Raw genomic sequence first — 53,694 nt, 5'->3', positions numbered from 1 at the left:
ATCCAGGTCGGCCCCGAGCTTGCCAAGCTGCTGCAGGCCACCGAAAAAGAAGCCATCAAACGCAACGACCAGTTCATCGCCGGTGAACTCTTTCTGCTGGCCGTGGCCGACAGCAAGAGCGACGTGGGCCGCCTGGCCAAAGAGAACGGCCTGACCCGCAAGGCGCTCGAAGCGGCGATAGACGCCGTGCGCGGCGGCCAGGGCGTGAACAGCGCCGACGCCGAAGGCCAGCGCGAAGCCCTCAAAAAATACTGCATGGACCTGACCGAGCGCGCCCGCCTGGGCAAGCTGGACCCGGTCATAGGCCGCGACGATGAAATCCGCCGCGCCATCCAGGTGCTGCAACGCCGCACCAAGAACAACCCCGTGCTGATCGGCGAGCCCGGCGTCGGCAAGACCGCGATTGTCGAAGGTCTGGCCCAGCGCATCGTGGCCGGCGAAGTGCCCGACTCCCTCAAGGGCAAGCGCGTGCTTTCGCTCGACATGGCCGCGCTGCTGGCCGGCGCCAAGTTCCGCGGCGAGTTTGAAGAGCGCCTGAAAACCGTGCTCAACGAACTGGCCAAGGACGAAGGCCAGACCATCGTCTTTATCGACGAGCTGCACACCATGGTGGGCGCCGGCAAGGCCGAGGGCGCGATGGACGCCGGCAATATGCTCAAGCCGGCGCTGGCGCGCGGCGAGCTGCACTGCGTGGGCGCCACCACACTTGACGAATACCGCAAGTACATTGAAAAAGACGCCGCGCTGGAGCGCCGCTTCCAGAAAATCCTGGTGGGCGAGCCCACGGTGGAGGCCACCATCGCCATCCTGCGCGGCCTGCAAGAGAAATACGAAGTGCACCACGGCGTGCAGATCACCGACCCAGCCATCGTGGCCGCGGCCGAACTGAGCCACCGCTACATCACCGACCGCTTCCTGCCCGACAAGGCCATCGACCTGATTGACGAGGCCGCCGCCAAGATCAAGATCGAAATGGACTCCAAGCCCGAGGTCATGGACAAGCTCGACCGCCGCCTGATCCAGTTGCAGATCGAGCGCGAAGCCGTGCGCCGCGAAAAAGACGAAGCTTCGCAAAAACGCTTTGACCTCATCGAAGAGGAAATCACCAAACTGCAAAAAGAGATCTCCGACCTCGACGAAATCTGGCAGGCCGAAAAAGCCCAGGCGCTTGGCTCCAAGGACGTCATGGAAGAGATCGACCGCATCCGCTTCCAGATCGAGGAGTTCACCCGCAAGGGCGACTTCAACAAGGTCGCCGAGCTGCAATACGGCAAGCTGCCTGAGCTCGAAAAGCGCTTAAAGGAAGCACAGGACAGCGAAGCCAGCAAGGGCAAGTCCAACGCGCCCACGCTGCTGCGCACCCAGGTCGGCGCCGAAGAGATCGCCGAGGTCGTGGCGCGCGCCACCGGCATTCCCGTCAGCAAGCTGATGCAGGGCGAGCGCGACAAGCTGCTGCAAATGGAAGGCAAGCTGCATGAGCGTGTGGTCGGCCAGGACGAGGCCATCAGCGCGGTGGCCAACGCCATACGCCGGTCCCGCTCGGGCCTTTCAGACCCGAACCGCCCGACCGGCTCCTTCCTGTTCCTGGGCCCCACGGGCGTGGGCAAGACAGAGCTGTGCAAGGCGCTGGCCGGCTTTTTGTTCGACAGCGAGGACCACCTGATACGCGTCGACATGAGCGAATTCATGGAAAAGCATTCGGTGGCCCGCCTGATAGGCGCACCCCCGGGCTATGTGGGCTATGAGGAGGGCGGCTACCTGACCGAGGCCGTGCGCCGCAAACCCTACAGCGTGCTGCTGCTCGACGAAGTCGAAAAAGCCCACCCCGACGTGTTCAATGTGCTGTTGCAGGTGCTGGACGACGGCCGCCTGACGGACGGCCAGGGCCGCACGGTGGACTTCAAGAACACGGTGATCGTCATGACCAGCAACATCGGCTCGCCCATCATCCAGTCCATGGTCGGCAAGCCCACGGAAGAGATCAAGGACGCGGTGACGGAGGAGCTCAAGAATTACTTCCGCCCCGAATTCCTGAACCGGATTGACGAGACCGTGGTGTTCCACGCCCTGGATGCGAAGAACATCGAGTCCATCGCCCGCATACAGCTCAAGGTGCTGGTCGCCCGCCTGCGCAAGATGGACCTCGCGCTGGACGTGTCGGAAGCGGCAATCGCCGAGCTGGCCAAGGTCGGCTTCGACCCGGTCTTCGGTGCCAGGCCGCTCAAGCGCGCCATCCAGCAGCGCATCGAGAACCCGCTCAGCAAGTTGCTGCTCGAAGGGCGCTTCCCGCCCAAGAGCACGATACCGGTGGACGTGGACCCGATCCGCGACCCGGGCGTGTTCAGGTTCGAATCGACGGTTCACTAACCAAGGTTCACCTGCGACGATTTCATGGTGAACCTCACAACCCGCTCCGGCTCTCGCCGGGGCGGGTTTTTTTATGGCCGTGCCAAGAGGCTATGGGAAGTGCTGGAATCGTCCTACAACTCCACCGCCGTGCGCGGCCTACCATGGGCGTCTACCCACCGGATACGCCATGCCTAACCGCCTTGCCCGCGCCGCGCTGCGCACCGCCTGCCTGGCGGCTGGGCTGGCTGCGGGCGCACAAGCCGGCGCGCAGGCCCCGGATGCCAAGGACCAGGAGGTACGGACCCTCAAGCCGGTGACGGTCAGCGCCAAGGCCAACAGCGATCCGGTCGAGAAGTCTTACCGGAAAATGATTCGCGGCATGGACCTTTTCGAGCGCGAAAAAAGCCTGGCGCCCAATGCCTCGCTGCGCTTCAAGCTGCTGCCGCGCCGGCGCGAGACCAATATGAACGCGATTTCCATCGAAGTGATTGGCACGACCATGGACTTTCCCGTGGCCATCGCACCCGACCGGACTTTCAGCCTGCCACGCGACCCCAAGGCTTTCGCCGAAGATGCGCAGGTCATTCCGAACCGGAAAGCGCAGAGCATGACGTGGCGCACCGAGATTCGCACGCCGGGCCTGCCGCCGGGTGCACGGCGCCTGGGCGATTTGCGGCTGGAGTGCAGGGTGGGCATGGAGGCCGGCCTGGTCTCGCGCGGCGGTGGTGTGGTGGACCGGATCGCCGGTGCCGTGTTTGACACCCCGGCTTATTGCGACAAGAAGGTGCCGCTCTACCTGTTTTTTTCGGAGCGCCCGCTTTTCAGCGTGACGCTCACGGCGGGCGAGCGCCGGGAAGTCCTGCCCCTGGCCATGCTGTATGCCGCCGCGAGCGACGACCCCAAGCTGGACAAGGACCTGCCCGACTGCGACTGCGAGGTGCTGGTGGACCGCACCTACTTCCTGCCGCTGGGCGACCGCAGCTGGCCTGATGACACGCTGGTTGAGTTTGACTATATGGAGGGTGGGTGATGGCGCCCGGCAAGCTCTTTGTGTGCGTCAGCCTTGTGCTGGTGGGTTGCGCGACGCCTCCGGATGAAACGCGGCCGCCTTTTCGCGACAGCCAACTGTCCATGCAAGGCGCGCAAGCCATGGTGCTCCCCGGGACCAGCACCAAGGCCGACGTCACCGCCGCGCTGGGCCCCGCCACCGTGGTCCGCTTTGACAGCGGCTACGAAGTCTGGGCTTACCGCGAAAAGCCCCCCAAAAGCGAAATACCGGGCGCCGAGTTTGTGATCCTGTTCACACCCTCAGGCATCGTGCAGAAAACCCGGATACGTCCGCGCTACGAGGTGCCCGCGAAGTAGCCAAGTAGCCGGTTCAGTCGCCCAGGCCCACGAAGATATTCTGCACGTCGTCATTCGCATCGACGGCGGCCAGGAAGGCTTCGACTTCTTCGAGTTCGGCGGCGCTCAGGCTGGCCGGGCTGATGGGGTTTTTGGCCTTGTAGCCCAGCTTGGCCGACAGCACGGTAAAGCCTTGCGCGGGCAGGGCGCGGCTCACGATGTCCAGGTCGGCGTGGTCGGTCAGGAAGGTCGTCGTGCCCTCTTCATGGCCCGGCTCAAAGTCCTGGGCGCCTGCTTCAATCGCGGCGAGTTCCGGGTCCGCGCCGGCAACTTGCGGCTCGGCTTCAATCATGCCCACGTGGTCGAAGTCCCAGGAGACCGAGCCCGAGGTGCCCAGATGCCCCTTGCGGAACAGCACGCGAATTTCCGAGGCCGTGCGGTTGAGGTTGTCGGTCAGGCATTCGACCATGAGCGGCACGCGGTGCGGCGCAAAGCCTTCATAAATGACGTGCTCGAAATGCACGGTGTCGCCGGTCAGCCCGGCGCCTTTCTTGATGGCCCGCTCCAGCGTGTCCTTGGGCATGGAAACCTTGCGGGCCTGCTCCACCACCAGTCGCAGTCGCGCGTTCGAGGCCGGGTCCGGGCCGTTGCGCGCCGCCACCATGATTTCCTTGGCCAGTTTGCCGAATAGCCGGCCTCTGGCGTTCGCGGCCAGTTCCTTGCCTTTTGCTTTCCATTGCGCGCCCATGTCTGTTCTTCCTTGCTGTTGTCGTGTCCGGGGTGGGCCCTGCGGCATGGCGTGAAATACGCGCCGCGGGCCGGGGGGGTCTCCGGTTATACACCCAGAAGGCGCGGCCGTAACGGTAGGACGGCACCGACGCGAATTTCAGCGTCCATCCGCCGGGCCCGCCATGACAGCGCGCTATCTTGGGCCTTGGCAACACGAAAGGATGCGACATGCCACAAGGTGATAAATCAGTCTATACCGGCAAGCAAAAACGCAAGGCGGAGCACATCGAGGAAGGCTATGAAAAACGCGGCGTCGGCAAGGAAGAGGCTGAGCGACGCGCCTGGGCCACGGTGAACAAGGAATCCGGCGGCGGCAAAAAATCCGGCTCGGGCCGCGGCAAGGCGGAAAACCACGCAGCCTCGCGCAAGGGCGGGCGGCTGGGTGGCGCGGCAGCGGCTTCACGCAGCGCGGCCGAGCGCTCCGCCTCGGCCAAAAAGGCCGCGGCGACCCGCAAGCGCAACGCTGCTTCGAAGTAAGGTTTACTTGACCGGGATCACGGTGCCGGCCGGCACCGGAACGGCCGTCACGCTGTTTTGCGGCGAGCCTTCAATGACGCGGTCCGAATAGGTCAGGTAGACCAGCGTGTTGCGCTTGGTGTCTATCATGCGCACCACGCGCAACTTCTTGAAAACCAGCGAGATGCGCTCGCTGAACATCTCTTCCTGCTTGTCCAGCGGCTTGTCGCCAAAGCTGATGACGCCGGTCTGCCGGCAGGCGATGGAGGCCTCGGCCTTGTCCTCGGCCAGGCCGAAAGCGCCCTTGAGCCCGCCGGTCTTGGCGCGCGACACATAGCAGGTGACGCCGGCGACCTTGGGGTCGTCATAGGCATCGACCACGATCTTGTGGTCAGGGCCTATGAACTTGAACACGGTGTCCACCGCGCCGATTTCCTCGCCGCCCGCGCCGCCGCAGGCGGACAGGAGCAGTAGCAGGCTCAGTGTGCTGAAGGCAGGGCGCAGGCCCCGGATGTATTGACGGGTCATTGGATATCCCTCCTGATATGTGTTGGATGCCGTGGGCTCTCACGCGGCCCGGGTTTCTAATGTACAAAACCCGTGCGTCGCACAAGCCGTCCTTGAAGCCGCCCTTGTGCAAGAAGGGCAAGCAAATGTCAATTCAAGGCTTTAAAAGCTCAAAAAAGCCGCTGGCCAGGCGCTCGCCATTGACCATGATGTCCACCTCGTGGCGGCCGGCATGGTGCACGCGCGTCGTGAAGTCGCGCACCACCTGGCTGCGCGAAAGCTGCAGGCTTTGACCCGGCGCGAGGTCCAGCTCCTTGAGCTTGAAGACCTTGGCCGAACTACCGCCGGATTTTTTGACGTAGTGGATGGTGTAGTCCACCACCAGGCGCTGGCTTTGGCGAGAGGTGGACTGCAGCGTGAACGAGAGTTCCAGCCGCTCGCCCAGCGTGAGTTTTTTCGGGCTGACGGAAAAGCCGCTGATGCTGACGGCCGCTTTTTTGCCCGCGCCAATCACGCCCAGCGCCTGTTTGTCGCCCTGCTTGATCAGCGTGCGCAGCGCATGCCGTGCGATCCACGCGGTATGCGGGTTCTCCAGTGGCCAGCTTTTCAGGCGTTTGAGCACCCACGCCGGGTGCAGCTTGGTGATGTCGTTGAGGTGGTTGGCCACCGACTTGCGCACGTAAAGGCTGTTATCGGCCTTGAGCGTATCCAGGATGGGCGCGGCCAGCTCCGGATCGGCCATCAAGGCATCCAGCCTGAAAGACCAGGGCAGGCGAGGGCGGCTGCCTTCGCTGGCCAGGCGGCGCACATGCTCGCTCTCGTCCTTGGCCCAGGTCTTCATCACCGCCAGCGTGCGCGCCGGGTCCTGGCGGATGAACTCGCGGATGGCGAACTCCGAGCTGCCGAAGGCGGTGAAAAATTTGAGCGCCTCCATGGAGGTGTCAAAGTCCTCGCGACCATACAGGCCCACATAGTCCGGCAATACCAGGGTCACAAAGCCGCTGTTGATGCGCGGCGCGAGCTTGCGCAGGATGGCGATGCTCTTGCGGTAGTCGGCGGGCAGCATGGCGTGCAGGCATTCGCTGGTGCGCCGCAGGCGCTGCATCAGCGAGAGCTCATCCAGCCCGGGCAACGCCAGCGCCAGAAATTGCTTGCTGTCAAAACGCGGGTAGACCGCCGCAGTCTCCACAGCGATGTGGCGATAGCGCGCGGGATCGAAGATGTTTTTGAGAGCGGGCGCGGCGGTGTCGGGCATGGCGACCGATTCTGCCACCGCGCGCTTTTCCGGGCTTAAAGGTTTTCCAGTCGGCTTAGCTGCGCGCGCAGACTGTCCAGTTCATCCATCAGCTCCAATGCCAAGGCCGCGCCGGCCGGGTTCACCCCCAGGTCGCGCTGCAGCCGCACGGCCACCGTGGCGCGGTGCAGGTGCACGCCGGTGAAGCGCCAGACCTCAGGCGCCGCTCCCAGGGGCGCGAGTACGCCTTCGTGCACCAGGTCCACGATGAGGTCCGATTGCGCGGCGCATGCCCGGCAGAGGTCGTCGAGCGTGAGTTCCTCCTGCTCTTCCAGGATGAAGCCGGCGAGGTAGCGGGTAGGGGTGTTCATGCCTTGCCTCCGGGGTTTTGCAGGCCGGCGCGCGGCCTGAAGGCCTTGAACGTCGCCGCCATGTTTTCATACGCTTTTTTTGCCGCATCCGTGTCGGCGGCCGGCAGGACGACCTGCAGCACAAAGTAAAAGTCCCCGGGCGTTTTGCCCGGCAGCCCGCGCCCCTTGAGTCTGAGCTTGCGCCCGCTGGCCGAGCCCGGCGGGATTTTCAGCTCCACCTCGCCTGTGGGCGTGGGCGCTTCCACCTCGGCGCCCAGCGCGGTTTCCCAAGGCGCGACGGGTAGGGTCATGTACACGTCATGGCCCTCGGCGCGGTACAGGGCATGTGGCAGGAATTCCACGTCCAGGTAGAGGTCGCCGGCGCTGCCTTTGCCGATGCCGGGCGCACCCTGGCCCGCCAGGCGGATGTGCTGGCCGGCGCGTATGCCCTTGGGAATCACGAATTCGATGGTCCGGTCCTGCATCGTCACGCCGGTTTCGTCCTCCACCGGCATGCGCAGCTGCAGCTTGCGTGTCGCGCCGCTGTAGGAGTCGCCGATGTCGATCTGGATTTTGGCGTGCTGGTCCTGGCCGTGCATGTCAAAGCCGTGGCCGCCGCGCATGCCGCCAAAGCCGCCCCGGCCTTGCGGCTCGCCGCCCATGCCGCGGAAGATGGCGTCGAAAAAGTCGCTGTGGTCGAAACCTTCGGCACCGCCAAAGTGGCCGCCGGTGGCGCCGCCCGAAGCCCGCCCCGGGTTCCAGCCCGGCGGCGGACGGAAGTCCTGCCCGGCCTGGTAGTCGGCACCCAACTGGTCGTAGGCGGCGCGCTTTTCAGGGTCGCGCAGCACCTCGTAGGCTTCGGCGATTTCCTTGAAGCGCGCCTCGGCGTTTTTTTCCTTGCTGACGTCCGGGTGGTATTTGCGCGCCAGCTTGCGATGGGCTTTTTTGATCTCGTCGGGCGTGGCGCTGCGCTCCACGCCCATGACCTTGTAGTAATCCTTGAATTCCATGAAACACTTTCATCAGGGATGGGTTAGGTGCCAGCCATCTTGGCGCATAAACGCCGGCCTGGCTGTCAGCCAAATACGTCAGGTTTTATATAGGGGCGGCGGCCTCAGGGTCAACCCGGGGTAGCGCTGGAGTTGCGCCCCTACTGTGCGGCCCCGGCGCTCCCTATCATGGCCGGATGATTTCCAGCACCCCCCGGACAGCACTTCGCACCCTGTTTGACGCCCAGCACCAGGCCAGCCGCGCCCAGGCCGAAGTGCCGCTGGCACTGCGCCGGGAGCGCCTGCTGCGCATACGCGCCTTGCTGGACCAGCACGGCGCCGAGCTGGCGCAGGCCGTCAATGCCGACTTCGGCGTGCGCTCGCCGCAGCTCACCGAAATCGCCGACATTTTTGTGCTGCGCTCGCTGCTGTCCAGCACGCTCAGGCAGCTGTCCCGCTGGATGAAGCCCGTCAAGGTGCGCACGCCGCTGTACCTGCAGCCCGCGCGCGCCTACCTGCAGCGCCAGCCGCTGGGCGTGGTGGGCGTGATCTCGCCGTGGAACTATCCGGTGCAGCTTTCGCTGGGCCCGGTCATCACGGCGCTGGCCGCGGGCAACCGCGTGATGCTCAAGCCCAGCGAACTGACGCCGCGCACCTCGGAGCTGCTGGCTATGCTGCTGGGGCAATCCTTTGCGCCCGACGAGCTCTGTGTGGTGCAGGGCGATGGCCAACTGGCCGCCGAATTCGCCGGCCTGCCGTTTGATCACCTGTTTTTCACCGGCTCCACCGCCGTGGGCCGCAAGGTGGCCGAAGCCGCCGCCGCCAATCTGACGCCGACCACGCTGGAGCTGGGCGGCAAGTCCCCCTGCATCATCGATGCCTCCTGCGACATCGACAAGGCCGCCATCAAGATCGCGCACGGCAAGCTGCTCAACGCCGGCCAGACCTGCATCGCGCCCGACTATGTGCTGCTGCCCCGGGGCAGCGAAACGGCGTTCGGCGAGGCTTTTGCCCGCGCCGTGGCAACCCTGTTTCCGACCATCACCGGCAACCCCGACTACGCGGCCATCATCAGCCCGCGCCACCTGGAGCGGCTGCAGGCGCTGCTGGCGCAGGCCGAAGGCGAGGGCGCGCGGCTGCAGACCATAGCCCCAGGTGCCGCCGGCGTGGGGGCGGCATCACGCCAGATGGCACCGGTGCTGGTGTTCGATGCCCCCGCCGGCTCGAAATTGCTCAGCGAGGAAATCTTCGGCCCCATACTGCCGGTGATTCCCTACACGGCCATCGATGAAGCGATCCGCTACATCAACGCCAGGCCGCGGCCGCTGGCGCTGTACTGGTTCGGCACCGACACCGGCTCGCGCGACCATGTGCTGGCCAACACGGTGAGCGGCGGCGTGACGGTGAACGACACGCTGATGCACATCGCCCATGAAAACCTGCCCTTTGGCGGCGTGGGTGAAAGCGGCTGGGGCTCTTATCACGGCGAAGCGGGGTTTCTGCGCCTCTCGCAGCAAAAGCCGGTGATGGTGCAGTCCAAATGGGCGCGGGGGGATTTGTTTTACCCGCCGTATGGCAAGCGCTTTGAGCAGGTCATGGGATTGCTCAAGCGATTGATTTGAGTTTGGCTAACGCGTGGCCCCAAACACCTGAACCCAGTAAATTCCCTGGCTGCTCTGCTTGTTCACCACAAAGGCGGAGCCCATCTCGCTGAAAGCCGGCGACATGATGTTGGCGCAATGGCCGGGGCTGTTGATCCAGCCGCGTACCGCCGCATCGGCGCTGAGTTGGCCGGCGGCGATGTTTTCGCCGATGGCGTGCCAGGGGTAGCCGGCACGCGTGGCGCGGCCATCCACCGTGCTGCCGTCGCGGCCGGTGTGGCTGAAGTAGTTGTTGCGTGCCATGTCGGCGGCATGCATGTTGGCGATTTCGTACAGCGTGGCGTTGAGCCGCAGCGGCGGCGCCGGTGCGAAGGCCTTGTCGCCGCAGTGCTGCGGCCTTGAGCGCGCCTCATTGACGAGCGCCAGCACCCGGGCCTGCACCTCGTCAGCTTCTGCTGCGGCGGGCGGCGCAAAGGGTTCGGCCAGCACCACCCAGGTTTGCGTGCCGCGCTGGTGGAAGCCCGCTTCCTGCAGTTCCGCTTGCAGGGCCGCGCCGCAGGTGCTTCCCAATGCTTTCCGTGTCAGTGCCGCCGTTCCTGTGGAACCCCGCACGGTGATCACCACGGTGCGCAGTGCGCGGTAGTCCGCAGCGTGGAGTGCGGCTTCGAGCTTGCGGCCGCCGGCGACCAGCGCCGCGGCGCGCGACAGTGCGGCGTCTTCGCGCAGCGGGGCGGCTGGCCGGCTGCCTTTGCCGCAACCCTGCTGGCGCACTGAGTTCAGCGCGCGCAGCAGCGGTGGATGGTCCTGCGCTTGCGCCAAGCCGGTGGCGCCCAGGAGTGCGGCCAGCGCCGCCCAGCGCGTTATATGCGGCCATCCGCCTTGTGCTCTTGCCCGCTTGCTGAAGAAATGCATGGCCCATGATAGCCAGCCGTACCGTGGATGCTGCGACTGTTTCTGGGCCTGGCCATAGTGCCAGGTTGATGTTCGCGCAGCCAAAGCCGATAAGATATTTTTTTAAACCCCGAACCCTTTTGGCAAAAGCAGGCCTCTTTGTCAGCATCACAACAGCCAAGGAGTTCCCGATGTTTTTCCTGCAACGAAACCTTCCCGCCTGGGAGCGGGCCCTGCGCCTGGGCGGAGCGCTGCTGTTGGCTTGCGCCGGCCTGCTGTGGCTGCCGGCCGGCTGGCCCGTGGCGCTTGCGCTTGGCGGTGCGCTGATGATGGGCCTGACGGGCATCATCGGTTTTTGCCCCGCCTGCGCCCTCGTGGGCCGCAGGCCCGTGGCCAAAGGCAAGCCATGAAAGCAAGCGCCCAACTGGTCGATGCCGCACGGGGCGGCGATACGCAAGCCATCGCCCAGCTGCTCACGCAATGCCAGCCCGACCTGAAACGGTTCGCCCGCCGCACCTGTTCCACGGCCGAGGATGCGGAAGATGCGGTGCAGGCCGCGCTGTGGCAGCTATACCGCAAGATAGGTGCGTTGCGCACGGCGGCGACTTTCGCTGTCTGGCTGTTTCGCATTGTCGAGCGCGAATGCTTTCGCCTGTTTCGCGGCCGCAAAGGCGCGCAGGTCGACGATGGCGCCGATGTCCAGGCTGTCGCCGCGCCGTCGCTGCCGCTGGACCTGCGGCTGGATTTGAGCCGGGCCATCGCAGCCTTGCCCGAAGCCTACCGTGAGGTGCTGCTTTTGCGCGACGTGGATGAGCTCACTGCCCCCGAGGTGGCCCGGCAGCTGGGCCTGAGCGTGGACGCAGTGAAAAGCCGGTTGCATCGGGCGCGCGCCATGGTGCGCGAGCGCCTCATGGCCAGCGGCTACTGGAGCAAGGACGGTGCAACGGAGGGCCTGTCATGAGCGCGGGTTACCAGTCTCCCCGGGATCTGCAACTGGCACCCGCCCTGGTACGGCTGGCGCCCACCGAAGCCCAGGCTTTCCTGGCTTACGACCATGCGGCCAAGCGCGAGGGCGGCTACCTGGAGCCCCGTGTGCGCGAATTGGTCTCGCTGGCGGTGGCGCTCACCACGCAGTGCGGCTATTGCCTCGACGTGCATACGCGGGCGGCGAAGCGGCTGGGCGTGACGCGCGAGGAACTGGCCGAGGTGGTGTTCGTCGCCGCGGCCGTGCGCGCGGGCGCCAGCGTGGGCCACGGCCTGCTGGCCCTGCGCCTGTTTGATGAAGGGGAGAACCAGGGGCAGAAGGTACCGTCCGGCGGCGATGGAAGGGATGGGCAAGCGCCTTAGTCCACCCTTAGAATGGCCCCCAAAATAACTGGAGGGGTGAGCCATGCCTTTTGTCGGATTGGGATTGCATTTCTTTGTGGCGGTGTTTTTCGCCGTCCACGCCCTGCGCAGCGGCCAGCAGCTTTACTGGCTGATCATCCTGTTCTCCTTCCCGCTGCTGGGCAGCATCGTCTACTTCCTGGCGATCTACCTGCCGGACTCGCGGCTGGAACGCGGCGCGCGCCAGGTGGTGGCCGCCGCCGCGAAGACGCTCAATCCCACACGGGAACTCAAAGAAGCGTATGCCGCCTTCGACTACACCCCGACCGCGCAAAACCAGATGCGGCTGGCCGCCGCGCTGCTGGAGGCCGGCCAGGCGCTGGAAGCCGCTCAAAGTTACGACGCCTGCCTCAAGGGCCCGTTCGCGTCCGACCTTGAAATCAGGCTGGGTGCGTCGCGTGCCTATTTCGCCTGCGAGCGCTACGCCGAGGCCGTCACCCACCTGGAGTTCATCCGTCAAACCGATGCCGGCTTCCGGGCCGAACAGGTAGCCTTGATGCTGGCCCAGGCTCTCGCAGGCGCGGGCAGGAGCGCCGAGGCAAGGGCGGAATTCGAATCGGCGGTAGAGCGTTTCGGCAGCTTTGAAAGCCGCGCCGAATACGCCATCTGGGCCGCGAGCACCGGTGACACCGCTACCAGCGGGCGCCTGCAGGTGGAACTGCAGCGCTCCATGGACCGCTGGAACAGGCATACCCGCGAACTCAACAAGCCCTTGCTGCGCCGCCTGAATGCGGCATTTGAGAGGCGCTGACAGGGCGCCTCCGCCCCGGCTATTGCCAGCCTCCATCGCATGCGCCTGGGCCGCCCCTCATTCAAAGTCCGACTGCTGGTGATGCTGGCGGTTGTTCCGCTCATCACCTGGTTCGCGGTCAAGCCGGTGCGGGTGGTTGAGCCCCGGCTGGCGGGTGTGCACTGCGTGAGCGCGACGGTCTGCATTGACGACCTCGCGCGGGTGGAAGAGGCCGCAGGCCTGTACGCTGAAGCCATGGCATTCGTGCCAGATCTGCTGGGCTCGTTCAAAGGCAGGCCACGCGTGATCTTTTGCGCGACGCAAGCCTGCGCCGATGCGTTCGGCCTTGATGCGCGCGCGGCGGTCACTGTGGGCACGATGGGCACGGTGATAGGCCCGCGCGCCTGGGCGTCTTTTTTTGTGCGCCATGAGCTGATCCATTACGCGCAGGCCGAGCGCCTGGGCACCTTGCGCCTGCTGTTCAAGCCGCAGTGGTTTGTGGAAGGCATGGCTTATGCGCTCAGCCAGGACCCTCGCGAGCCGCTGACTGAACCCTTTGAGAGCCAGCGCCGGCGCTTTCGGGCCTGGTATGCCGCCGTTGGAAAGCAAGGGCTTTGGCAAGCGGCCCGGGACCTTTAAGCCCTGATGGCTACTTCTGGAAATGGCTGGGCGGCTGCCCCATCGCCGCCTTGAACATCGCGGTGAACGCGCTGTCGCTCGCATAGCCGCTGGCCGCCGCCACCGTGCTGACCGACAGCCCGCGCGTAAGCAGGGGCAGGGCATGGGCGAGGATGGCCTGCTGGCGCCACTGCTGGTAGCTCAGGCCCAGCTCGTCGCGAAACAGCCTGGCCACCGTGCGCTCGCTGGCGCCGGTGTCTGCCGCCCATTCGGCCAGCGTGGCCCGCTCTGAGGGCGCGCGCAGCACGGCTTCGCACAGGGCGCGCAGCCGCTTGTCGCCCGTTTGCGGATGCGGCATGGGCACGCCCAGCGCCTGGATGTCGGCATGCGTGAGTTCGTCCAGCACCAGGCCGCTGAGGAGCTGCTCGCGGGAGGGGGCCAGTGGGTTCCCTGGCGAGGCCGCGTCCAGCGCGCTGATCGACTCGCGCAGCAGCGGCGACACCACCAGCACGCGGCAGCCGCTCCAGCCCTTGGGCGTGGCGCTGGCGTCGATATACAGCGTGCGGAATTCGGCGGCTTCCAGCACGGTGATGTGGTGCAGCGCGCCGGGCGCGATCCAGACCGCGCGCGAGGGCGGCACGATGTAGGTGATTTCGCCGCCCGCGCCGTCGCTTTCGGCCGTGACCTGCACCACGCCGGTGGCGCAGTAGGCCAGTTGCGCCCAGGCATGGGAATGCGGCTCGAAGTGGGTGTCGGCCGGCATGGAGCGGGCGCGTACGCGCACCGGCCGCTTCGGGCTGGGTGTGAAGCTGTCGGTGTCGCCCACCGGCATCAGGCGAAGAGCGGTGTTACGCGGCATGGCGAATCACGATCCGGGAGACTAGGATGGCTTGGAAGGTTTTGTCTGAAATTCGATGAATCATGGCTATTTGTCGCATTTCAGCAGGCAAGGCCAATACTACGATAGCGCCATGAATACTTCAAGCACAGCGGCCACGCCCGCCGGCAACGCGACGTCACTCAAACAGGACGCCAGCGTGATCGGCCTGGTCGGCACCGCCCACCTGATCAGCCACTTCAGCCAGCTGCTGCTGGCGCCGCTCTTTCCCTGGCTCAAGGAAGCCTTCAACGTCAGTTACGCCGAGCTCGGCTTCCTGATGACCATCTTCTTCGTCGTGTCCTGCGCGGTGCAGGCCTTGTCGGGTTTTGTGGTCGACCGCTTCGGCCCGCGACCCATCCTGTTCGGCGGCCTGACGCTGCTAGGCCTGGCGGCTTTTGGGTACTCCATCAGCACCAGCTACTGGATGATGGCCGGCTTTGCCGTCATCGCCGGCATTGGCAACGGCGTGTTCCACCCGGTCGACTACACGCTGCTCAACCGCAAGGTCAGCGCGCCGCGCCTGGGCCATGCCTACAGCGTGCACGGCATCACCGGCAGCCTGGGCTGGGCGCTGGCGCCGGCCATGCTGGTGCCGCTGACCTTCGCGTTTTCCTGGCGCGCCGCGCTGGCCTGCGCGGGCGTGCTGGCTTTCGTGGTGCTGGCGGTCTTGGTCGCCAACCGCGACAAGCTCACACTGACCGAGACGGCGCCGGCCAAGGGTGCGCCCGCAGCCGACGGTTCGCTGGGCTTTTTGAAGATACCCGCGGTGTGGATGTGTTTTGCCTTTTTCTTCTGGTACGCGATTGTGCTCAGCGTGGTGCAGGCCTTCGCGCCCGAAGCCGCGCGCCACCTGCACGAGGTGCCGCTGCCGCTGGTCGCGATGTGCCTGACAATCTACATGGTCTGCAGCGCCGGCGGCATGGTGTTCGGCGGTTTCCTCGCGTCGGACCCAGCGCGCTGCGAGCGCATCGTGGGCGTGGGCTTTGGCGTGGCGGCCGTGTTCGCGCTGCTGCTGGCCCTGGGCAGCTACCCGGCCTGGGTGGTGCCTGTGCTGTTCGGCATCATGGGTTTTGCCTCGGGTATTGCCGGGCCGTCGCGCGACCTGCTGGTCAAGCGCTCGACGCCCGAAAATGCCTCGGGCCGGGTTTACGGCGTGGTCTACGCGGGCCTGGACATAGGCCAGGCGGTTTCGCCCCTGATCTTCGGCGCGATGATGGACCACGGCCAGTACCGCGGCGTGCTGCTGGGCCTGGCACTGATGCAGGCCGTGCTGATTGCCAGCGCCTTCAATGTGCGGCGTGTGCGCCGCACGGCGCTGCCGGCGGCGGGGCAGGTACCGGCCTGAATCCCGGGCCCTGGCAAGGGGCCCGTGTGCGCAACAGCAACGGTTTTTTGCTGGACTGGCGCGCGCCCATGGGCTGTGAGTGCAATTTGGCAAGGCCCGTCCTATACTGATTTGCATGACCCTCTACAGGCGTGTGACCAAGTTTCAGACCCGCGTCTTGCTCGCCGCGGGCGTGTTGCTGCCCGTGCTGGCCGCCGCGCAGGTCGCGCCGCTGAAGTACGAATTGACCGGTGACCTGGGCGGCGCCGTCTACGGCACCCAGAGCGTGATCCGCAGCAAGGGCAATGAGACCCGTTTGCTGCCTTATGGCTTTTTTGACTACGGGCGCCTGGCCGTGCGCGTGGACACCCTGAGCCTTAAAACCGTGCAGTTCGGCTACGGCTACCTGGAGCTTGCCGGCCGTGTCAGCCAGGACGGCTGGCGCGCCGACACCGCCGCGCTGTCGGGCCTCAAAGACCGCAAGACACCGATCCCGCTGGGCATAGGCACTTTCCAGGAAACGCCTTACGGCGCCTTGTTCCTGAATGCCTTTGTCGATGCCAACAAGTCGCACGGCAGCCTGCTGGAAGCCACTTATGCGGCCGAGTTCAAGGTGGGAGGCTGGTCTTTCTACCCGCAGGTGGGGCTGGAATACAGCAACGCCAAATACAACAACTACCTTTATGGCGTCAGCGCGGCGGAGTCCGCCGCCAGCGGGTTTGCCGTCTACAACGCCGGTGCTTCCACGGCTCCCGTGCTGGGCCTGGGCGTTGACGTGCCGTTGGGCGATCCCTGGACGCTGACCATGCAGGTGCGCCGCAAATGGCTGGATTCCTCGGTGCGCAACAGCCCGCTGATCAGCCGCCGCACGCAGGACACTGGCTTTATCGCCGTGTCTTATCGCTTTAGATAGGCGGGCTTCAGACCGCGGATTTGTGCCGCGCGATACAAGTGTCCAGCACCTCGCCGCTTTCTCGTTGCCACCAGTTGCCGGTCGAAAAAATCTCCACCTCGCTATAGCCCGCGAAGCCCTGGGCTTCCACCCATCCGCGAATCTTCGGGATGTCGATCACGCCGTCGCCCATCATGCCTCGGTCGTTGAGCAAATCGGTGGTCGGCGTCAGCCAGTCGCAGACGTGGAAAGCCAGCAAGCGCTGCTTGCCGGCGCGCTGGATCTGCGCCTCAAGCTTTGGGTCCCACCACACGTGGTAGACATCCACCGCCACGCCGAGCGCGCCTGATTTGGCAGGGTCCAGCGCATCGCATATATCGAGCGCATGTTCCATGGTGTTGATGCAGGCACGGTCGGCGGCATACATGGGGTGCAGCGGCTCGATGGCCAGAGGCATGCCTGCGGTGCGCGCGTAGTCGAGCAGGGCGGCGATGCCGTCATGCACCTGGTTACGCGACAGCGCGATGTCTTTGTGTGCCGCTTTGCCGGCCAGCGCGCCCGGCAGGCCGCCCACCACCAGCACCAGGCAGGCGGCGTTCAATTCACAGGCCTCGTCAACGGCGCGGCGGTTGTCGTCATGCGCGGCTTTGAGTCCCGCTGCGTCGGCCGCGGGAAACATACCGCCGCGGCAGTAGCCGGAGAGCTGCAGCCCGTGCGCTTTGACCCGCTTTGAGATGGCCGGCAGGCCGGCGGCGGCCACCTGGTCGCGCCAGGGCGAGATAGCGCGTATGCCGCGCGCCGCGCAGGCGTCGAGGATGTCGGTCAGCGGCTGCTCGACGCCGCGGCTCCTGCGCACGGTCGCGGTGTTGATGGAGAGCCAGCGGTGGTCTTGGGAAAAATCTCTCATGGGTGGCAGTTTCAATCGGGTCAGTGGGAAGGCGGCGCGGTGTTGCGCCGGCGCAGTTCGCGGATGATCGCCGCGTTGTCGAGCTCGCCGTCACCGGCGGCGACGGCCGCGCGCAGCAGCGCCGCATGGGCTTCGGACAGCGGCAGTTCTTGCCCGGCGGCTGCGGCGCTTTCTATCATCAGCGTGAGGTCTTTCAAGTGCTGGCGTATGCGCGACTGCGGCGCGAAGTCGCCATCCACCATCATCCGGCCCTTGGCCTGGGCCGCGCCGGACGTCGCCGGGCTGGCCAGCACCAGCGCCAGGAATTGTTCGGGCGCGATACCCAGGCTTTCGGCAAAGACCATCCCTTCGGCCAGCGCCGCGCGGTTCAGGCCCAGCACCAGGTTGGTGGCCAGCTTGGCCCTGGCCCCCATGCCGGCACCGCCCACGTGCATGCGCTGGCCGGCCATGGCGGCCAGCACGGCTTCATACTGCTGCAGAGCGTGGGCGTCGCCGCCCAGCAGCAGGGTGGCTTCGCCCGCGGCGATCTGCTGGCTGGAGCCCGACAGCGGCGCCTCGATGAAAGCAATGCCGCGCGCTGCCAGGCGAGCGGCCAGCGCCTGGAGTTCATGCGGTGTGCCGGTGGAGCAATCGATGATGCAGCGAACGCCGGGGACGGACAGCAATCCGCCAGGTCCTTCGACCACGCTGAGCACATCGGCGGTATCGAACACGGCCAGCACCACGCAGGAGGCCGCGCCGGCGACTTCGGCCAGAGATGCGGCGGGGCGTCCTCCCTGGCCCGCCAGCGCGGCACGCGCCTCTTCACGCAGGTCAAAGCCCGTGACCTCAAAGCCGGCGGCGGCCAGGCGCCGCGCCAGTGCCGAACCGACCAGGCCCAGGCCGACAACGCCTATGGAGTTTTCCTTTGCCATGGATTCACGCCGCGAGCGACGCGCCTCCGCAAATCTGGATGTCCTGGCCGGTGATGGCAGCGGCATCGGATGAGAGCAAAAACGCGACCAGCGCGGCGATCTCTCCGGGCTGGATCAACCGGCCCAGGGGCGGCAGCTTGGGCGGGGTGGTGGCGCGCGCCGGGTCCGTGAGCATGGCGGTTTCGGTGGCAGCCGGCGACACGACATTGACGGTCACGCCCGCAGCCGCGGTTTCCGCGGCCCAACTGCGCGCCAGGGCCACCAGCGCCGCCTTGGTGGCCGCATACTGGCTGCGACCGGCCATGCCGCGCGCCACACGGCTGCCGACCAGCACCACGCGGCCTGCGCCTGCCTGCGCCATGACGGGAACCACGATGTTGGCGATGCGCGTGACGGCATCGACATGCAGCTGCCACATCAGCTGCGAATCTTCGTTGGACAGTTCACCCAGCCGGCCCACGCGCAGCACGCCGGCCGCGTGGACCAGTGCCTGCACGGGGCCTGCCGAGCGCAGGGCGCGTTCCGTGGCCTCAACCTCGCACAGGTTGACCTCGGTGGACGAAAACGCCGGGTGCACGATGCGCGCGGGCGCGACGTCCAGGCCAATCACGTCCCAGCCCTGGTCCAGCAGCGCCTGCGCGATGGCCAGCCCTATGCCCGAGCTGCTGCCCGTCACGAGTGCGCGTTTGACGTCTTCATTGGCCATGGCAGCTTGCCTTATTCGACACGGATATTCCCGTCCGTGATGATTTTCTGCGATCGCGCCATGTCGGCGGCCTGGAATTTCGCGAAATCTTCCGGCGTGCCGGGCGTCAGCACCAGTCCTTGCTGGATCAGCTTGTCGCGCATGTCACCCGCGAGCGCCTTGGTCGTCTCTGCATTGAGCTTGTGCGCGATCTCGGCCGGTAGTTTGGCCGGCGCCCACAGGCCGTACCAGCTGTAGAACTCAAAGCCCGGAATCGTTTCGGCTACCGTCGGCACATCGGGCAGGCTGGGCGCGCGCTTGTCGCCGGTGACCGCGACGACGCGCAACATGCCGCTCTTGTGGTACTGCAGCGAGCCGAGGATGGGGTCGATGAAGCCGTCGATCTGGCCGCCTATCAAATCCTGGAAGGCGGGCGCCGTGCCCTTGTAAGGCACCACGGTGTATTCGATGCCGCCGGCACGCTTGAGCAGCTCGGTCGAAAGATGTCCCGCCGAGCCTATGGAGCCGACCGCGAAAGTCATTTTTCCGGGATTGGCCTTGGCATAAGCCAGCAGCGATTTCACGTCGGTGATGGGCAGGTTCTTGTTGATGGCCACCGACAACGGCGCCTTGGCGACCAGCGAGATGGGCGTGAAGTCCTTGACCACGCCATAGGGCACGGACTTCATGGTCATGGGTGCGGTGGTGAAGGTGGAGGCGTTGAAGAGCAGGGTGTAGCCGTCCGCCGGTGCCTGTGCCACGACGCCGGCGCCTATGGTGCCGTTGCCGCCCGCACGGTTTTCCACCACAAAGGGCTGGCCCAGCTGTTCGCTGAGTTTTTGCGCGAGCTGCCGGCCCACCGCGTCCAGCGTGCCGCCGGGCGGGAAGGGGATGATGACCTTGACCGGGCGGTTTGGATAGGCCTGTGCGAAGGCGCCAAAGGCCATGGCTGTGAGGCAGGCTGCCAGGCTGGCTTTGAGGAAGGTGCGTGTTTTCATGCTTGTCTCCAGATGATTTATTGATGAGTGATCCGGCAGGAATGTGGCAACGGTGTGGACGGTCACTCCACTCCGTGCAGCGCGAGCAATGTCTTCATGCGTTGCACTGCCAGCTCAGGCTGCTCCAGCAGGTTGGCCGCATCGGCCAGGCGGAACAGCTCCGCGAAATGCTGCAGCGAACGCGTGCTCTGCTGCCCTCCCACCATCGTGAAATGCTTCTGGTGGCCGTTGAGCCAGGCCATGAAGACCACGCCGGTTTTGTAAAAGCGCGTGGGCGCGGCAAAGATGTGGCGCGACAGCGGCACCGTGGGGCCCAGGATGGCGTGGAATTTTTCCAAGTGGCCCTGCGCCAGTTCGCCGAGTGCGGCGCTGGCGGCCGGTGCGATGGCGTCGAAGATGCCCAGCAATGCATCGCTCTGGCCGTGCGTTATTTCCTTGCCGAAACCGTCGCCGGCAATCAGCTCGGCGTAGTTGAAATCGTCGCCGGTGTACATGCGCACGCCGGCCGGTAGCCTGCGGCGCATGGCAATTTCCTTGTCCTTGTCGAGCAGCGAGATCTTGATGCCGTCAACCTTGCCGGCATGGGCATTGATGATGCCCAGCGCCGTATCCATGGCGCGGTCGGCATCGGGGCTGCCCCAGTAACCCGCAAGCGCCGGGTCGAACATGTCGCCCAGCCAGTGCAGCACCACGGGCTGCCTGGCCTGGCTCAGGATGCGGTCGTAGACGCGCTCGTAGTCGGCCGGGCTTTTGGCCACGCGGGCCAGTGCGCGCGAGGCCATCACGATGAGCTTGCCGCCGAGTTTTTCAATGGCCGCCATCTGCTCTTCATAGCCGGCAATGACTTCGTCGACCGTCTTGACGTTTTCCAGCACCAGGTGGTCGGTGCCGCAACCGGAGGCGACGAGCGCACCCGGCATGTCTTTGGCCGCATCCAGCGAGCGGCGTATCAGCTCCAGCGAGGTCGGCCAGTCCAGGCCCATGCCGCGCTGCGCCGTGTCCATGGCTTCGGCCACGCCCAGGCCCAGCGACCACAGGTGGCGGCGGTAGGCGATGGTGGTGTCCCAGTCGATGGCGCAGGCCAGCCACGGGTCCACCGCCGCCAGCGGGTCGGCCACCACGTGTGCGGCGGAATAGGCGATGCGGTTGAACTTCAGTCCTGCAGCGGGTTTGACGGGTGTGCTGCCGCGCAGCGTGTAAGGCTTGAGGCCGCCGCTATCACCGGCATTGGGCAAGGTCAGTGTCAGTGCCATGGGATGCTCCTCAAACCTTCAGCGGCGGCACGTCGATCCAGCGCCGCTCTTTCCAGCTTTGCAGGGCCGCCTCGACCAGCTGCACGCCCTTGGCGCCTTCGGGCAGCGTCCATTTGTAGGGCTCGTTTTCGACCACATGGCGTATGAAGTGTTCCCACTGGATCTTGAAGCCGTTGTCGTAGGTCTGCGAGTCCGGCACTTCCTGCCACTGGTCGAAGAAGTTCATGGTCTGCTTCTCGTCGGGGTTCCACACCGGGCGCGGCGTGGTCACGCGCGACTGGGCGCGGCAGCTCGACAGGCCCGCCACGGCCGAGCCGTGCGTGCCGTCCACATGGAAGGTGACCAGGTCGTCGCGGCGCACGCGGGTGGCCCAGGACATGTTCATCTGCGCAATGACGGGCTCGCCGTTGTGGCCTGTGAGTTCCGCCGTAGCGTATGCGGCGTCGTCGGCGGTGGCCTTGTAAGGCTTGCCGGCTTCGTCCCAGCGCTCGGGAATGTGGGTGGCGCCTATGCAGGAAACGGACTTGACCTCGCCGAACAGGTTGTCCAGCACATAGCGCCAGTGGCACATCATGTCCAGGATCATGCCGCCGCCGTCTTCGCTGCGGTAATTCCATGAGGGGCGCTGGATGGGCTGCAGGTCGCCTTCGAACACCCAGTAGCCAAACTCGAGCCGCACCGACAGCATCTTGCCGAAGAAGCCGGCGCGGCGCAGCATGTCGAGCTTGCGCAGGCCGGGCAGGAAGAGCTTGTCCTGCACGGCGCCGTGTTTCAGGCCGGACTTTTCAGCCAGGCGGGCGATTTCGACAGCCTCATTGAGATTGGTGGCGATCGGCTTTTCGCAGTACACGTGCTTGCCGGCGCGGATGGCTTTGGCCAGCAGGGTGGGGCGCATCTGCGTGGTGCCGGCATCAAAGAAGATGGTGTCGTCCTTGTTCTTCAGCGCCTCGTCAAGGTCGGTGCCCCAGCGCGCGAGGCCGTGAGCCTTGGCCAGGGCCTCAATCTTCTCGGCATTGCGGCCTATCAGGATGGGGTCGGGCATGACCTTGTCGCCGTTGGAAAGCGTTACGCCGCCTTGCTTGCGGATCGCGACGATGGAGCGGATCAGATGCTGGTTCATGCCCATGCGTCCGGTGACGCCGTGCATGATGAGTCCTAGTCGTTGGGTGGCCATGGGGTCCTTCTCTCTTTGGCTTGGGGGTGGCTGGGTTGCTTGGGGTAATGCGGCGGCCGCACCCTGGTCCTGCCAGGGGTCTTCAAGGGGTGCGGAAACGCTGCGGGGAAACTTGCCGGGTGTTACTGGGTGGGCTGCAGTCCGGCGGCCTTGACCAGCACGGCATTGCTCTTGATTTCATCCTTGATGTAGGCGTCGAACTGCTCGGGCGGGAGCGTCCATGCATCGGCGCCCAGGGCGGCGAAGCGTTCCTTGACTTCGGGCGTGTTCAGGGCTTTGACGACTTCGTCGTGCAGGCGATTGACGATGTCGCGCGGCGTCTTGCCCGGAGCCATCATGCCGATCCAGAAGTTGAACTCCGAACCCGGAACGCCCGCTTCCGCTGTAGTGGGCACCTGGGGCAGGGCGCTGGCGCGTTTGGGCGAGCCGACCGCGAGGGCGACGAGCTGGCCGTTCTTGATCTGGCCTATCACCGGCGCGATGGGCGAGAAGTAGTAATCGACGCGGCCGGACATCACTTCCGTCACCGCCTCGCCGGAGCCCTTGAAGGGAATGTTGGTGGCTTCGATTTTGGCGGCGAGCTTGAATTTCTCGGCATTCAGGTGGGTGGCGCTGCCCTGGCCGGCCGATGCGAAGTTCATGCTGCCGGGCTTGGCGCGCGCGGCAGCCAGCAGTTCCTGCAGCGTCTTGATGTTTTTGGCGGGCGACATCACCAGCACATTGGGTGTGCTGGAGATCGGCGTCACGCCCGCGAAGTCGCCTACGGTATCGAAGGGCAGCTTGGTGAACGTCGAGGGGCTGACCGTGTGCGAGGACGAGTGGATCATGATGGTGTAGCCGTCCGGCGCGGCCGTGGCCACGGCCTGCTGGCCTATGGTGCCGCTGGCCCCGCCGCGGTTGTCGATCACCAGTGCCTGGCCCATGCTCTGGCTCATCTTGTCGGTGATGGCGCGGGCAATGATGTCGGTGGTGCTGCCCGCGGCAAAAGGCACGATGACACGGATGGGCTTGTTGGGATAAGAGCCCTGGGCGCTGGCCACGAGGGGCGACAGTGCTGCCAGGCAGGTGAGGCCGGCCAGTGCGGCACGACGTGTGAACTTCATGTGCTTTGTCTCCTGAAAAGGGGTCACTGAAGGGCTTTGCAAGACCCGTCGATGCCGCCGGTGTTGTGGGATGCCGGAACGCAGTTTACGCTTAATTCACCAGTAAGTGAATTAAAATTGTAAAAAATGGCCTTACCACCGGATCAACGGCGATCGGGATCAATTTCCAGGATCAGTTTCTAAGGACGTACCCCAGGATGACCTCGCACATGTGCGAGAGCCGCTCGTGGCGTGCCTTGGGGGCCATCAGGTCGCGCCCGAAGATGGCCGACAGCGTGTGGTTGTTCGACAGGTAGAAATACGACATCCCGGCGATGGACACATACAGCTGCACCGGGTCGATGCCGCCGCGGAACAGCCCGTCCGCGCGCCCGCGCTCGAGGATTTCCGCCAGGGTCTGGACCAGCGGTGAGTTCATTTCCTGTACGCGGCTGGACATGGCCAGGTGCCGGCCCAGGTGCAGGTTTTCACTGTTAAGAAGGGTCAGGAACTCGGGGTGGGCGAGGTAATACTCCCAGGTGAACTCGGTGAGGCGGCGTATGGCCTGCGCCGGGTCCATGTCGCGCAGGTGCAGCTCCGTCTCCGCCGCGCGGATGTCGGCATAAGCGTTTTCCAGTACCGCCAGGAAGAGCTCGTCCTTGCTCTTGAAGTAGTAGTAGATCAGGCGCTTGTTGACGTCCGCGCGCTCGGCGATACGGTCCACGCGCGCGCCGCCCAGGCCGTGCTGCGCGAACTCGTCGCGGGCGGCCGCCAGGATGGCCAGTTGGGAGCGGTCGGCATCGCGCGAGCGGGGTTCGGCGGGCTTTGTTTTGAGGGGCGGCATGAGGAGAATTTAACCGTTTGGTGAATTAAAGCAAGAAATCCGCGGTGCGAGCACTCCGGGGCGCTCCAGGATGCACACAGGGAGGAAGGGTACCTCCATAATTGGGCAGGTACCGGCCGTTCGCGCCGGCCCCCCTGGCAAAGGAGATGGCCATGAGCAATTCAGACACACCGAAAGACGGCGACTTCGCAAACTGGATAGACCAGAAAGCCGAGGCGCTCAAATTCCAGCTGGGTGAAAAATTCCCGGTGCCGCCGCCTGAACTGCATTCTCCCTCGGTGCATGTGGAGACCGGCCGGCAGAAACTCGAAGAGGTGCTGCTCGAACACGAGCAGCCCACGGAGGAGTTTCTCGAGGAACTGCGAGCCCTGGAAGGGGCGCCGCCTTTAAGCGACGAAGAGCTGGCGCGGCAAGCCCTGGAGGCCGGCGGTGGCGACGGTGACGCGGCCACGCCAGAATAATTGGCCCACCCCCGTCCAGGCTCATTGCGTGTAGCCTGTTCCCCCCTCAAGGGGGCGGCGCCTGCGGCCCGGCAAAGCCGAAAAATTGATGTACCCCTATCGGGCTCACTTCGTGTAGCCCTTTTCCCCTTGCAGGGGACGGCGCCTGCGGCCCGGCAAAGCCGGTTCCGCGGCTCCAACTTGATTGAAGAGCGCCACATTCGGTCGCTGCGCTTGTGCGCAATCCAGCGGCACAATAGCCGAATGACATCTCAACTTGCCGGCCATCTCCTTGTCGATTGCCTTCTGGCCCAGGGCGTTACCCACGCATTCGGTGTTCCCGGTGAAAGCTACCTCGCGGTGCTCGACGGCCTGCATGCGCGCCAGGACAAGATCCGGTTCGTCACCTGCCGGCAGGAGGGCGGCGCGGCTTTTATGGCCGAGGCCCACGGCAAGCTGACCGGCCGGCCGGGCGTGTGCATGGTCACGCGCGGGCCGGGCGCCACCAACGCCTCCATCGGCGTGCACACGGCCTTCCAGGACTCCACGCCCATGGTGCTGCTGGTGGGCGACGTGGCCAGCGATTGCCGCGACCGCGAGGCCTTCCAGGAGGTGGACTACTTCAACTTCTTCGGGCCCAGCACCAAAGGTTTTGCCAAGCGCGTGGAGCGCATCGACGAAGCCGACCGCATTCCCGAATACGTGGCACGCGCCTTCGCCACCGCGATGAACGGCCGCCCCGGCCCGGTGGTGCTGGTGCTGCCTGAAGACATGCTGACCCGCATGACGGCCGCGCAGCCGCTGCCGCGCGTGGAGGCGGTGCAGGCCTGGAGCGACCCGGGCTCGCTGCGCACGCTGCGCGAGATGCTGCTGAAGTCCGAGCGGCCGATGATCATCGCGGGCGGCGGAGGCTGGACGCCGCAGTCGGCGCAGGCGCTGCAGCGCTTCGCTGAAAACTGGAAGCTGCCGGTGGGCAATGCCTTCCGCTTCCAGGACACCTTTGACAACCACCACCCGCTTTATGCCGGCGACGTGGGCATAGGCCTGAACCCCAAGCTGGCCGCGCGTGTGAAGGCCAGCGACCTCATCATCGCCATAGGTCCGCGTCTGGGCGAGATGACAACCGGCGGCTACACGCTGCTGCAGGCGCCGCGCCCCACGCAGAAGCTGGTGCACATCCATGCCAGCGCCGAAGAGCTCAACCGCGTCTACCAGGCCGACCTGGCGATCAACGCCACCATGAATGCCGCCGCGCGCTCGCTCGAGGTGCTGACGGCGCCGGTGAGCGTGGCCTGGGAGGCCTGGGCAGCGTCGGCGAACGACGATTACCTGGAGAACCTGAAGCCCACGCCTTCTGCCAACCTGCCGGGCGACATCGACATGCCGGCCATCGTCGGCCTGCTGCAAAAACATTTGCCAGCCGATGCGGTGCTGACCAACGGCGCGGGCAACTTCGCGAGCTGGGTGCACCGTTTCTTCCGGCACCACGGCCTGGTCAAGGGCTACAAGACGCAACTCGCGCCCACGGTGGGCGCCATGGGCTACGGCGTGCCGGCGGGCATCGCGGCGGCGATCACCACGGGCCGTGTGGCCTTCACGATTGCGGGCGACGGTGACTTTTTGATGAACGGGCAGGAACTGGCCACGGCCGTGCAGCACGGCGCCAAGAGCATCATCGTGCTGCTCAACAACGGCATGTACGGCACCATACGCATGCACCAGGAAAGGGAGTACCCGCGGCACGAAAGCGGTTCACGCCTGAACAACCCGGATTTCGCCGGTCTGGCGCGCGCCTACGGTTATGCCGGTGTGCGCATCACGCGCACGGCCGAGTTTGAGGCCGAGCTGCTCGCGGCGCTGGAGCGCAAGGAGGGAACGGTGATAGAAGTGACGCTGGACCCCGAAGTCATCACTACGCGCGGCACGCTCTCGGCCATCACCAACGCGGCCGCCGCGCGCCTGGCCGGCGGTTCCGCTCATTGAATCGCGTCAATTGGGTTCACGCATGAATGTGGTTTTCGACTTCGGCGCAGTGCTGTTCGAGTGGCAACCGGCCGAGCTTTTGCGCACCCACTTCAGCCACCTGACACCCTCGGCCGAAGCGGCCCAGAAGCTTGCGGCCGATATGTTCCACCATGAGGACTGGGTGGCCTTTGACCGCGGTACGCGCGAGTTGCCCGATGTGGTGGCCTCCATGGCGCGGCGGCTGGCCTTGCCGGCCGGCATGCTGCACGGCTTTCTCGCGCCGATTGGCGAGCGGCTGCTGCCCATTCCCACCACTGTGGCCTTGCTGGAACAGTTGCAGCGGCGCCGCGCCAGCCGGGGCGACGTACATCTCTACTACCTCTCCAACATGCCGGCGCCTTTCGCACGCGTGCTGGAAAGCCGGCACGATTTCCTGCGCCATTTTGAAGGTGGCATCTTCTCGGGCGATGTGAAGCTGGCCAAGCCTGACCCGGCGATCTTCGAACTGCTGGCCGAACGCCACGGGCTGCTGCCGGCCGAGACGCTGTTCATCGACGACTCCGCTGCCAATGTCGCGGCGGCCCGGCAACTGGGCTGGCAGGCCATCCATTGCACGTCGCCTGCCGCATTGCCCGCCCAGGTGGCGGCGCTGCTGCCTGGCTGAGCCTGCAGGGCTTCAACGCGCTCCGGCGCTCCAATAAAAAAAGGCCGGGGTGACCCGGCCTTTTTTATGGGGAGGCGGCTTCATGACAAAGCCGCCTTATGCACGAAGGATTACTCCTTGATGTCCACAGCGTAGAAGTTGTGGCGGCCGAACGGGCTGTTCTTGTAGCCGATCACGCTCTTGCGCACGGGCTTGAGCTGCACCGCGTGGGCAATCGTGAACCAGGGAGCCTGTTCCTTGAAGATGACCTGGGCCTGCTGGTAGAGCTTGTTGCGCTCGGCAGGGTTGGTCACGGTCTTGGCTTTCAGGACCAGGTCTTCATAAGGCTGGTAGCAGAACTTGGCGATGTTGGAACCGCTGGCGGACTGGGCCGAAGCGCAGCCGAGCAGGGTGTACATGAAGTTGTCAGGATCACCGTTGTCGCCGGTCCAGCCCAGCATGCCCATCTGGTGTTCGCCGGCCTGCAGGCGCTTGCGGTACTCGCCCCATTCGAAGCTCTTGATCTCGGCGGTCACGCCGACCTTGACGAGGTCAGCCTGCATCAACTCGGCAATGCGCTTGGCATTCGGGTTGTACGGGCGCTGCACGGGCATGGCCCACAGGTCGGTGGTGAAGCCGTTGGGGAAACCGGCCTGGGCCAGCAATTTCTTGGCGGCTTCGGGGTTGTACTCGTCGTCCTTGATGGCGTTGTTGTACGCGGCCATGGTCGGCGGGATCGGGTTCTTGGCGGCAACGCCGGTGCTCAGGTACACGCCCTCGACAATGGCTTTCTTGTTGATCGCCATGTTGATGGCCTTGCGCACGCGCACGTCGTCAAAAGGCTTCTTGGTCGTGTTGTAGGCCATGTAGCCCACGTTCAGGCCGGCCTGCTCGACGATGGTCACGTTGGGGTCCTTGCGGATCGCGTCCAGGTCGGCGGGATTGGGGTAGGGCATGACGTGGCACTCACCCTTTTGCAGCTTGGCCCAGCGGACCGATGCGTCAGGCGTGATCGAGTACACGAGGTCGTCGATCTTGGCCTTGCCGCCCCAGTACTGCGGGAAGGCCTTGTAGCGGATGATCGCGTCTTTCTGGTACTGCACCAGGTAGAAGGGGCCGGTGCCGACCGGGTCCTGGTCGATTTTTTCCGGCGTGCCGGCCTTGAGCATGGCGTCGGCGTATTCCTTGGACTGCACGGCCGCGTAAGGCATGGCCAGGTTGGCCAGGAAAGGCGCTTCAGGCTTGTCCAGCGTGATCTTGACGGTCATGTCGTTGACCTTTTCCACCGACTTCAGCAGCTTGGGCATGCCCATGTCGCTGAAGTAGGAGTGGTTGGGGCTGGTGACCTTGAAGAAGGCGTTGTCTTCTTTCCACTGGCGTTCGAACATGAACAGCACGTCGTCGGCGTTGAAGTCGCGCGTGGGCTTGAAGGCCTTGTTGGAGGCGTGCCATTTCACGCCCTTGCGCAGGTGGAAGGTGTAGGTGAGGCCGTCGGCGGAAATGTCCCATTTTTCGGCCAGGCCGGGGATGACCTTGGTGCCGCCGTATTCGAATTCGACGAGGCGGTTGTAGACGGGTTCGTTGGCATCGAACGAGGTACCCGTGGTGTTGACACCGGGGTAGAAGTTCTCGGGGCTGCCTTCAGAGCAGAACACCAGCGTCTTTGCGGAGACGGGTGAAAGTGCCAGCAGCGCTGGCAGGGCGACGGCGCACAGCAATGCGCGCTTGACCGGGCGTAGCCGGCTTGCACTTGGTTTGGTCTGAATCATTTGACGATCCCTTTGGAGGTTAATGCTGCTTTTGCAGCGGGGGCTTGCGGCCGGATTGCACAACATTTGTGACGTTGAGCGCCCCGGTCATTGGAAAAACGTGGCCTGGAAACATGCAGGGTGTGCACGGTTCTGGGTCACGCAGTGAGAAAATTTTCGGCATAGTGGCACGCAACCTGCCGGTCCGCCACCTCGCGCAGTTGCGGCCTTTCGGCGCGGCAGCGGTCGGTGACATGCGGGCAGCGGGTCGAAAAGACACAGCCGGTGGGCGGGTTCAGCGGCGAGGGCAGCTCGCCCTTGAGCACGATGCGCTGGCGCACGCCGGTGCTGCCCGCCAGGCCCGGCGTGGAGGCCAGCAAGGCCTGGGTATAGGGGTGCAGGGGTTTGTTGAAGAGGGCGTTCTTCTCGCCCTGCTCAACTGCGTGGCCCAGGTACATCACCAGCACATCGTGGGCGATGTGGCGCACCACACCGAGGTCGTGCGAGATGAACAGGTAGGCCAGCCCCATGGACTGCTGCAGGTCGGCCAGCAGGTTCAGCACTTGGGCCTGGATGGAGACGTCCAGTGCCGAGACGGGCTCGTCGGCCACCACCACGGTCGGGTTGAGCATCAGCGCGCGCGCAATCGCGATGCGCTGGCGCTGCCCACCCGAAAACATGTGGGGGTAGCGGTCGTAGTGCTCGGGGCGCAGGCCCACCATGGCCAGCATGGCGCGGGCCTTGGCGGCGCGCTCTTCGGCGTTCAGGCTGGTGTTGATCTCGAGCGGGGCTTCGAGGATGGCGCCGATTTTCTTGCGCGGGTTCAGCGAGCCGTAGGGGTTCTGGAACACCAGCTGCACGGCTTTGCGCAGGCCCTTGCGTTCTTCCTGGGCGCCGTTCACCGCATCGATGCCGGTGATGGTCAACTCGCCACCGGTCGGGGTTTCAATCAGCGAGACCATGCGCGCCAGGGTCGACTTGCCGCAGCCCGACTCGCCGACGACGGCCAGCGTCTTGCCGGCATGGACCGAGAAGGACACGCCGCCGACGGCCTGCAGGTGGTCGGACTTGCGCATGAAACCGCGGCGGATCTCATAGACCTGCCGCAGGTTTTTGGCTTCGACGACGGGGCCGGTTGGCAGCGTGGCCGGGGTGACCGGAGTGGTGATGGCGGCGGTGCTCATTGCGCGGCCTCCATCAGCGGGGTGTCGTGTTCGATATTGGCCTGCCGGCTGGGATCGCCCAGCGGGTAGTGGCAACGCACCATGCCGTCCTTCCAGGCGCGCAGCAGCGGACGCTCGTTGCGCGAATGCTCGGTGGCATAGGCGCAGCGCGGGGCGAACAGGCAGCCCTTGGGCCGGTCGTAGAGGCCGGGCACCATGCCGGGAATGGTCGCCAGGCGCGCACTGCCGTCGCTGCGCTCGGGCAGGGCCGACAGCAGGGCTTCGGTGTAGGGATGCTGGGGCGTGTTGAAGAGGGCGTGGGCGCTTTGCTCTTCCATGATCTGGCCGGCATACATCACCGCGATGCGCTGCGCCATTTCGGACACCACACCCATGTTGTGGGTGATCAGCACCAGGGCCATGCCGCGCTCCTTTTGCAGGCTGCGCAGCAGGTCCAGGATCTGCGCCTGGATGGTCACGTCCAATGCCGTGGTCGGCTCGTCGGCGATCAGCAGGCGCGGGTTGCAGGCGATCGCCATGGCGATCATCACGCGCTGGTTCATGCCGCCGGAGAGCTGGTGCGGATAGGCCTTCAGGCGGGTTTCGGGCGAATTGATGCCGACCTGCTCGAGCAGCTCGATGGCCTTGCGCGTGGCGGCTTTTTTGTCCATGCCGAGGTGCAGGCGCAGGGTTTCGGTGATCTGGAAGCCGATGGTGAAGCAGGGGTTCAGGCTGGTCGTCGGTTCCTGGAAGATCATGGCCACGTCTTTGCCGATGAGCTTGTTACGCTCGCCTTGCGACAGCTTGAGCAGGTCGTGGCCGGCAAAGCGCAGCTTGTCGGCCTTGACGCGGCCGGGGTAGGCCACCAGGCCCATCAGGGCCATCATGGTGACGCTCTTGCCGGAGCCGGATTCGCCGACGATGCCCAGGACTTCGCCTTCCTCGAGCGACAGGCTGATGCCGTCGACGGCGTGCATGACGCCGTTTTGCGAGGGGAACTCGACGGAGAGGTTTTCTATTTCTAGGAGAGCCATATTTAGTTACTCCCCCTTCTCGGCTCACTTCGTGTAGCCGGATCCCCCCTCCGGGGGCAACAGCTGCGGCCCGGCAAAGCCGGTTCCGCGCTGTTACTTGCGAAGAGGTTCATGAGGGGTGTGTGGGTCTTTCTCATCGTTTAAGTTTCGGGTCGAACGCGTCACGCAGTCCGTCGCCCAGCAAATTGAAGGCCAGCACAGTGATCAAAATTGCGAGGCCGGGGAAGGTGACCACCCACCAGGCGCGCAGCACGAATTCGCGGGCATCGGCCAGCATGGTGCCCCATTCGGGGGAAGGCGGCTGCGCGCCCAGGCCCAGGAAGCCGAGGGCGGCCGCGTCCAGGATGGCGGTGGACACACCCAGCGAGGCCTGCACGATCAGCGGCGCCGTGCAGTTGGGCAGGATTTCGCTGAACATCAGGCGGATTCGGCTGGCGCCGCTCATGCGCGCGGCCGTCACGTAGTCGCGCGAGGTCTCGGCGATCACTGCGGCGCGCGTGATGCGCACATAGTGCGGCAGCACCACGATGGCCACGGCCAGCATGGCGTTCATCAGACCGGGGCCGAGGATGGCCACGATCACGATGGCCAGCAGCAGGCTGGGCAGGGTCAGGATGATGTCCATCAGGCGCATCACCGCGATCTCGAAGATGCCGCGGAAAAAGCCCGCGAGCAGGCCCAGCACCGTGCCGACGATGACCGAGAGCGCCACCACGGCCAGGCCTATGACCAGCGACAGGCGGGCGCCGTGCATCAGGCGCGAGAGGATGTCGCGGCCGATGGCATCGGTACCCAGCGGGTAAGTCCAGGAGCCGCCCGCCTGCCAGGCCGGCGGCTTGAGGAAGACTGCGTTGTTGGTGATGTTGGGTGCATGCGGCGCCAGCAGCGGCGCGAACAGCGCGACCAGCAGCACGCCAATGACGATGGCCAGGCCGATGACGGCGCCGTTGTTGGCGCTGAAGTAGTTCCAGAATTCGCGCAGCGGGTGCGGCGGCGCGGGCGCGGTAGCGGGTTTCAAGGTGGCCGTGCTCATCGCTGGTGCCTGATGCGTGGGTTAATGATGCCGTAGGTGATGTCCACCAGCAGGTTGACGGCCATGACGATGGCGCCCAGCAGCAAGATGCCGCCCTGCAGCACGGGGTAGTCGCGGCGGCTGATGGCTTCGATCAGCCACTTGCCGACACCCGGCCAGGAAAAGATGGTTTCAGTCAGGATGGCGCCGGTGAACAGCACGCCGACCTGCAGGCCGATCACGGTGACCACCGGGATCAGCGCATTGCGCAGCGCATGCAGGGCCACCACACGCAGGTTGGAAAGCCCCTTGGCGCGCGCGGTGCGGATGTAGTCCTCGCCCAGCACCTCCAGCATGGCCGAGCGCGTCATGCGCGCGATGACCGCCAGCGGATTGGTGCCCAGCACGATCATGGGCAATATCAGGTGCGAGGCCGCCGACAAGAACGCGCCCTTGTCGTCCGACAGCAGCGAGTCGATCAGCAGGAAACCCGTGGTGGGCTCGATGAAGTACTGCACCGACAGCCGGCCCGAGACCGGCGTCCAGCCCAACTCCACCGAGAACAGCAGGATCAGCAGCAGGCCCCACCAGAAGATCGGCATGGAGTAGCCCGTGAGGGACACCCCCATGACGCCGTGGTCGAGTATGGAGTTTCGCTTGACCGCTGCCAGGATGCCGGCCGGTATGCCGATCAGCAGCGCGAACAGGATGGCGCACAGGGCCAGCTCGATGGTGGCCGGAAACAGCGTGAGGAATTCGCGCAGCACGGGCTCCTGGGTGATCAGCGACTTGCCGAGGTCGCCCTTGAGCACGCGGCCTATATAGATGCCGTACTGCACCATAACGGGTTGGTCCAGGCCGTATTCCTTGAGCAGCTGGGCATGGCGCACCGGATCGATGCCGCGTTCGCCCGCCATGGTTTCAATCGGGTCTCCCGGCACCATGCGGATCAGGAAAAAAGCCAGCAGCGTCATCCCCAGGAAGGTGGGAATGACCAGGCTCAGTCGGGTAAAAATAAAGCGCAGCATTATCGCGGGGTGTTAAACGCAAAACGCGGGATGCTAAAACACCATTCAGCGCGGGCAGGGGAGTTTGCGTCGCGAAAGCGACAGGAGGAGCGCGCGGAAATTTCCGCCGCCCCGGTCTTCAAATGCAGTGGCATCAACATGGGATCTTGTCTGGTCTAGTCAGGCCCGGGGCAGTGCCGCGGGGAATTTTTTATCTTAGCAACGTTAGCATCATTTTTCGGCGCTGCCGCAACCGGCGGGCTACCTAGTAACCCTATGGCATCAGCACACCTACAGTTACGCTTTCGGCGCTAATGAAGCGAGCCTCGCAAGGCAAAGTCCTGATGCAGGATGCGTGCCAGAGGAAGGTGGCGTGCCGGGGTGCAGCCAGAAGTGCGGGTGCATGCGCGCACAAAAAAAGGCCGGTGAAAACCGGCCTTTGGGTATCGGCAAAAACCGATTACTTGACGTGCTTGCCGATCAGGCCAGCCATCTCGAACATCGACACTTGCGCCTTGCCGAAAACGGCGCGCAGTTTTTCGTCGGCGTTGATCATGCGCTTGTTGACCTTGTCTTGCAGGCCCTTGGATTTGATGTAAACCCACAGCTTGCTGACGATCTCGGTGCGTGGCAGAGGCTTGTCGCCCACGACGGCCGCCAGTGCTGGGCTCAAGGTCAGCGCTTTCATGAACGCTGCATTGGGCGTGCGCTTTTTGGCGGGCGCTTTTTTCGCTGCTGGCTTTTTGGCCGCAACCTTCTTGGCGGGAGCTGCTTTCTTCGCGGCTACCTTCTTGGCTGGGGCTGCTTTCTTCGCAGGAGCCTTCTTCGCTGGAGCTGCTTTCTTCGCAGCTACCTTCTTTGCCGGTGCAGCCTTTTTAGCAGGCGCTTTTTTTGCCGGAGCTTTTTTTGCAGTTGCCATGATTGATTTTCCTTCTAGAAGTTGATAAATCACCACACGGATAACTACTTCCTTGTGGCAATGCGGATGCTACTGGAGAAAAACGCAGTTTCCTAGGGGAAAACGACTTTATTTGCGCCTGGATGTTGCAGATTTACCTCTGAAAATCAGAAAAACGCCCATGAGGATCACGCCGCAGGCAGCCCATTCGCCCTCTGTGACGGGCTCTCCGGCGAAAAAAGCACCCAGGAAAATCGCGATCAAGGGGTTCACAAAGGCATAGCTTGTGGCCACCGCGGGCGACGCATTGGCCAGCAAATACAGGTAGGCGCTGAAGGCGATCAGCGAGCCGAACACCACGAGGTAGAGCCAGGCGAGCAGCGCCTCGGGCTGCGCCGGCCAGTTCGCGGCGGCCACGCGATGCTCACCCAGTGCGAGAGAAATCAGCATCAACACCGCGCCACCGCACAACATTTCGCTCGCGAAGCCGGCGGGCCCGCTGGCCAGCGGCAGCCGCGTGGCCGAGAGCACCGAGCCCAGGGACCACATCAGCGTCGCGGCCGCGATGCAGGCCAGGCCCACGGGCGCCGCGCCGAAGCTCGCGCCCCGCACCAGCATCAGCACGCCCGCCAGCCCCACCACCATGCCGAGGAACTCCAGCCGGCTGGGCCGCTGGCCCAGCAGCAAGCCCCAGGCCGACACCAGCATGGGCACGATGGCGATGAAGGTGGCGATCAGGCCCGAGCCGATATGCACTTCGGCCGAGGCCGTCAGGCCCATGCCTCCGCCCAGCATCAGGGCGCCGATGATGGCGGCGTTGGCCCATTCGCGCCGGGTAGGCAGCTTGTGGCCGCGCGCGAGTACCCAGGCCATCAGCAATATCCCGGCAGTCAGGAAACGCGTGCCCATCTGGAAGAACGGCGGAAAGCTGATCAGCGCGAAGCGGATCGCCAGGTAGGTTGAACCCCACACCAGGTAGCAGGCGAGCAGGGCGGGGATCAACAGCGCCGGCGCCTTGCCGGCGGCGGGGGAGGAGAGGGTGATGGAAGTCATGCCGGGATGTTAGGTTGCCGTACCAGCTCAAGCCATGCAAAATTAACGGCAAAACCGCAACCCGCCTTTGAAATTAAAGCTTGAAACCCACTATGACCGAAACCACCGAATGGGATCACTACGACAGCCGCATCCTCGCCGAGCTGCAGCGCGATGCGCGCATCACCATGGCCGAGCTGGGCCGGCGCGTGCACCTGAGCCAGCCGGCGGTGACCGAGCGCGTGCGCAAGCTTGAACTGGGCGGCGTGATCAAGGGCTACCGGGCCGAGGTCGACCTGAGCCGTCTGGGCTACGGCATACGTGCCATCGCCCGCGTGGGCAGGGTCGAATACGCGCGGGTGGTCAAACTGATCGAGCAGACGCCCGAGGTCATCAATGCCTACAACGTCACCGGCGAGGACAGCTGGGTGCTGGAGATCGCGGTGATCGACGTGGCCCACCTGGACGCGGTGGTGACCAAGTTCTGCATCCTCACGGAGACCTCAACGTCCATCGTGCTCAACGCGCCACGTGAAAACGCCGTCGTACTGCCGGCGCGGCGTGAGGACATCAAGCCGGTCATCAAGAAGGTCACCGGGAAATAGGCCCATCGGCCAAGCCGCCACCCATACCAGCCAGGGCCGCGGAACCGGCTTTGCCGGGCCGCAGGCGCAGCGCCCCCTCGGGGGGCAGCGCATTACACGGAGCCGAAGGCGAAGTGAAAAGCGTGGGGGCTAACCCCTTATGCCTTTGTAGAGCATGTAAGCCGCGAGCACATAAAGGATGCTCGCAAACACCCGCTTGAGCTTGCCCACCGGAAGGTTGTGCGCGGCCTTGGCGCCCAGCGGCGCCGTGAGGAAGCTGCACACGGCGATCACCAGCAGCGCCGGCAGCCAGATGTAGCCGAAGGAGTTCTCCGGCAGGTTCTGCACGCTCTGGCCGCTGATCACGTAGCCCAGCACATTGGCCACCGCGATCGGAAAGCCCAGCGCCGCCGAGGTGGCCACCGCGCTGTGGATGGCCACGTTGCACCAGGTCATGAAGGGCACGCTGATGAAGCCGCCGCCCGCGCCGACCAGGCCTGACAGAAAGCCGATGAAACCGCCGGCTGCGAACTGGCCCGCTGTGCCCGGCATCTGCCGCGTCGGCTTGGGTTTTTTGTCCAGGAACATCTGCGTGGCGGAAAAGCTCACGAACAGCCCGAAGAAAATTGCCAGGTAGGAGCCCTTGAGCAGCGCGAACACGCCCAGGCTGCCGATGATGCTGCCGATCACGATGCCGGGCGCCAGGCGCTTGACGATGTCCCAGCGCACCGCGCCGCGCTTGTGGTGCGCGCGCACGCTGGAGATGGAGGTGAAGATGATGGTGGCCATGGACGTGGCGATCGCCATCTTGACGGCCAGGTCGGGCGCCACGCCCCGGTTGGACATGATGATGGTGATGAAGGGCACCATCAGCATGCCCCCGCCTATGCCCAAGAGGCCCGCCAGAAAACCGGTGCCCACGCCCAGCAGGGCCAGTTCAACAATCAGGAGGGGTTCAAGCATCATGAGGCGTCAGGAATGTGCCGCAGGCCTTGCGCGCTTCGCGAAAAGCGCGGCGGTGCGGTGAGGTTGAAGTGAGTGGGAGTGAGGGACGGGAAGCGGGGGGCGCAAGGCGATAGCGGAATAAGGTGTCTGCGAGTGCCACTGGACCGTCATCCTGAACCGGGGTTCAGGTGGGCGAGGGCAGTCGGGTTTCGGGTTCGTCTGACGCGAGACGATCACACCTGCCGGACAATTTACCAAGCCCGTGCTCGTAGAGCATTGGTTCAAGGAAATATAAAGCCCAATACGCATCGCAGACGTCTTCATTGTAGGCCTTTGCGGCCTCGCGCGGGGCGATATGAAGCGATCTGCTGTGGGATGTGGGGGCAAGGGCCGCGAGCGGCGCGCGCCAGGCTTCAAAGCAGGCGGCCGTCTATGCCCAGGGCGATGTCCAGACGCTGCAGCAGGGCCGCGAGCTGCGGGCTCTCGTCGTTGCCCGTGCCCGGTGATTGAGCAGGCGTGGCCGCCGGTGCGGGAGCCGCTCCTGCCGTGCGCTCGGGAAGTTCGAAGGCCAGGTTCAACGCCGCCAGCACGGCGATGCGGTCGCGCGCCTTGATCTTGCCCGCATCGCGAATCCGGCACATGGCCATGTCGACCCGGTTGACCGCGTCCAGCATGCGCGCGTCGCCGTTTTCGGGGCAGCCCAACAAATAGCTTTGGCCCATGATCTGTACTTCGAGCTGCTTCATGACTCGCTTCCCGCGGTGGTTTTATGGCCATGGCCGTTGCTTTCAGGCAGGCGCTCGAGCAGGGCATCCACGCGGGCGCGGGCCGCGCCCAGGCGCGACTTGAGGGAGTCGCGCTCCTGCGTCAGCAGGCCGACCTGCTCTGCCAGCAGTTCGTTGGTGCGCTGCAATTCCTCGTAGCGCAGCAAGAGCCGCTCGACGCGTTCGGTGATCTGGTCGATTTGGGTTTGGTTCGCCATGGCAGCCCGATTGTAGGGTTTGCGGCCCGCCCTGTGGAAGGGCCGCGTAGAATCGGCCCTGTTGGTGCTCGCGGTGTGGTTCACACGCCGCAGTTCAACGGGAAGCAGGAGAGCGTCAAAGCCACGCGTGCCGGGTCAAACCCGAACGCCGGCGCCCAGACCTTCAACCTGCGCTGCCCCCGCAACGGTAAAACGGACGAATGTGTTCCCCAGGCTTCATGGCCGGGGTGCATTCAGCTTTCATCATCAGCCACTGAGCGCCTTGAACAAGCGTTTGGGAAGGCGATGGAGGCGGCTCCGTCAGCCCGGATACCGGCCAACAAGGTGAACGCGCACGTCCAGTCCCTGGACTGGGTGTTTGTGACGCTCATACGCCGGCGGGGAAGCCGGTGAGGGCTTTTTGCTGACTGCTTGATTCATGAAAATTGCTCCCCACGCACGCCTTGCCGTGCTCCCGATAGCGCTGGCCGCCGCATTCCCGCTGGGCTTTCTGGCGGCCTCTCCCGCCCAGGGCCAAACCGCGGCGACGCCATCCGTCGTTGCCCCGCAACTCAAAGAGATGGTTGTAAGCGCAACGCGCAGCGCCCAGCCGATCGGCGATGTTGTCGCCGACGTCACCGTCATCGACCGCGAAACCATTGAGCGCGCCGGCCCGGTCGGGCTGGCCGACATCCTGGCGCGTGTGCCGGGCATACAGATCACCCGCAACGGCGGCACAGGCGCCAATACCAGCGTGTTCGTGCGCGGCGGGGAAAGCCGCCACACCCCCGTCTTCATCGACGGCGTTCGGGTGGAGTCGCAGGCAACCGCCGGCGGCGCTTCCTGGAGCAATATTCCGCTGTCGCTGATCGACCGGATCGAGGTCTTGCGCGGCCCCAGCAGCGCCGTCTACGGCTCGGACGCCGTGGCCGGCGTGATCCAGATCTTCACCAAGCGTGGCGAAGGCTCTTTCTCGCCCTCCGTGTCGGTGGGCTACGGTTCCTACAACACCAGCCGGGTCGAGCTCGCCGCCAGTGGCTCGGCGGGCGCGTTCGATTACGCGCTGGGACTGAGCCAGGGGCAAAGCGACGGCTTCAACGCCCGCACCATCGCGGCGCAGAACCCCGATGCCGACGGCTACAAAAGCCTGGGCGCCAACGCCAAGCTCGGTTTGCAGCTCAATCCCGACCACCGCATTGAAGCCAATGTGCTGCAGAGCCACACGGACTCCCAGTACGACGGCGGCCCCACCCGCGACTACCGCCGCATCGCCGACCTGCAGACCCTGGGCCTGCAGTGGGAGGCCAAATGGTCTGACCGCTACAGCACCAAGCTGGCTGTCACCCAGGGCACCGATTCGGGCGAAGAGGGCCTGAACGGCTCGACGCCGCAAATCTCCTACGACAAAAGCACCATCAGCACGCTGCTGTTCCAGAACGAATACCGCCTGGGCGCCCACCTGCTGAGCGCCGCGCTGGAAAGCCGGCGGGACGTGTTCCGCCTTGTCGGTTCCTCGGCCATACCGGGGGGCGCGAGTGTCCTCAACAAGGACCGCTCCCTGGACGGCGTCAGCCTGGGCTACGGCTGGACCGGCGGCGCGCACACCGTGCAGCTCAATGCCCGCCACGACAGGGACAGCGAATTCGGCGGCAAGACCACCGGCTCCGCGGCCTATGCCTTCGCGTTCACGCCGCAGTGGAAGGCCTCCGTTTCCGCGGGCACCTCCTTCCGCGTCCCCACGCTGTACCAGCGTTTCAGCGTCTACGGCACCTCCACCCTCAAGCCCGAATCCGGCCGCAGTGTGGAAGCAGCGCTCAAATACAGCCAGGGCACATCGCAGTACGGCGTCACCGTGTACCGTAATCGCCTGACCAACCTGCTGAGCTTTGTCACGGGCAACGGCCCCTGCATCAACGGCGGCCCGCCGATCGTGCTGTCCAACCGCGGCTGCTATGCCAATACCGCGCAAGCCCAGTACACGGGGCTGACGCTCACGGCGGCGGAAACGCTGGGCAATGTCCGCATCCACGGCTCGCTCGACTTGCAGAACCCCAAGAACCGCATCACCAACCGCACCCTGCAGCGCCGCTCGCGCCAGTACGGCACGCTGGGCGCCGAAATGCCATTGGGAGGCTGGCAATTGGCAACCGACCTGGTGATGGCCTCGCACGCGTTCGACAGCGATGCCAGCAACGTGGTGCTGCCCGGTTATTCCGTCGTGAACTTCAGCGCCACGACGGCGCTGTCGCGCGACTGGAAGCTGACGGCCAAGCTGGACAATCTCACCGACAAGGTCTACCAGACCGCCAACACCTATGCCTCCGCCCGGCGTACGCTGTATGTCGGTGTGACCTGGGCACCGCGTTAAACCTGAGGCCGTCCATGCAACAAGCCGTCCGCTGTCCCGCCATCCTCGTCGCCGCCCCGGCCTCCGGCCAGGGCAAGACGACGGTCGCCTGCGCGCTGGCGCGGCTGCATGCACGCCAGGGGCGGCGCGTGCGGGTCTTCAAGTGCGGCCCGGACTTCCTGGACCCGTGCTGGCACGCCCTGGCCAGCGGCGCGCCGGTGTACCAGATGGACCTGTGGATGACCGGTGAGGCCGATTGCCGGGCGCGCCTTTATGAGGCTGCGCAGGAGGTGGACCTGATCATTGTGGAAGGTGTGATGGGCCTCTTTGACGGCGAGCCCAGCGCGGCCGACCTGGCGCAGCGCTTCGGCCTGCCGGTGCTGGCGGTGGTGGATGCCTCGGGCATGGTGGCGACCTTTGGCGCGCTGGCCTTTGGCCTGCAGCACTATCGCCCCCACATGCCCTGGGCCGGGGTGCTGGCCAACCGCGTAGCCAATGCCCGCCATGCGGCCATGCTGCAGGCCAGCGTGGCGCCCGAGCAGTGGCTGGGCGCGGTGCTGCGCAATGCCGCCATGAGCCTGCCCAAGCGCCACCTGGGCCTGACCGTGGCCGCCGAGGTGACGGATGCCATGGAGCGCCTGGACGCCGCGGCCGACGCGCTGGCCGACACGCCGCTGGGCCAGATGGGGCTGGAGGATTTGCAGTGCTGGGCGGTGGATTTCGCGGCCCCTGAGGCCTGTGCGCCCCTGGTGCCGGCACTGCGCGGCAAGACGATTGCCATCGCGCGCGACGCCGCCTTCTGTTTTATCTACGCCGCCAATATCGACACTCTGCGCGCGCTGGGCGCCGAACTGGTATTTTTCTCGCCGCTAGCCGACGCGGCGCTGCCCGCCTGCGACGCCCTGTGGCTTCCCGGCGGCTACCCCGAGCTGCATGCGGAGGCGATTGCCGCCAACACCGCGCTGCGCGGCAGCCTGGTAGCGCACGTCGCAGCAGGCAAGCCCGTATGGGCCGAGTGCGGCGGCATGATGGCGCTGTTTGACACCCTGGTCACGCTGGACGGCCGGCGCCATGCGCAATGGGGTGTGTTGCGTGGCGAAGTGGTCATGCAAAAGCTGCTGGCCGGCCTGGGCCCGCAGCAGCTGGCGCTGGCCGGCGGCACCTTGCGCGGCCACACCTTCCATTACTCGACCACGGCCACGCCTTTGCAGCCCGTGGCCCGCACCTCGCGGCCCGGCACCACACCCGCGCCCGACGCGGGCGAGGCCGTGTGGGAGCATGGCGCGGTGCGCGCCAGTTATTTCCACGCCTGGTTTCCCTCTTGCCCCGAAGCCGTGGCAGAACTGTTCAGCGCGCCCGCCGGAGTGCCCGCATGAGCGCCGACCTGCTGCATTTCGAGCCCGGGCCGCAGCGCATCGTCTGCCTGACCGAGGAGACCACCGAGTGGCTCTACCTGCTGGGCCAGGAGCGGCGCATTGTGGGCATCTCGGGTTACACCGTGCGGCCCAAACGCGCGCGCGACGAGAAGCCGCGCGTCAGCGCCTTTTTGAGCGCCAAGCTGGACAAGATCATGGAACTGCAGCCCGACTGCGTGCTGGGCTTTTCGGACCTGCAGGCCGATATTGCCTCGGACCTGGTCAAACGCGGTGTGCAGGTCACCATCTTCAACCAGCGCAGCGTGGCCGAAATTTTTTCCATGCTGTTCCAGCTCGCGGCCATGGTGGGCGAAGCGGAGCAGGGCGCACAGCGCATCGCGCAGATGCAGGCCGGCCTGCGCGCCATGCAGGCGGCCGTGGCGGCCAGGGTGGCCGCCGGCGCGCGCCGCCCCAAGGTGTTTTTTGAAGAGTGGGACAGCCCGCACATCAGCGCGATCCGCTGGGTGTCCGAGCTGCTGGGCATCGCCGGGGGCGACGATTGTTTCCCCGAACTCGCGGCGCAGTCTCTCGGCAAGAACCGCATCATCGCGGATGGCGCCGAGATCGTCCGCCGCAACCCCGACATCATCCTGGGCTCCTGGTGCGGCAAAAAATTCCGGCCCGAGAACGTGGTGGCGCGCGAGGGCTGGAGCGCCGTGAATGCCGTGCGCCACCAGCAGCTGTTTGAAATCAAGTCGCCCGACATCCTGCAGCCCGGCCCGGCCGCGCTGACCGATGGCGTGCAAAAAATGCACGAAATCATCCTGCGGTGGATGGACGCAGAGCAGGCCGGAGCTTTCAAGCCATGAGCACGATGACGATCGCCAAAAGCGAGCTGGTCCTGGGCGGCCAGAAAAGCGGCAAGTCGCGTCGCGCCGAATTGCTGGCCCGACACTGGCTCACGCAGTCGCCAGGCCGCGGCGCGGTGATGATCGCCACCGCCAGGCCCTGGGACGAGGAAATGCGCGAACGCATACGCCGCCACCAGCAGGACCGCGCCGAACGTGTGCCCGGCATGGCGACCGTTGAAGAGCCGGTTCAGCTGGCCCAGGCCCTGCTGCGGCACAGCAGACCCGACACGCTCGTCGTTGTCGATTGCCTGACGCTGTGGCTCACCAACCTGCTGATGCCCGCGCCTGGCCTGGAGCTTGAAGCGCCCGCCCAGGCCGCGCGTGAACAGGTGGAATTGCTGGTCAAGGCCATAGTTTCCGCCCCCGGGCCGCTGGTGCTGGTCGGCAACGAAATCGGGCTGGGTGTCATACCCCTTGGCCGCGAAACCCGTGCCTTTGTCGATGCGCTGGGCAAGCTGAACCAGGATGTGGCTGCAGCCTGCCGGCGCGTGACGCTAATGGCGGCGGGGTTGCCGTTGACGTTGAAGGATTTTTCATGACGCGGCATCAACTCTGCGCTCTGCCGGGAAGCGAGGGGCCAGGCCGTTTTGCTCCGTGTCCCCCGCCCGCGTTGCGGGCTCCTCCTTTACCTGCGCAAAACGCCCTGGCCCCTCGCTTCCTGGCGATGGTGTGCCTTGCGTTGGTGTTCTGGTTCTCTGGTTCTGTGCATGCGCTGCAGCTGACCGACGACCGCGGCGCGACCGTCACGCTGCCCAGGGCGCCGCAGCGCATCGTGAGCCTGCTGCCTTCGCTGACCGAAACCGTCTGCGAGCTGGGCCGCTGCCAGAACCTGGTCGGGGTGGACCGCTATTCCAACTTCCCCGCCAGCGTGCAGAAGCTGCCCCAGGTCGGCGGCGGGCTGGACCCCAATATCGAGATGATCGTCGCGCTCAAACCCGATGTGGTGCTGCTGGCCACTTCCTCGCGCGCGGGCGACAGGCTGCAGGCCCTGGGCCTGAAAGTGGTGGCGCTGGAGCCTCGCAGCCATGCCGACGTGCAGCGCGTGATGCTCAAGCTGGGCCAGTTGCTGGAAGTGCCCGATGCCGCCCGCATCTGGCGCGCGATCGATGCCGGCGTCTCGGCCGCGGCCCAGTCGCTGCCGGCCAACGTGCGCGGCACGCGGGTCTACTTCGAGGTCAACCAGGGTCCGTATGCGGCAGGGGAGTCATCCTTTATCGGCGAGACGCTCACGCGGCTTGGCGTCAAAAACATCGTGCCGGCCAAGCTCGGGCCTTTCCCCAAGCTCAACCCCGAATACATAGTCCGCGCCAACCCCGACCTGATCATGGTCGGCCAGCGCAGCGCCGACGGCCTGCAGGCACGGCCCGGCTGGCAAAGCATCCGCGCGCTGCGTGAGCAACGCGTTTGCATCTTCCCGACCGAAGAGGCCAATGTGCTGGTGCGCCCCGGCCCGCGCATGGCTGAAGGCGCGCGCCTGATGGCCCGCTGTCTGACGGATAAGGCACCGGGAGCCAAACCATGATGCAGGCCCGCGTATGGTGGCTGGTGTGGGCCGGTGTGGTGGGCGCGCTGGCCCTGGTGGCGCTGGGCATCTGCGTGGGCAGCGCCGGGCTGGAAAATCTGATCGGGCCGCTGCTCAATCCCACGCAGGACCCGCCGCAAACCGCGATGGCGCAGCAAATCATCTGGCAGATACGCCTGCCGCGCACCCTGGGCGCCTGGGCCGCCGGCGCCTTGCTGGGCCTGGCCGGCGCGGTGGCGCAAGGCCTGTTTCGCAACCCGCTGGCCGATCCCTATTTGCTGGGCAGCGCATCCGGGGCCTCGCTCGGTGTGGCGCTGGCGCTGGCCGCCCTGGGCGGCGGCGCCGGCATGCTGGGCGGCAACATGATGAATGGCGGCGTAGCCGTCAGCGTGTTCTCCAGCAGCCTGTGGGTGCGCCTGGGCCTGACCGGCGCGGCCTTCCTGGGCGCTGTGTTCGCGGTGATGCTCACGCTGGTGCTCTCGCGCGGCGTGGGCCATACCCTGCGCCTGCTGCTGGCCGGCGTGGTGGTGGGCGTGGTGCTGGGCGCCATGACGCACCTGGTGCTGCTGTTCTCGCCCGAATCGCTGCAGGCCATGCAGGCCTTCATGCTGGGCTCGACCGCTTTTGTCGGCTGGACCTCGTGCATCCTCATGGCCAGCGTGTGGGGCGTGTGTGTGCTGGCCGCCTGGCTGCTGGCGCGCGTGCTCGACGGCCTGAGCCTGGGCGACGCCACGGCCGTCAGCCTGGGCCTGCCGGTGGCGCCCATGCGCGCGGCGCTGGTCGCGGTGCTGGCGCTGGCCACGGGCACCGCCGTGGCGCAGACCGGGCTGATCGCTTTTGTCGGCCTGGCCGCGCCGCACCTGGTGCGTTCCGTGGTCAAGACCACGCACGCCCACCTGATGCTGTTGTCCAGCCTGATGGGCGGCGTGCTGCTGATGGCCGCCGACACGCTGGCGCGCGGGCTGATGGCGCCGCAGGAGTTGCCCGTGGGCATGCTCACCGCGGTGCTGGGCGGCGGCTACCTGCTGTGGCTGATGCACCGCAGCAGCAGCCTGGGCGGAGGGCGCGCGGCATGAACATGGTGACGAATCCCATCGCCCTTGGCGCGCAGTCCATCGCGGCCAGCCTGGGCCATGGCGTGCAAAGGCAGCAGGTGCTGCACGGCATAGACCTGGATATCGCCGCCGCGCGCTGGACCAGCATCGTGGGCCCCAACGGCGCGGGCAAGTCCACCTTGCTCAAGGCCCTGGCCGGCGTGCTGCCGCACAGCGGCAGCGTCGCGCTGCTGGGCCAGCCCATGCACAGCCTGCCGCACCGTGAGCGCGCCCGCCAGCTGGCCTGGCTGGGCCAGAACGAAACCTCGGCCGATGATTTGACCGTGTGGGACGTGGCCATGCTGGGCCGATTGCCGCACCAGGCCTGGCTGGCGCCGCCCAGCGCGGCCGACCGTGCGGCGGTGGAGCAGGCCCTGCGCGCCACCCGCGCCTGGGACTGGCGTCAGCGCGCGCTGGGGCAACTGTCGGGCGGCGAGCGCCAGCGCGTGCTGCTGGCCCGTGCCCTGGCGGTGCAGGCCCAGGTGCTGTTGATGGACGAACCGCTGGCCAACCTGGACCCGCCGCACCAGGCCGACTGGCTGGACGTGGTGCGGGCCCTGGTGGCCGAGGGCAAGACCGTGGTCAGCGTGCTGCACGAGATCACCATGGCACTGCAGGCCGACAGCCTGGTGGTGATGGCCGAAGGCCGCGTCACCCACCAGGGCCCTTGCGCCGACCTGGCCACCCACCGGGCCCTGGAAGATGTCTTCGACGGGCGCATTGCCGTCCACCCCTTGCAAGGGCAGTGGATAGCATTGCCCAAAGTTACCCAACCTCCCAAGAGGGCTCCCATGCAAATTGAAACCCCACCTTCGGCCACCCCCTACGAAAAACCCACCGGCGAGCGCCGCGGCCTGATCCTCATCAACACCGGCCACGGCAAGGGCAAAAGCACGGCCGCCTTCGGCCTGGCCCTGCGCGCCCACGGCCGCGGCAAGGCCGTCAAGGTCTACCAGTTCATGAAGGTGCCCAGCGCGCGCTTTGGCGAGCACCGGCTGTTCGAGCAACTGGGCATTCCGATTGAAGGCCTGGGCGATGGCTTCAGCTGGAAGAGCCGCGACCTTGAGCATTCGGCCCAGCTGGCGCTGGACGGCTGGGCTCGGGCCGAAGCCACCATACGCGCCGGCGAACACTTTATGGTGGTGCTCGATGAAATCATGTACCCGCTGCGCTACGGCTGGATTCCACTGGAAACGGTATTGACTTGCCTGCGTGAACGTCCGCCACATGTGCACGTGGTGCTGACCGGCCGCAATGCGCCGGCCGAGTTGGTGGAGCTGGCGGATACCGTTACCGAGATGACGCTCATCAAACACCATTTCAAAGCCGGCGTCCCGGCCCAACGTGGCATCGAAGACTAGAGCCATGTTTTCCTCCGCTTCCCATTCGGCCAGGCGCCTGCTGCCTTCGGTGTCGGCCCTGGCAACCCTGGGGCTGCTTTCCGGCTTCGCGGTGGCGCAGGGCACGCAGCCGGTATCGCGCATCGTCACGCTGGCGCCCTCGCTGACCGAGGCTGTGTGCGCACTGGGCCACTGCGCGCAGCTGGTGGGCACGGATCGCCATTCCACCTGGCCCAATTCGGTGCAGGTGCTGCCCAAGGTAGGCGGCCTGGAAGACGCGCAGATAGAACGCATCGTCACCCTGCGCCCGAATATGGTCCTGCTGGGCCCGCGCAGCCGCGCCGGGGAAAGGCTCAAAGCCCTGGGTGTGCCGGTCATGACCTTTGACGCCCGCACCCATGCCGACCTCAAACGCATGCTGCTCAAGCTGGGCGACACGCTGGGCGAGCCGGCGCGTGCAAGCGAACTGCTGGCCCGCCTGGAGGCCGAGCTCGACGCCGCAGCCGCCCGCATGCCCGCCGCCCTGCGCGGGCGCAGCGTGTATGTGGAAGTGGGGTCGGGTTCGTCCGCCGCCAGCGACAAAAGTTTTATCGGCGAGACCGTCGCCAGGCTGGGCCTGGTCAACGTGGTGAGCGGCGATCTGGGCCTGTTCCCCCGCATCAACCCCGAGCTGCTGCTGCGCCGCCCGCCCGACATCATCATCGGCCCGCGCGCCACGCTGTCCAACCTGTCGGACCGCCCCGGCTGGAGCACGCTGCCCGCGGTCCGCCAACAGCAGCTGTGCCTGCTGGACACCGAGCGCATGGACCTGCTGTCGCGCCCCGGCCCGCGCCTGGGCGAGGCCGCGCAAATGCTGGTGGAGTGCCTGAGTGCGCTGCCACCCCGTTAATTTTTTCAACCGAGACACATACATGCAAACCCGAAAAATCCCCGCCACCATCGTCACCGGCTTCCTGGGCAGCGGCAAGACCACGCTGCTGCGGCATTTGCTGGCCAATGCGCAGGGCCGCCGCATCGCGGTCATCGTCAATGAGTTCGGCGAGCTCGGCATAGACGGCGAGCTGCTGCGCGGCTGCGGCATAGGCTGCGACGAGAACGGCGAAGAAAACGGCCAACTCTATGAACTGGCCAACGGCTGCCTGTGCTGCACCGTGCAGGAAGAATTCGCGCCGGTCATGGAAAAACTGGCCGCGCGCCGCGATCAGATCGACCACCTGATCATCGAGACATCCGGCCTGGCCCTGCCCAAGCCGCTGGTGCAGGCCTTCCAGTGGCCCACGCTGCGCAACACCTTCACCGTCGATGCGGTGGTGACGGTGGTGGACGCGCCTGCGGTCGCCGCCGGCGACTTTGCCGACGACCCGATCGCCGTGGACGCCCAGCGCCGCGCCGACGACAACCTGGACCATGAATCGCCGCTGCACGAGCTGTTTGAAGACCAGCTGGCCACGGCCGACCTGGTGGTGGTGCACAAGACCGACGGTTTGACCGCTGCCCAACTGGCCGGCGTGGAAACCGCGATCCGTGCCGAGACCGCGCCCGGCGTCAAGCTGGTGCAGGCCCAGCACGGCCGCATCGACATCGGCGTGCTGCTGGGCCTGGAGCGTGCGGTGGAAGACGTCATCGACCAGCGCAAGACCCACCACGACGAGGAAGAAGATCACGACCATGATGCCTTCGATTCGGTGCAGGTGGCGCTGGACGTGCCCGGCCGCGAGGCGCTGCTGGCCGCCTTGCGCGGCGTGGTGGAGCGCCATGAGATTTACCGCGCCAAGGGCTTTGTGGCCTTGCCCGGTTCGGCCATGCGCCTGGTGGTGCAGGGCGTGGGCACACGCTTCGACAGCTACTTTGATCGCCCCTGGCGCGAAGGCGAAGCGCGGCAATCACGGCTGGTGCTGATTGGGTCTGAGCTCAATGCGGCAGTCTTGCAGGCCGAATTGAACGAAGCGCTGGCAATGTCCGTCGCGGCCTGAATCCAAATGCACGCTGAAGCTTTACGCTCGTGGCGGGCACAGGCCGACGGGGCACTCTGCTCCGCGGCTGTCCTCCGCCCTGCGGGCTCCTCCTTGATGCCGCTGCGCAGAGCGCCCCGTCGACCTGCGCCAGGTGCGGCTTGGCTGGTTCAGCCTTACCTGGTGAAGTAAAAAATGCATCTACTCTCCACCCGCCCCGGCGGCCACGTTGAAGACGGTGGCCAGGGTGTGGTGCGCGTGGAGCAGACGCCGGGCGACATTGTGGTGCTCAGCGCGGCCGACACCACGCTGTCCCTGCTGGCCGATGCGGCGCAGCAGTTGCCCGCCGGCTTTCCCTCGGTGCGCCTGGCCAACCTGATGTGGCTGCGCCAGCCCGCCTCGGCCGACATGTATGTGGACGAGGTGCTGCAGCATGCGCGTGTGGTGGTGATAGACCACCTGGGGGCCGCCAGCGACTGGGCTTATGTGGTGGAGCAGGTGCGCGAGCTGGCGAGTGCGCGCGGCCAGTGGCTGGCCTTGTTCTCGGGCGATGCCGCCGAAGACCTGCAGCTGCTGCTGCGCAGCACCGCCCCGCATGAAGACTGCCGCGAGCTCTGGCGCTGCCTGCGCGAAGGCGGCCGCGACAATGCGCGCACTTTTTTTGAACTGATAGGCCATGCCGCCTTCGGCCTGGGCCCGCGCCCCGCGCCGCCAGAAGTGCTGCCGCCCGCCATGGTCTACCAGCCGCTGGAAGCCGCTCCTTGGCGAGACGGCGCACCCGCCGCGCTGCTGGTGTTTTACCGCGCCCACCTGCAGGCCGGCAACACGGCGGTGTTTGACGCCATGCTGGCCGCACTGAGCGCTGAGGGCCTCAACACCGTGGCCGTGGCGCTGGATTCGCTGAAGAACCCGGCCAGCCTCGCGCTGCTGCGTTCGCTGGCCGCTGAACACGGCGTGGGCGTGGTGCTCAACGCCACCAGCTTTGCGATTACCGCACTCGATGGCGACGACGTGGACAGCGTGCAGGGTGCGCAGATGGAAGCCCTGGCCGGCGACGCCCCGGTGCTGCAGTTGATCACCGCGGGCTGCTCGCAGGAACAGTGGCAGGCCGACCCGCACGGCCTGGCACCGCGCGACCTGGCGATGCAGGTGGTGCTGCCCGAAGTGGACGGCCGCATAGGCACACGCGCCATCAGCTTCAAGGGCCTGGCCTGGCGCTGCGAGCGCACCGAGGTGGACGTGGTGCGTTACCAGCCCGAACCCGAACGCATGGCTTTTGTGGCCGAACTGGCACGCCGCTGGTGCGCGCTGCAGGGCAAGCCCAACGACACCAAGCGCATCGCACTGGTGCTGGCCAACTACCCCAATGACGACGCTCGCCTGGCCAACGGCGTGGGCCTGGACACCCCGGCCTCCACCGTGGCCTTGCTGCGCGCCATGCGAGAGGCAGGCTACGCGACGGGTGAATTGCCCGAAGGCGGCGACGCCTTGATTGCAGCGCTGGTGGCCGGTATCACCAACAACCTGGAGGCCAACGATGTGCGTCCTGCCGGGCAGAGCCTGGCCATGGCGGACTACCTGCAGGATTTCAATCGCCTGGACGCGGCCAGCCGGGATGCCGTCAACGCGTTATGGGGCCCGCCCGGGCAGGACCCCATGGTGCGCAGCGGCCGCTTCATGGTCTCCGGCCATAGATATGGCAATGTGTTTGTCGGTATACAGCCCGCGCGCGGCCGCGACCTGGACCTAGTGGCGACCTACCACGATGCCGACCTGGTGCCCACGCACAACTACCTGGCGTTCTACTTCTGGCTGCGCCGCCAGTTTGCGGTCGATGCGGTGGTGCACGTGGGCAAACACGGCAACCTCGAATGGCTGCCCGGCAAAAGCGTGGCGCTGGGCGCGGCCTGCTGGCCCGATGCCATCCTGGGCCCGCTGCCGCACCTGTATCCCTTTATCGTCAACGACCCTGGCGAGGGCAGCCAGGCCAAGCGCCGCACGCAGGCCGTCATCATCGACCACCTGATGCCGGCGCTCACGCGTTCGGAAACCTACGGCCCGCTGCAAAAGCTGGAGCGGCAGATGGACGAGTACTACGAGGCCCTGTCGCTGGACCCGCGGCGCGCGCGCCGCCTGCGCGAGGACATCCTGGCGCATGTGCTTGCCGAGGGCCTGCATGCTGACCTGGGTTTTGCCAAACCCGCCGACGACGCGGGCCGCGAGGCACTGCTGCAGCGGCTGGATGCTTACTTGTGCGAGATCAAGGAATCCCAGATCCGCGACGGCCTGCACATCCTGGGCAGCTCGCCGCAGGGCCGCCAGCAGGTCGACACGCTGGTCGCGCTGGCGCGCTTTCCGGGCGGTGCGGCCGCCGGCCAGCGCAGCCTGCTTGCGGCGCTGTCCCAGGACCTGCAGCTCGAAGGCGTCGAGGGTTTTAATGCGTTGAGTCCCGAATGGTCAGCGCCGTGGAACGGCCCGCGTCCCGCCGTGCTGCAAGCGCAAAGCGATGACGCCTGGCGCCATGCCGGCCATACGCGTGAGCGCCTGGAACTGCTGTCCCGGCAGTTGGTGCAGGACTGTGTGATCCAGCCTGAAGATTCCGTTTGTAGCGATCCCGTTCGGGCAGAGCTTGTCGAAGCCCTTCGACAGGCCCAGGGCGAACGGAATCTTTGCTGGCCGAATACCGCCCCCGTGCTGCAGCGCATGCGCGCTGTGTTGTGCCCACGCCTGGACGCCTGCGGCCCACAGGAAATTGCCCAGTGCCTGCGCGGCCTGGCCGGCCGCTTCGTGCCGGCCGGACCCAGCGGTGCGCCGTCTCGCGGCCGGCCCGACGTGCTGCCCACGGGGCGCAACTTTTATTCGGTGGACACACGCGCCGTGCCCACGCAGACCGCCTATGCCATGGGCGCGGCCGCCGCCGAGCGTGTGGTCGAACGCCACCTGCAGGACCACGGCGAGATGCTGCGCTGCCTGGGCCTGTCGGTCTGGGGCACCAGCACCATGCGCACCGGCGGCGAAGACATCGCCCAGGCCTTCGCGCTGCTGGGCGTGCGGCCCAAGTGGGCCGACGGCAGCAGCCGTGTGGTGGACATCGAAGTGCTGCCCATGGCCATCAGGAACCGGCCGCGTGTGGATGTGACCTTGCGCGTTTCGGGCTTCTTCCGAGACGCCTTTCCCAATGTGATTGACCTGTTCGACACCGCAGTGCGTGCCGTGGCCGCGATCAGCGAAGAGGACGAGCCCGACGAAGTCAACCCGATCCGTGCCCGCGTGCGGCGCGAGGCGCTGGAGGCGCAAGCCAGGGGCCTGAGCGCCGAGGCGGCCGAGCGCGAAGCCAGCTGGCGGGTGTTCGGCCCGCGCCCCGGCGGCTACGGCGCCGGGCTGCAGGAAGTCATGGCCAGCGGCCGCTGGAGCGACGGCGCCGACCTGGCCCAGGCCTATCTGCGCGCCGGCGCCTTTGCCTACGGACAGGGCGGGCATGGCGTGGCCGCGCGGGGCAGCTTCGAGCAGCGCCTGGCTGGCCTGGACGCCGTGCTGCACAACCAGGACAACCGCGAGCACGATGTGCTCGATTCGGACGATTACTACCAGTTCCAGGGCGGCATGGCGGTGGCGGTGGCGCAACTCACCGGCGAGCCCGCCGCGCTGTACCACGGCGATTTCAGCGTGCCCGGTGCGCCGCGCATACGCACGCTGGGCGAGGAAGTGGCGCGCGTGGTGCGTTCGCGCGCCGTCAATCCCAAGTGGCTGGAAGGCGTGCGCCGCCATGGCTACAAGGGCGCATTCGAAATGGCGGCCACGGTGGACTACCTGTTCGCCTTTGACGCCACCACCGGCGTGGTGGGCGACCACCAGTACGCGCTGGTGGCTGAGGCCTATTTGCACGATGACACCAACCGCGCGTTTTTGCAGCGGCACAACCCCGGCGCCTTGCGCAGCATTGGCGAGCGCCTGCTCGAGGCCATGCGGCGCGGCCTCTGGGAAGCGCCGGGCGAGCACCGCGAACGCATTGAAGAGCATTTGCTGGCGCTGGAGCGCCGGCTTGAAGAACATGGAGAAGGACCCCTGGCATGAACCATCCTGAACTGAACATCCCTCTCGAGCCCGCTACGCGCGCGGCCTTTCCCTTCACAGCCTTGGTCGGCCAGCCGCAGTTGCAACGCGCGTTGCAACTGGCGGCCATAGACCCGGGCATAGGTGGCGTGCTGATCAGCGGCCCGCGCGGCACGGCCAAGTCCACCGCGGCGCGCGCGCTGGCGGCGCTCCTGCCCGGCGCGCCCTTTGTCACCTTGCCGCTGGCCGCCAGCCTCGAGCAGCTGGTGGGCACGCTCAATGTGGAAGACGTGCTGCGCGACGGCCGGGTGCGCCTGGCGCCTGGCCTCCTGGCGCGCGCCCACGGCGGCGTGCTGTATGTGGACGAGGTCAACCTGCTGCCGGATGCGCTGGTCGACGCCTTGCTGGACGCGGCCGCCAGCGGCGTGAACACGGTGGAGCGCGACGGCATTTCGCGCCAGCACGCCGCGCGTTTTGTACTGGTGGGCACCATGAACCCGGAAGAGGGCGAGCTGCGGCCGCAGCTGCTGGACCGCTTCGGCCTCTCGTTGGTACTGGCCAACCCGGTGGATGCCGCGCAGCGCAGCGCCATCCTGCGCGCCCGCCTGGGCTTTGATGAAAACCCCGAGGTCATGGGCGCGCAGCATGCGGAGCAGCAGCGCATTCTCAGCGCGGCGCTGGTCGCGGCGCGTGCCGCATTGCCGCGCCTGGCCTGGTCCGACGAGGTGCTGCAGCATGCGGCAGCCTGGGCGATGGAGGCCGGTGTGGACGGCATGCGCGCCGACCTGGTGATGCTGCGCGCCGCGCGCGCGCTGGCGGCGCTGGAAGGGCGCGGCGAAGTCACCCCGGCTGATGTGGATGCTGTGGCTGAACTCGCGCTGGCGCATCGCCGGCCTGAGGGCAGTGCGGCCCAGCCACCCGGTGCAAACGGTCAGGCGCCACAAACCTCGCAAGCTCCCGAACGGCCGCAGGAGCGGCCGCCCGCAGCATCCGCCCCGCAAGGCGACTGGGGCGCGCTGCCTGCCCAGCCCGAAGGCACGACCAAGGTCCAGGCGATAGCGGGGTGGCCGCCAAAAAAAGCCTAGGCCATCGCAGCCGCCGCCCGCGCAAGGGGGCCGGCAGCTGGCGATGGCCTCCACCGCATACGCCTCTCACAACAAGCGCGACGCCCGGTGCCAGGCAGCGCAGTGCCGCCATCGCCTGGCTGCCCACGGTTGTGGCCAAGGGACCGGTGCCGCTCAAGCGCGAGCACCTGCGCCGACAGCCCGTGGCCCTGCGGCCCAGCCGGCTGCATTGCATCGTGCTCGACACCTCGGGCTCCATGCGCCGGCACGGCCGCCTGGCCCTGGCCAAGGGCCATGCCGCGTTCATGATCGAGCAGGCCGCGCGCCTGGGCGATGAGGTGGCGCTGCTGCGCTTTGGCGGGCAGGGCGTGGAGCTGCTGCTGCCGCCCGGCCCCGCGCGCGCCGCCGGCAGCCAGCGCCTGCGCCC

At 66.1% G+C, this 53,694-nt stretch carries 53 protein-coding genes, 1 pseudogene and 1 riboswitch (1 of these 55 only partly in view); of the genes and pseudogenes, 29 read left to right on the top strand and 25 right to left on the bottom strand.

From position 1 onward, the window contains the following. The 3 genes from clpB to AC1DXS_RS18255 all read left to right on the top strand — a co-directional run. A protein-coding gene (gene clpB / locus AC1DXS_RS18265; protein ID WP_477738890.1) for an ATP-dependent chaperone ClpB crosses the window boundary here: on the top strand, positions 1 to 2,367 show its 3' portion. Its footprint begins 234 nt before the window's first position; the window shows 2,367 of its 2,601 coding nt (coding positions 235–2,601); the start codon falls outside the window, past its left edge; the stop codon is at positions 2,365 to 2,367. Positions 2,368 to 2,536: 169 nt separating this feature from the next. Further along, the gene (locus AC1DXS_RS18260; RefSeq protein ID WP_477738889.1) at positions 2,537 to 3,379 is read left to right on the top strand and encodes a hypothetical protein; all 843 of its coding nucleotides are present in this window, start codon (positions 2,537 to 2,539) and stop codon (positions 3,377 to 3,379) included. Continuing rightward, a complete protein-coding gene (locus AC1DXS_RS18255; protein ID WP_477738888.1) occupies positions 3,379 to 3,714 on the top strand; it encodes a hypothetical protein in 336 nt (111 codons plus the stop codon). The genes AC1DXS_RS18260 and AC1DXS_RS18255 overlap by 1 nt, the downstream gene beginning before the upstream one ends. 13 nt (positions 3,715 to 3,727) lie before the next feature. Here AC1DXS_RS18255 and AC1DXS_RS18250 read toward each other — a convergent pair whose 3' ends face one another. Then, a complete protein-coding gene (locus AC1DXS_RS18250; RefSeq protein ID WP_477738887.1) occupies positions 3,728 to 4,441 on the bottom strand; it encodes a YebC/PmpR family DNA-binding transcriptional regulator in 714 nt (237 codons plus the stop codon). 209 nt (positions 4,442 to 4,650) lie between these two features. On the opposite strand from AC1DXS_RS18250, the gene AC1DXS_RS18245 reads away from it, so the two are divergent. Further along, the gene (locus AC1DXS_RS18245; protein WP_477738886.1) at positions 4,651 to 4,959 is read left to right on the top strand and encodes a plasmid stabilization protein; all 309 of its coding nucleotides are present in this window, start codon (positions 4,651 to 4,653) and stop codon (positions 4,957 to 4,959) included. 3 nt (positions 4,960 to 4,962) lie between these two features. Here AC1DXS_RS18245 and AC1DXS_RS18240 read toward each other — a convergent pair whose 3' ends face one another. The 4 genes from AC1DXS_RS18240 to AC1DXS_RS18225 form a co-directional block, all read right to left on the bottom strand. Beyond that, entirely contained in the window at positions 4,963 to 5,466 is a 504-nt protein-coding gene (locus tag AC1DXS_RS18240) for a CreA family protein (RefSeq protein WP_477738885.1), read from the bottom strand. A gap of 133 nt (positions 5,467 to 5,599) precedes the next feature. Then, positions 5,600 to 6,700, bottom strand: a complete 1,101-nt coding sequence (locus tag AC1DXS_RS18235) for a DNA alkylation repair protein (RefSeq protein WP_477738884.1) — start codon at positions 6,698 to 6,700, stop codon at positions 5,600 to 5,602. A gap of 35 nt (positions 6,701 to 6,735) precedes the next feature. After that, entirely contained in the window at positions 6,736 to 7,050 is a 315-nt protein-coding gene (locus AC1DXS_RS18230) for a chaperone modulator CbpM (RefSeq protein WP_477738883.1), read from the bottom strand. After that, positions 7,047 to 8,039 carry a DnaJ C-terminal domain-containing protein gene (locus AC1DXS_RS18225; protein ID WP_477738882.1) on the bottom strand — a complete coding sequence of 331 codons (993 nt, stop codon included), beginning with the start codon at positions 8,037 to 8,039 and terminating at the stop codon, positions 7,047 to 7,049. The genes AC1DXS_RS18230 and AC1DXS_RS18225 overlap by 4 nt, the downstream gene beginning before the upstream one ends. A gap of 176 nt (positions 8,040 to 8,215) precedes the next feature. Between AC1DXS_RS18225 and AC1DXS_RS18220 the strand changes: the two genes are divergently transcribed. Then, positions 8,216 to 9,640, top strand: coding sequence for a coniferyl aldehyde dehydrogenase (locus AC1DXS_RS18220; protein ID WP_477738881.1), 1,425 nt, complete (start codon positions 8,216 to 8,218; stop codon positions 9,638 to 9,640). Positions 9,641 to 9,646: 6 nt separating this feature from the next. On the opposite strand, the gene AC1DXS_RS18215 is transcribed toward AC1DXS_RS18220, so the two are convergent. Continuing rightward, entirely contained in the window at positions 9,647 to 10,531 is an 885-nt protein-coding gene (locus AC1DXS_RS18215) for a CAP domain-containing protein (protein ID WP_477738880.1), read from the bottom strand. Positions 10,532 to 10,701: 170 nt separating this feature from the next. On the opposite strand from AC1DXS_RS18215, the gene AC1DXS_RS18210 reads away from it, so the two are divergent. The 5 genes from AC1DXS_RS18210 to AC1DXS_RS18190 are packed head-to-tail and all read left to right on the top strand — an operon-like array spanning position 10,702 to position 13,265. Beyond that, complete coding sequence (locus tag AC1DXS_RS18210; protein ID WP_477738879.1) at positions 10,702 to 10,920, top strand: YgaP-like transmembrane domain; 219 nt, start codon at positions 10,702 to 10,704, stop codon at positions 10,918 to 10,920. Then, positions 10,917 to 11,471, top strand: coding sequence for an RNA polymerase sigma factor (locus AC1DXS_RS18205; RefSeq protein WP_477738878.1), 555 nt, complete (start codon positions 10,917 to 10,919; stop codon positions 11,469 to 11,471). Before AC1DXS_RS18210 ends, AC1DXS_RS18205 begins: the two co-directional genes overlap by 4 nt. Next, the gene (locus AC1DXS_RS18200; protein WP_477738877.1) at positions 11,468 to 11,857 is read left to right on the top strand and encodes a carboxymuconolactone decarboxylase family protein; all 390 of its coding nucleotides are present in this window, start codon (positions 11,468 to 11,470) and stop codon (positions 11,855 to 11,857) included. Before AC1DXS_RS18205 ends, AC1DXS_RS18200 begins: the two co-directional genes overlap by 4 nt. 43 nt (positions 11,858 to 11,900) lie before the next feature. Next, positions 11,901 to 12,647: a hypothetical protein gene (locus AC1DXS_RS18195; RefSeq protein ID WP_477738876.1), complete on the top strand. Its 747-nt coding sequence runs from the start codon at positions 11,901 to 11,903 to the stop codon at positions 12,645 to 12,647. Positions 12,648 to 12,686: 39 nt separating this feature from the next. Then, positions 12,687 to 13,265, top strand: coding sequence for a hypothetical protein (locus tag AC1DXS_RS18190; RefSeq protein WP_477738875.1), 579 nt, complete (start codon positions 12,687 to 12,689; stop codon positions 13,263 to 13,265). Positions 13,266 to 13,275: 10 nt separating this feature from the next. Here the strand turns inward: AC1DXS_RS18190 and AC1DXS_RS18185 are convergent, their stop codons facing one another. Further along, on the bottom strand, positions 13,276 to 14,103 hold the full coding sequence (locus AC1DXS_RS18185) for an AraC family transcriptional regulator (protein ID WP_477738874.1): 828 nt from the start codon (positions 14,101 to 14,103) through the stop codon (positions 13,276 to 13,278). A 112-nt stretch (positions 14,104 to 14,215) separates the two neighbouring features. Here AC1DXS_RS18185 and AC1DXS_RS18180 point away from each other — a divergent pair, with 112 nt between their 5' ends. Next, positions 14,216 to 15,469 carry an MFS transporter gene (locus AC1DXS_RS18180; protein ID WP_477738873.1) on the top strand — a complete coding sequence of 418 codons (1,254 nt, stop codon included), beginning with the start codon at positions 14,216 to 14,218 and terminating at the stop codon, positions 15,467 to 15,469. 115 nt (positions 15,470 to 15,584) lie between these two features. Continuing rightward, complete coding sequence (locus tag AC1DXS_RS18175; protein ID WP_477738872.1) at positions 15,585 to 16,361, top strand: MipA/OmpV family protein; 777 nt, start codon at positions 15,585 to 15,587, stop codon at positions 16,359 to 16,361. Between the two features lie 7 nt (positions 16,362 to 16,368). Here the strand turns inward: AC1DXS_RS18175 and AC1DXS_RS18170 are convergent, their stop codons facing one another. The 8 genes from AC1DXS_RS18170 to AC1DXS_RS18135 form a co-directional block, all read right to left on the bottom strand. Then, the gene (locus AC1DXS_RS18170) at positions 16,369 to 17,247 is read right to left on the bottom strand and encodes a sugar phosphate isomerase/epimerase family protein (protein ID WP_477738871.1); all 879 of its coding nucleotides are present in this window, start codon (positions 17,245 to 17,247) and stop codon (positions 16,369 to 16,371) included. Between the two features lie 20 nt (positions 17,248 to 17,267). Beyond that, positions 17,268 to 18,161: an NAD(P)-dependent oxidoreductase gene (locus tag AC1DXS_RS18165; protein ID WP_477738870.1), complete on the bottom strand. Its 894-nt coding sequence runs from the start codon at positions 18,159 to 18,161 to the stop codon at positions 17,268 to 17,270. 4 nt (positions 18,162 to 18,165) lie between these two features. Further along, positions 18,166 to 18,867 carry an SDR family NAD(P)-dependent oxidoreductase gene (locus AC1DXS_RS18160; RefSeq protein WP_477738869.1) on the bottom strand — a complete coding sequence of 234 codons (702 nt, stop codon included), beginning with the start codon at positions 18,865 to 18,867 and terminating at the stop codon, positions 18,166 to 18,168. Between the two features lie 11 nt (positions 18,868 to 18,878). Then, positions 18,879 to 19,844, bottom strand: coding sequence for a Bug family tripartite tricarboxylate transporter substrate binding protein (locus AC1DXS_RS18155; RefSeq protein WP_477738868.1), 966 nt, complete (start codon positions 19,842 to 19,844; stop codon positions 18,879 to 18,881). A 62-nt stretch (positions 19,845 to 19,906) separates the two neighbouring features. After that, positions 19,907 to 21,097: a dihydrodipicolinate synthase family protein gene (locus tag AC1DXS_RS18150; RefSeq protein WP_477738867.1), complete on the bottom strand. Its 1,191-nt coding sequence runs from the start codon at positions 21,095 to 21,097 to the stop codon at positions 19,907 to 19,909. Between the two features lie 10 nt (positions 21,098 to 21,107). Further along, complete coding sequence (locus AC1DXS_RS18145; RefSeq protein WP_477738866.1) at positions 21,108 to 22,271, bottom strand: Gfo/Idh/MocA family protein; 1,164 nt, start codon at positions 22,269 to 22,271, stop codon at positions 21,108 to 21,110. 122 nt (positions 22,272 to 22,393) lie between these two features. Continuing rightward, complete coding sequence (locus AC1DXS_RS18140) at positions 22,394 to 23,374, bottom strand: Bug family tripartite tricarboxylate transporter substrate binding protein (protein WP_477738865.1); 981 nt, start codon at positions 23,372 to 23,374, stop codon at positions 22,394 to 22,396. Between the two features lie 172 nt (positions 23,375 to 23,546). Then, positions 23,547 to 24,197, bottom strand: a complete 651-nt coding sequence (locus AC1DXS_RS18135) for a TetR/AcrR family transcriptional regulator (RefSeq protein WP_477738864.1) — start codon at positions 24,195 to 24,197, stop codon at positions 23,547 to 23,549. A gap of 152 nt (positions 24,198 to 24,349) precedes the next feature. Between AC1DXS_RS18135 and AC1DXS_RS18130 the strand changes: the two genes are divergently transcribed. From AC1DXS_RS18130 to AC1DXS_RS18120, 3 genes are all read left to right on the top strand, one after another. Further along, a complete protein-coding gene (locus AC1DXS_RS18130; RefSeq protein ID WP_477738863.1) occupies positions 24,350 to 24,658 on the top strand; it encodes a hypothetical protein in 309 nt (102 codons plus the stop codon). A 243-nt stretch (positions 24,659 to 24,901) separates the two neighbouring features. Continuing rightward, positions 24,902 to 26,620: a thiamine pyrophosphate-binding protein gene (locus tag AC1DXS_RS18125; RefSeq protein WP_477738862.1), complete on the top strand. Its 1,719-nt coding sequence runs from the start codon at positions 24,902 to 24,904 to the stop codon at positions 26,618 to 26,620. A 22-nt stretch (positions 26,621 to 26,642) separates the two neighbouring features. Further along, positions 26,643 to 27,266, top strand: coding sequence for an HAD family hydrolase (locus tag AC1DXS_RS18120; protein WP_477738861.1), 624 nt, complete (start codon positions 26,643 to 26,645; stop codon positions 27,264 to 27,266). Between the two features lie 110 nt (positions 27,267 to 27,376). Here AC1DXS_RS18120 and AC1DXS_RS18115 read toward each other — a convergent pair whose 3' ends face one another. The 7 genes from AC1DXS_RS18115 to yedA form a co-directional block, all read right to left on the bottom strand. Further along, positions 27,377 to 29,014, bottom strand: a complete 1,638-nt coding sequence (locus AC1DXS_RS18115; RefSeq protein WP_477738860.1) for an ABC transporter substrate-binding protein — start codon at positions 29,012 to 29,014, stop codon at positions 27,377 to 27,379. Positions 29,015 to 29,151: 137 nt separating this feature from the next. Then, the gene (locus AC1DXS_RS18110) at positions 29,152 to 30,177 is read right to left on the bottom strand and encodes a peptide ABC transporter ATP-binding protein (protein ID WP_477738859.1); all 1,026 of its coding nucleotides are present in this window, start codon (positions 30,175 to 30,177) and stop codon (positions 29,152 to 29,154) included. After that, complete coding sequence (locus AC1DXS_RS18105) at positions 30,174 to 31,190, bottom strand: ABC transporter ATP-binding protein (protein ID WP_477738858.1); 1,017 nt, start codon at positions 31,188 to 31,190, stop codon at positions 30,174 to 30,176. The genes AC1DXS_RS18110 and AC1DXS_RS18105 overlap by 4 nt, the downstream gene beginning before the upstream one ends. A 133-nt stretch (positions 31,191 to 31,323) precedes the next feature. Then, positions 31,324 to 32,223, bottom strand: coding sequence for an ABC transporter permease subunit (locus tag AC1DXS_RS18100; RefSeq protein WP_477738857.1), 900 nt, complete (start codon positions 32,221 to 32,223; stop codon positions 31,324 to 31,326). Further along, a complete protein-coding gene (locus AC1DXS_RS18095; protein ID WP_477738856.1) occupies positions 32,220 to 33,230 on the bottom strand; it encodes an ABC transporter permease subunit in 1,011 nt (336 codons plus the stop codon). Before AC1DXS_RS18095 ends, AC1DXS_RS18100 begins: the two co-directional genes overlap by 4 nt. A gap of 439 nt (positions 33,231 to 33,669) precedes the next feature. Further along, complete coding sequence (locus tag AC1DXS_RS18090; protein ID WP_122956824.1) at positions 33,670 to 34,128, bottom strand: SWIB/MDM2 domain-containing protein; 459 nt, start codon at positions 34,126 to 34,128, stop codon at positions 33,670 to 33,672. Positions 34,129 to 34,236: 108 nt separating this feature from the next. After that, positions 34,237 to 35,160, bottom strand: a complete 924-nt coding sequence (yedA, locus tag AC1DXS_RS18085; protein WP_477738855.1) for a drug/metabolite exporter YedA — start codon at positions 35,158 to 35,160, stop codon at positions 34,237 to 34,239. 92 nt (positions 35,161 to 35,252) lie between these two features. On the opposite strand from yedA, the gene AC1DXS_RS18080 reads away from it, so the two are divergent. Then, a complete protein-coding gene (locus AC1DXS_RS18080) occupies positions 35,253 to 35,744 on the top strand; it encodes an Lrp/AsnC family transcriptional regulator (protein ID WP_477738854.1) in 492 nt (163 codons plus the stop codon). A gap of 129 nt (positions 35,745 to 35,873) precedes the next feature. Here the strand turns inward: AC1DXS_RS18080 and AC1DXS_RS18075 are convergent, their stop codons facing one another. The 3 genes from AC1DXS_RS18075 to AC1DXS_RS18065 all read right to left on the bottom strand — a co-directional run bounded on the left by AC1DXS_RS18075 (position 35,874) and on the right by AC1DXS_RS18065 (position 37,650). After that, positions 35,874 to 36,689: a sulfite exporter TauE/SafE family protein gene (locus tag AC1DXS_RS18075; RefSeq protein ID WP_477738853.1), complete on the bottom strand. Its 816-nt coding sequence runs from the start codon at positions 36,687 to 36,689 to the stop codon at positions 35,874 to 35,876. A gap of 392 nt (positions 36,690 to 37,081) precedes the next feature. Continuing rightward, positions 37,082 to 37,414, bottom strand: a complete 333-nt coding sequence (locus AC1DXS_RS18070) for a cell division protein ZapA (protein WP_477738852.1) — start codon at positions 37,412 to 37,414, stop codon at positions 37,082 to 37,084. After that, positions 37,411 to 37,650 (bottom strand): DUF904 domain-containing protein, encoded by a 240-nt coding sequence (locus tag AC1DXS_RS18065; RefSeq protein WP_477738851.1) that lies wholly within the window; start codon positions 37,648 to 37,650, stop codon positions 37,411 to 37,413. Before AC1DXS_RS18065 ends, AC1DXS_RS18070 begins: the two co-directional genes overlap by 4 nt. A gap of 45 nt (positions 37,651 to 37,695) precedes the next feature. Continuing rightward, positions 37,696 to 37,985, top strand: a riboswitch (cobalamin riboswitch). Positions 37,986 to 38,068: 83 nt separating this feature from the next. Between AC1DXS_RS18065 and AC1DXS_RS18060 the strand changes: the two genes are divergently transcribed. From AC1DXS_RS18060 to AC1DXS_RS18000, 13 genes and pseudogenes are all read left to right on the top strand, one after another. Further along, positions 38,069 to 39,997 (top strand): TonB-dependent receptor domain-containing protein, encoded by a 1,929-nt coding sequence (locus tag AC1DXS_RS18060; protein WP_477738850.1) that lies wholly within the window; start codon positions 38,069 to 38,071, stop codon positions 39,995 to 39,997. Between the two features lie 14 nt (positions 39,998 to 40,011). Continuing rightward, positions 40,012 to 41,352, top strand: coding sequence for a cobyrinate a,c-diamide synthase (locus tag AC1DXS_RS18055; RefSeq protein ID WP_477738849.1), 1,341 nt, complete (start codon positions 40,012 to 40,014; stop codon positions 41,350 to 41,352). Next, complete coding sequence (locus AC1DXS_RS18050) at positions 41,349 to 42,200, top strand: ABC transporter substrate-binding protein (protein ID WP_477738848.1); 852 nt, start codon at positions 41,349 to 41,351, stop codon at positions 42,198 to 42,200. The genes AC1DXS_RS18055 and AC1DXS_RS18050 overlap by 4 nt, the downstream gene beginning before the upstream one ends. Then, positions 42,197 to 42,781 carry a bifunctional adenosylcobinamide kinase/adenosylcobinamide-phosphate guanylyltransferase gene (gene cobU / locus AC1DXS_RS18045; RefSeq protein WP_477738847.1) on the top strand — a complete coding sequence of 195 codons (585 nt, stop codon included), beginning with the start codon at positions 42,197 to 42,199 and terminating at the stop codon, positions 42,779 to 42,781. The genes AC1DXS_RS18050 and cobU overlap by 4 nt, the downstream gene beginning before the upstream one ends. 125 nt (positions 42,782 to 42,906) lie before the next feature. Beyond that, positions 42,907 to 43,764, top strand: coding sequence for an ABC transporter substrate-binding protein (locus AC1DXS_RS18040; RefSeq protein ID WP_477738903.1), 858 nt, complete (start codon positions 42,907 to 42,909; stop codon positions 43,762 to 43,764). Then, entirely contained in the window at positions 43,761 to 44,840 is a 1,080-nt protein-coding gene (locus tag AC1DXS_RS18035) for a FecCD family ABC transporter permease (RefSeq protein ID WP_477738846.1), read from the top strand. The genes AC1DXS_RS18040 and AC1DXS_RS18035 overlap by 4 nt, the downstream gene beginning before the upstream one ends. Positions 44,841 to 44,842: 2 nt before the next feature. Further along, positions 44,843 to 45,622, top strand: a pseudogene (locus tag AC1DXS_RS18030) (ABC transporter ATP-binding protein); the annotation flags it as partial. A gap of 27 nt (positions 45,623 to 45,649) precedes the next feature. Continuing rightward, positions 45,650 to 46,219, top strand: a complete 570-nt coding sequence (gene cobO / locus AC1DXS_RS18025; RefSeq protein ID WP_477738902.1) for a cob(I)yrinic acid a,c-diamide adenosyltransferase — start codon at positions 45,650 to 45,652, stop codon at positions 46,217 to 46,219. A gap of 4 nt (positions 46,220 to 46,223) precedes the next feature. Continuing rightward, positions 46,224 to 47,087 (top strand): ABC transporter substrate-binding protein, encoded by an 864-nt coding sequence (locus AC1DXS_RS18020; protein ID WP_477738845.1) that lies wholly within the window; start codon positions 46,224 to 46,226, stop codon positions 47,085 to 47,087. 22 nt (positions 47,088 to 47,109) lie between these two features. Then, positions 47,110 to 48,171, top strand: coding sequence for a cobalamin biosynthesis protein CobW (cobW, locus tag AC1DXS_RS18015; RefSeq protein WP_477738844.1), 1,062 nt, complete (start codon positions 47,110 to 47,112; stop codon positions 48,169 to 48,171). A 174-nt stretch (positions 48,172 to 48,345) separates the two neighbouring features. Then, positions 48,346 to 52,224: a cobaltochelatase subunit CobN gene (gene cobN / locus AC1DXS_RS18010; RefSeq protein ID WP_477738843.1), complete on the top strand. Its 3,879-nt coding sequence runs from the start codon at positions 48,346 to 48,348 to the stop codon at positions 52,222 to 52,224. After that, positions 52,221 to 53,288 (top strand): magnesium chelatase ATPase subunit I, encoded by a 1,068-nt coding sequence (locus AC1DXS_RS18005; protein ID WP_477738842.1) that lies wholly within the window; start codon positions 52,221 to 52,223, stop codon positions 53,286 to 53,288. Before cobN ends, AC1DXS_RS18005 begins: the two co-directional genes overlap by 4 nt. After that, positions 53,267 to 53,694 (top strand): vWA domain-containing protein (locus AC1DXS_RS18000; protein ID WP_477738841.1); only part of this gene is annotated, 428 nt, incomplete at its 3' end. The genes AC1DXS_RS18005 and AC1DXS_RS18000, both read left to right, overlap by 22 nt.

The sequence above is a fragment of the Polaromonas sp. P3_B1 genome (assembly GCF_056402935.1).
The sequence above is the reverse complement of the archived record's forward strand: the minus strand, read 5'-3'. Positions and strand labels throughout refer to the sequence as shown.

What these genes read in the sequence shown, in the direction of transcription:
- AC1DXS_RS18260 (WP_477738889.1), top strand. Translation starts at nt 2,537, where the DNA reads ATGCCTAACCGCCTTGCCCGCGCCGCGCTGCGCACCGCCTGCCTGGCG.
- AC1DXS_RS18255 (WP_477738888.1), top strand. Translation starts at nt 3,379, where the DNA reads ATGGCGCCCGGCAAGCTCTTTGTGTGCGTCAGCCTTGTGCTGGTGGGT.
- AC1DXS_RS18250 (WP_477738887.1), bottom strand. Translation starts at nt 4,441, where the DNA reads ATGGGCGCGCAATGGAAAGCAAAAGGCAAGGAACTGGCCGCGAACGCC.
- AC1DXS_RS18245 (WP_477738886.1), top strand. Translation starts at nt 4,651, where the DNA reads ATGCCACAAGGTGATAAATCAGTCTATACCGGCAAGCAAAAACGCAAG.
- AC1DXS_RS18240 (WP_477738885.1), bottom strand. Translation starts at nt 5,466, where the DNA reads ATGACCCGTCAATACATCCGGGGCCTGCGCCCTGCCTTCAGCACACTG.
- AC1DXS_RS18235 (WP_477738884.1), bottom strand. Translation starts at nt 6,700, where the DNA reads ATGCCCGACACCGCCGCGCCCGCTCTCAAAAACATCTTCGATCCCGCG.
- AC1DXS_RS18230 (WP_477738883.1), bottom strand. Translation starts at nt 7,050, where the DNA reads ATGAACACCCCTACCCGCTACCTCGCCGGCTTCATCCTGGAAGAGCAG.
- AC1DXS_RS18225 (WP_477738882.1), bottom strand. Translation starts at nt 8,039, where the DNA reads ATGGAATTCAAGGATTACTACAAGGTCATGGGCGTGGAGCGCAGCGCC.
- AC1DXS_RS18220 (WP_477738881.1), top strand. Translation starts at nt 8,216, where the DNA reads ATGATTTCCAGCACCCCCCGGACAGCACTTCGCACCCTGTTTGACGCC.
- AC1DXS_RS18215 (WP_477738880.1), bottom strand. Translation starts at nt 10,531, where the DNA reads ATGCATTTCTTCAGCAAGCGGGCAAGAGCACAAGGCGGATGGCCGCAT.
- AC1DXS_RS18210 (WP_477738879.1), top strand. Translation starts at nt 10,702, where the DNA reads ATGTTTTTCCTGCAACGAAACCTTCCCGCCTGGGAGCGGGCCCTGCGC.
- AC1DXS_RS18205 (WP_477738878.1), top strand. Translation starts at nt 10,917, where the DNA reads ATGAAAGCAAGCGCCCAACTGGTCGATGCCGCACGGGGCGGCGATACG.
- AC1DXS_RS18200 (WP_477738877.1), top strand. Translation starts at nt 11,468, where the DNA reads ATGAGCGCGGGTTACCAGTCTCCCCGGGATCTGCAACTGGCACCCGCC.
- AC1DXS_RS18195 (WP_477738876.1), top strand. Translation starts at nt 11,901, where the DNA reads ATGCCTTTTGTCGGATTGGGATTGCATTTCTTTGTGGCGGTGTTTTTC.
- AC1DXS_RS18190 (WP_477738875.1), top strand. Translation starts at nt 12,687, where the DNA reads ATGCGCCTGGGCCGCCCCTCATTCAAAGTCCGACTGCTGGTGATGCTG.
- AC1DXS_RS18185 (WP_477738874.1), bottom strand. Translation starts at nt 14,103, where the DNA reads ATGCCGCGTAACACCGCTCTTCGCCTGATGCCGGTGGGCGACACCGAC.
- AC1DXS_RS18180 (WP_477738873.1), top strand. Translation starts at nt 14,216, where the DNA reads ATGAATACTTCAAGCACAGCGGCCACGCCCGCCGGCAACGCGACGTCA.
- AC1DXS_RS18175 (WP_477738872.1), top strand. Translation starts at nt 15,585, where the DNA reads ATGACCCTCTACAGGCGTGTGACCAAGTTTCAGACCCGCGTCTTGCTC.
- AC1DXS_RS18170 (WP_477738871.1), bottom strand. Translation starts at nt 17,247, where the DNA reads ATGAGAGATTTTTCCCAAGACCACCGCTGGCTCTCCATCAACACCGCG.
- AC1DXS_RS18165 (WP_477738870.1), bottom strand. Translation starts at nt 18,161, where the DNA reads ATGGCAAAGGAAAACTCCATAGGCGTTGTCGGCCTGGGCCTGGTCGGT.
- AC1DXS_RS18160 (WP_477738869.1), bottom strand. Translation starts at nt 18,867, where the DNA reads ATGGCCAATGAAGACGTCAAACGCGCACTCGTGACGGGCAGCAGCTCG.
- AC1DXS_RS18155 (WP_477738868.1), bottom strand. Translation starts at nt 19,844, where the DNA reads ATGAAAACACGCACCTTCCTCAAAGCCAGCCTGGCAGCCTGCCTCACA.
- AC1DXS_RS18150 (WP_477738867.1), bottom strand. Translation starts at nt 21,097, where the DNA reads ATGGCACTGACACTGACCTTGCCCAATGCCGGTGATAGCGGCGGCCTC.
- AC1DXS_RS18145 (WP_477738866.1), bottom strand. Translation starts at nt 22,271, where the DNA reads ATGGCCACCCAACGACTAGGACTCATCATGCACGGCGTCACCGGACGC.
- AC1DXS_RS18140 (WP_477738865.1), bottom strand. Translation starts at nt 23,374, where the DNA reads ATGAAGTTCACACGTCGTGCCGCACTGGCCGGCCTCACCTGCCTGGCA.
- AC1DXS_RS18135 (WP_477738864.1), bottom strand. Translation starts at nt 24,197, where the DNA reads ATGCCGCCCCTCAAAACAAAGCCCGCCGAACCCCGCTCGCGCGATGCC.
- AC1DXS_RS18130 (WP_477738863.1), top strand. Translation starts at nt 24,350, where the DNA reads ATGAGCAATTCAGACACACCGAAAGACGGCGACTTCGCAAACTGGATA.
- AC1DXS_RS18125 (WP_477738862.1), top strand. Translation starts at nt 24,902, where the DNA reads ATGACATCTCAACTTGCCGGCCATCTCCTTGTCGATTGCCTTCTGGCC.
- AC1DXS_RS18120 (WP_477738861.1), top strand. Translation starts at nt 26,643, where the DNA reads ATGAATGTGGTTTTCGACTTCGGCGCAGTGCTGTTCGAGTGGCAACCG.
- AC1DXS_RS18115 (WP_477738860.1), bottom strand. Translation starts at nt 29,014, where the DNA reads ATGATTCAGACCAAACCAAGTGCAAGCCGGCTACGCCCGGTCAAGCGC.
- AC1DXS_RS18110 (WP_477738859.1), bottom strand. Translation starts at nt 30,177, where the DNA reads ATGAGCACCGCCGCCATCACCACTCCGGTCACCCCGGCCACGCTGCCA.
- AC1DXS_RS18105 (WP_477738858.1), bottom strand. Translation starts at nt 31,190, where the DNA reads ATGGCTCTCCTAGAAATAGAAAACCTCTCCGTCGAGTTCCCCTCGCAA.
- AC1DXS_RS18100 (WP_477738857.1), bottom strand. Translation starts at nt 32,223, where the DNA reads ATGAGCACGGCCACCTTGAAACCCGCTACCGCGCCCGCGCCGCCGCAC.
- AC1DXS_RS18095 (WP_477738856.1), bottom strand. Translation starts at nt 33,230, where the DNA reads ATGCTGCGCTTTATTTTTACCCGACTGAGCCTGGTCATTCCCACCTTC.
- AC1DXS_RS18090 (WP_122956824.1), bottom strand. Translation starts at nt 34,128, where the DNA reads ATGGCAACTGCAAAAAAAGCTCCGGCAAAAAAAGCGCCTGCTAAAAAG.
- yedA (WP_477738855.1), bottom strand. Translation starts at nt 35,160, where the DNA reads ATGACTTCCATCACCCTCTCCTCCCCCGCCGCCGGCAAGGCGCCGGCG.
- AC1DXS_RS18080 (WP_477738854.1), top strand. Translation starts at nt 35,253, where the DNA reads ATGACCGAAACCACCGAATGGGATCACTACGACAGCCGCATCCTCGCC.
- AC1DXS_RS18075 (WP_477738853.1), bottom strand. Translation starts at nt 36,689, where the DNA reads ATGATGCTTGAACCCCTCCTGATTGTTGAACTGGCCCTGCTGGGCGTG.
- AC1DXS_RS18070 (WP_477738852.1), bottom strand. Translation starts at nt 37,414, where the DNA reads ATGAAGCAGCTCGAAGTACAGATCATGGGCCAAAGCTATTTGTTGGGC.
- AC1DXS_RS18065 (WP_477738851.1), bottom strand. Translation starts at nt 37,650, where the DNA reads ATGGCGAACCAAACCCAAATCGACCAGATCACCGAACGCGTCGAGCGG.
- AC1DXS_RS18060 (WP_477738850.1), top strand. Translation starts at nt 38,069, where the DNA reads ATGAAAATTGCTCCCCACGCACGCCTTGCCGTGCTCCCGATAGCGCTG.
- AC1DXS_RS18055 (WP_477738849.1), top strand. Translation starts at nt 40,012, where the DNA reads ATGCAACAAGCCGTCCGCTGTCCCGCCATCCTCGTCGCCGCCCCGGCC.
- AC1DXS_RS18050 (WP_477738848.1), top strand. Translation starts at nt 41,349, where the DNA reads ATGAGCGCCGACCTGCTGCATTTCGAGCCCGGGCCGCAGCGCATCGTC.
- cobU (WP_477738847.1), top strand. Translation starts at nt 42,197, where the DNA reads ATGAGCACGATGACGATCGCCAAAAGCGAGCTGGTCCTGGGCGGCCAG.
- AC1DXS_RS18040 (WP_477738903.1), top strand. Translation starts at nt 42,907, where the DNA reads ATGGTGTGCCTTGCGTTGGTGTTCTGGTTCTCTGGTTCTGTGCATGCG.
- AC1DXS_RS18035 (WP_477738846.1), top strand. Translation starts at nt 43,761, where the DNA reads ATGATGCAGGCCCGCGTATGGTGGCTGGTGTGGGCCGGTGTGGTGGGC.
- cobO (WP_477738902.1), top strand. Translation starts at nt 45,650, where the DNA reads ATGCAAATTGAAACCCCACCTTCGGCCACCCCCTACGAAAAACCCACC.
- AC1DXS_RS18020 (WP_477738845.1), top strand. Translation starts at nt 46,224, where the DNA reads ATGTTTTCCTCCGCTTCCCATTCGGCCAGGCGCCTGCTGCCTTCGGTG.
- cobW (WP_477738844.1), top strand. Translation starts at nt 47,110, where the DNA reads ATGCAAACCCGAAAAATCCCCGCCACCATCGTCACCGGCTTCCTGGGC.
- cobN (WP_477738843.1), top strand. Translation starts at nt 48,346, where the DNA reads ATGCATCTACTCTCCACCCGCCCCGGCGGCCACGTTGAAGACGGTGGC.
- AC1DXS_RS18005 (WP_477738842.1), top strand. Translation starts at nt 52,221, where the DNA reads ATGAACCATCCTGAACTGAACATCCCTCTCGAGCCCGCTACGCGCGCG.